The organism is Streptomyces daliensis (assembly GCF_054782395.1).
In genome coordinates this window covers 1-57,671 of sequence record NZ_BAAGSO010000088.1, presented here as the reverse complement: position 1 = coordinate 57,671, position 57,671 = coordinate 1, and the positions used below count along the sequence as shown (strand labels likewise).

The window sequence follows — 57,671 nt, the reverse complement described above, 5'->3', positions numbered from 1 at the left end:
GAGCGCCTCGACGAGCAGGAGATGGCGGAATTTCAGCCGACCGTCCAGCATCCGCGGTATTTCCATGCTGTGAACGGTAGACCGCCTTCCGCGTAGCGGCATAGCCGAACGGCTGTGAGAATCATCGTGGGCATACCTGCTGGCGGAGCCCGGTCCGCAGGCCCGGTGACGGGCTCGTTCGAGGGCACGTCACCGGGCTGGGCTTTCACCTTCGGATGGCCGGTTCGCGGGTCAGTGGCCGACGGGCACGCGCCCGACCCAGCGCAGCGCGTTGCCGCCGGCGATCGCCTCGCGCTCCGCGGCGCTGAGGAAGTCGGCTTTCCGGAGCACCTGGCCGACGGGCCGTTCGCCCAGCGGGTAGGGGTAGTCGCTGCCCAGCATCACATGGTCCGCACCGAGGGTGTCGACCAGCGTACGCAGAGCCACGGGGTCGAAGACGACGCTGTCCACGCTGAACCGGCCGAGGTAGGCCGAGGGCGGTAGCCGCGAGGTGGCGATGAGGTCCGGGCGGCGGTGCCAGGCGTTCTCCAGGCGCCCCAGCCAGAACGCGAACGAGCCGCCACCGTGCGCGAAACAGATCTTCAGCTCGTCCGAGACGCGGTCGAACACGCCGCCGAGGATCATGGCGAGCAGGGAGAGGTGGGTCTCGGCGGGCATCCCGGTCAGCCACTGCGCCATCCAGCGGCCGAGGCGCGGGGAGGAGGGCATGTCCCAGGGGTGCACGAAGACCGGCGCGCCGCGCGAGGCCGCGTGCTGGAGGAAGGTGACGACACCCTCCGCGTCGAGGTCCTGGTCGCCGACGTGGTTGCCGATCTCCACCCCGACATGCCCGGCGTCCAGGCAGCGGTCGAGTTCGCGGCAGGCCGCGTCGGGGTCCTGTAGCGGCACCTGGGCGAACGGAATGAACCGCTCCCTGTCGGGTGCGCAGATCTCCAGGGCGAGATCGTTGAAGATCCGGCAGACCTTGACCGCCTCGGCACCGCTCAGGTCGTACCCGAAGAACAGCGGTGTGGGAGACACCACCTGAGCGTGCACCCCGTCGGCCGCCATATCGGTGAGCCGGGCCGACACGTCCCAGCAGTTGGATTCGATGGGCCGGAACTCGGTCTCCCCCACCATGATCATCGCCTGGCGTTCGGACTCCACCCGCAGCCAGGGCCGTCCGGGGCCGAGGTCCGGCCAGGCGGCGGGGACGTAGTGGGTGTGGATGTCGATGACAGCGGACACCGGATCAGCCCTTTCCGGGGTGCAGCGTGCCGCAGTTGCCGCACGTGCGCTGTTCGACGGAGGCGTGGAAGGCGTCGAAGACCGGCGGCAGGTCGGCGACGATGTCCCGCACCTGAAGTTCCACCGAGTGCACCTTCGTGCCGCACTCCAGGCAGAACCAGCCGAACTGTTCCGTCGTCCCCTCGGCGCGTACGCGCTCCACCACGATGCCGATGGAGCCTTCCTCCGGACGTTGCGGGGAGTGCCAGGTGTTGCCGGGCAGCAGCCACATGTCGCCTTCGCGGATGTCCACGCGCTGCGGACCGTCATCGGTGATCACGTTGACATGCATGTTGCCCTTGACCTGGTAGAAGTACTCCTCGTACGGGTCGAAGTGGAAGTCGTACCGCTGGTTGGGGCCGCCGACGATCTGCACGATGAAGTCACCGCTGGTGTCCCACATCGCCTTGTTGTTGACCGGGGGCTTCAGCAGGTGCTCGTGCTCGGCGAGCCACTGCGGGAAGTTGAATACCGGAGGCAGTGACGATGTCATGAGTTCTCCTCGGCGGTACGGGCGGACCGGCGCACGGCGACGGCCTGGATCTCGATGAGCAGATGCGGGTGGGGAAGCTGGTGGACCGCGACGGTGGTGCGCGCGGGTCCTGAGGCGTCGAAGTGCTCGGCCCATACGCGGTTGTAGCCGCCGAAGTCGTTCATGCTGACCAGATAGGTGGTGACCTGGGCCAGGTCGTCGAGGGTGCAGTCCACGGCGTCGAGGACGTCGCGGATGTTCTCGATCACGGCCCGGGTCTGTGTCTCGATGTCGAGGTCCGTCACCCCCAGCGCGTCGGCGCTGGCCCCGGCGAAGGTGTTGTCGGGGCGGCGGCTGCTGGTCCCGGAGACGAACACCAGGTCGCCGACGACCTTGACGTGCGGGAACCGGCCGCGGGGAGTGGCCTTCCCCGCGACCACGCGAGACTCGTCGCTCATCGCTGCTCCTCCATGGGTGTGCCGGTGGTGGTGACGCGGACGGAGCCGAGCCCCGGGACGGCCGCACTGACCGTGGCTCCGCCCGGGAGGGCGACCGCGGCGGTCGCCGCGCCGGCCAGCAGCACGGAACCGGCGGGCAGGACGACCCCCTGGGCCGCGGCCATGCGTACGATCGCCGGCAGGGCGAGGACCGGGTCACCGAGGATGTCGCTGGTGCTCCCGGTCGCCGCGACCGCGCCGTCGATCTCCAGCGTCACCGGCCGGTCGTCGAACCGGACCTCGGTGGAGGTGAGGTCGGCCGGCTGCCAGGCCCCGGTCACGAACCCGGCCGCCGAGGTGTTGTCGGCGACGACGTCGGTGAGCGAGAACTGGAAGTCCGTGTAGCGGCTGTCGATGATCTCCAGCCCGGGGGCGACCGCGTCGACGGCGGCCCGCAGTTCAGCCTCGGGATCGGACGAGGCACGCGCGTCGAACCGTGCGCCGAGGCGGAAGGCCACCTCCGGCTCGACGCGCGGGTGGATGAAGTCCTCCATGGCGACGCTGCCGCCGTCGGCGTACTCACCGCGCGCGTACAGCCGGCCGAAGATGACGTCGGAGACGCCCATCTGCAACGCCTTGGCCTTGCTGGTGAACCCCAGCTTCACACCGACGAGCCGGTCACCGCGGGCCGCCCGCAGCTCGGAGCCGAGCGCCTGCACACGGTAGGCGTCGTCCAGGGTGAGGGAGGCGGACCGGCTCAGCTGCGCGATCGCCTGCCTGGAGGTGACGGCCTCATCGAGAGCGGTGGCGTACCGGGAGAGAGGGGAGGTCGTTTTGGTCACAGTGCCACGCACACATTCGTCGTCTCGGTGTAGAAGTGCAGCGAGTGCTTTCCGCCCTCGCGTCCGATGCCGGAGCGGCCCGTCCCGCCGAAGGGGGCACGCAGATCGCGCAGATACCAGGTGTTGACCCAGGAGAGGCCGACGTCCATCGCCTGCGCCACTCGGTGGGCGCGGTTCAGATCACTGGTCCACACGGCGGCGGCCAGCCCGTAGTCGGTGTCGTTGGCCAGGCCGATCGCCTCTTCCTCGGTGTCGAAGGGGATCAGCGCGGCGACCGGGCCGAAGACCTCCTCGCGCACGGTGCGACAGGAGTTGTCCAGCCCCGTCCACACCGTCGGTTCGATCCAGGCGCCGCGGGCCAGGTCCGCGCCGAGATCGGGTATGCCGCCCCCGGCGAGGACCTCGGCCCCCTCCTGCACGGCGAGGTCGAGATACGACATCACCTTGGCCCGGTGCTTCTGGGAGATCAGCGGTCCTGTCGTCGTGCCGGGGGCGTGCGGGCGGCCCAGGCGCAGTCCCCGGGCCCGCTCGGCGATCCCGGCCGCCAGCTCGTCGAAGAGACCGCGCTGGACGTAGACCCGCTCGGTGCACAGGCAGACCTGGCCGGTGTTCAGGAACAGCGACCTGGTCAGCCCGTCGAGGGTCCGCTCCAACGGGGAGTCGTCGAAGACGACGGCCGCGTTCTTGCCGCCCAGTTCGAAGGAGACGGGCACCACGCGCGGCGCGACCTCCTTCATGATGGTCGCCCCCGTCGAGGACTCACCGGTGAAGGTGACCCCGTCGATCCCCGGGTGCCGGGTGAGGAACTCACCCGCCGAGTCCGGGCCGAAGCCGTGGACGACGTTGTAGACGCCGCTCGGCGCGCCCGCCTCGGCGATGACCTCCGCCAGCAGGGCCGCCGTCGACGGGGTCTCCTCGGACGGCTTGACCACCACGGCGTTGCCGCAGGCCAGGGCCGGTGCCACCTTCCACGTGAGCAGCAGCAGCGGAAGGTTCCAGGGCACGATGACGGCCACGACACCGAGCGGCTTGCGCACCGCGTAGTTGAGGGCCTGCCGCCCCTCGGCGCTGTCGGTCAGATACGAATCGAGGCCCGCGGAGGCGATCGTGTCGGCAAAGGACCGGAAGTTCGCCGCAGCGCGGGCCACGTCCAGTTCGCGGGCCTGTGCCACCGGTTTGCCGGTGTCCCGGATCTCGGCGTCCACGAACTCTTCGAAGCGCTCCTCGATCCCGTCGGCGATCCGCCTCATCAAGGCGGCTCTCTGCTGGTCCGTCGTGCGGCCCCAGCGGCCCTCGAACGCCCGGCGCGCGGCCCGTACGGCGGCATCCACCGTCTCCTGCCCGGCCTCGTGCACCACGGCGACACGGGACCCGTCGACCGGACTGAATTTGTCGAACGTGTCCGCGCCCTCGATGAATTTCCCATCGACGAAATTGCGGAGCTGAACGATCTCGGTTGGCGAATCGTCAGTCATGAGGGAACCGTACGAACGCCTTCCATGCCCGTCCAATGCCGATCCGGGCTTCTGGTATAGCCAAGCGGACATGGCGGTATCCGGTGATGCGGAAGGGCGGGCGCGGGTGCCGCGCGGAGCCCGAGCCCGGCGGGGCGCGCTCCCGGTATGACCGTGTGGCGATAGGTGCGGACGAAGTAGGCATTACCCGAGGTGCCGCGGGCCTGGCGAAGATACGGATCACTGCACACCCGGAGCCACCAGGGCGCCGGCGATGACGAGGAGGCGCAGTGGCCGGAAACCAAGTGGTCCGACCAGCGGACACCAGTGAGTTCTTCACCTGTCGGCGCCCGGAGGACTACCACCCCGACTGGCCGGGCTTCTACCGGCACGCCGCACACCGCCGCCAGGAGCTGCGCTCGCGGGTGCCCCACCAGGTCGACATCAAGTACGGCCCCGACGCCCACCAGCTTGTGAACGTCTACCACCCCGGACCGACCGCCGTCTCCACCGGCGCCGGATCCGGCGACCGCCCGGTCATCGTGTACTTCCACGGCGGCCGCTGGCGCGAGGGCCACCCGGCCTACTACGACCACCTCGCCGGCCCCTGGGTGAACGCCGGCGCGGTCTTCATGTCCTTCGGCTACCGGCTCGAACCGCGCCACACCATCGCCGACGCGGTCGCGGACGCGGCCCTGGCGGTGGAGTGGGCGCGCACGAACGCCGCTCGCTACGGTGGCGCCCCGGAACGCATCACCGTGGCCGGGCACTCCGCGGGCGGCCATCTCGCCGCGATGGTCACGCTGACCGACAGCTCCCCCGGTCCGGTGGCCGGTGCCGTGTGCATGAGCGCGCCCGCCGATCTGCGCGGCATGGTCGAAGACCCGGCGCAGGCCGTACGGCTCAGCCCCGCGCTGCGGGTGAGCCGCGGCCCCGAGCGGGTGGTGGTCTCCTTCGGGGATCCGGAGCCCAACCGGAAAGCGGACGACGACTTCCTGCTGACCCGCCAGGGCCGGCTGCTCGCCGAAGCGCTGACCGCCGCGGGCAGGCCGCCGGTGACCGTGGCGCTGACCGGGACCGACCACATCGGCACCGCCACCGCCTTCGCCGAACCGGATTCGGCGCTTTTCGACGCCGCACACCAGGTCGTTTTCGGAGGCTCCCGATGAGAGACGGCGAGCGTACGGCAACGGGGAGCGGGCGGGGAGGCGTCCTGGCGAGCTTTCGCGGGATGCGCTTCGACGTGGTGGGACTCGCCTTCCTCGCGGTACTGCTCGACGGTTTCGACTCCGCGTCGCTCTCCTTCGTGCTGCCCTCTCTGGCCGAGCAGTGGGGCGTCACCTCGGCAGGCTTCACCCCGGCGGTGGTGCTGACCAACATCGGCGTGGTGCTCGGCTACCTCGCTTCGGGCACGCTCGCGGTGCGGCTGGGCCTGCGGCGGATGCTGATCTCCGGGACCGTGCTGTTCGCCGCGGGCTCGCTGGTCACCGCCCTGGTGCTGCCCGCGCAGTCACTGACCGCGCTGAGCACGGTCCGGCTGATCACGGGCCTCGGGCTCGGCGTGGTCCTGCCCGGCGCCGTCTCCCTCGCTGCCGCACACCACCCCGACCGGCAACGGCAGTCGGTCTCCGTCACGGTCACTCTCGGGCTCGCCTTCGGCGGGACGGTCGCCGGTGTCTTCGGCAGCAGCCTGCTGGCGTCGCTCGGGGCCACCGGGGTGTTCTGGCTCGGCGGCGCGCTGCCGCTGCTGTTGGCCGTGCTGATGGTCCGTCGGCTGCCGGCCGCACCGGCGCCCGCATCCGAGCCCGTGGCAGCGGACAGCACGGCGTCCGCTCCCGGAGCCGACGACACCGCGTCCGTCGCGCGCGAGGCGCGGGTCGGCGCGCTGTTCGCCCCCGGACTGCGCGCCGGCACCCTGCTGCTGTGGACTTTCTCCTTCCTGGTCTTCATCGCCAGCTACACCCTCCAGTCCTGGGTGCCCACACTGCTGACCGAGTACGGTTTCTCCGCCTCGCGGGCCCCGATCGGCCTGGCCTTCCTGAGCTTCGGCGGGGTGGTCGGCGGTATCGTGCTCCTCTTCCTCGCCGCCCGTAAGGGGATCACGTTCGCCCTGATGGTGATGCCGGCGATCGGCGCCGTGTCGATGGTCGCCGCGGCCACCGTCGGGACCGGCCACACCGCGCTGCTGCTCGCGCTCGCCGGTTCCGGTGCGGGTGTCACGGCAGGCCAGATCGGTCAGCTCACCCTCGCGGTGGCGATGTACCCGCCGGGCACCAGGACCGCAGGAGTGGGCTGGGCCGCGGCACTGGGCCGGGTCGGGTCGATCGTGGGTCCCGCGGCGGCCGGTGTCCTGCTCGCGCTCTCGCTCCCCGGCGACGACATCGTGCTGCTGACCGCGATTCCGGTGCTGGTGGCGGCCGTGAGCGCGGCGGTGCTGTGGCGCAAGACCCACGCGAAGGACCGGACAGACAGGCGCGATGACGCGGAGCGGAAACGGCGGGAAGTGACAGCGCGATGAGTGGTTGGTTCGATCTCGGTGACGTCGCGGTGGTGCCGATCGTGGAGACACCACGGCTGCTCATCGATCCCGTGGAGTTCTTCCCCGGCTACCCGCTCGGGCCCTCCGGCTGGACCGCCGAGGAACCCTGGTACGACCCCGGGCGAGGACGGCTGGTCTACACCATGCAGGCATTCCTCGTCGTCACCTCGCACGAGCGGATCCTGGTCGACGCCTGCGTCGGCGACGGGAAGCAGCGGGCCAGACCGGAGTTCGACCGGCAGGACAGCGGATGGTGGAAGCGGTTCGCGGCCACCGGACTGGCCGCCGACGAAGTGTCCACGGTCGTCCTCAGCCATCTGCACGTGGACCACGTCGGCTGGGCGACGCGGTGGTCGGACGGCCACTGGCGACCGGCCTTCCCGAAGGCCCGGCACGTGCTGACCGCTCCGGAGTACGACTACTGGCGCTCGGATGCGGGGGCCGCGGCGATGACCAGGACCGGCGACTACCTGGCCGACAGCGTCGAACCGGTCGCCGAGGCGGGACTGCTGGACCTGACACCCCCGGACGCCGAGCTGGGCCCGCATGTGCGACTGTGCCCGGCACCAGGTCACACCCCGGGCAACACGGCCGTCCTGGTCACCGGCTCCCGGGCACGGCTGCTGCTCACCGGCGACATCCTCCACCACCCGCTCCAGATGATGGACCCGGACACCAGCACCCGCTACTGCGTCGACCCCGAACTCTCGGCTCGCACCCGCAGGCGGACACTGGAGTGGCTGGCCGACACCGTGACCGCGATGATGCCCGCGCACTTCGCCGCCCCTTCCGCCGGCCGCGTCGGGCGCCTCGGCTCCGGGTTCACCTTCACCCCTGCCACTGATCTCCATCGCCCGGGCCGGTACGTGGTGGCGGGCGGGCCCGGCGCCGTTGACGATGCGCCTGGAGCTGTGACGAGGAAGCGCCGTGAGGACAACGGCTGCCCAGGCCAGGCCGGGTAATCTGTCGATCATGCGGGTAAAGGCTGCGGCATGATCGACGGTCTCGAACGGGCTGTGCGGATACTGGACCTCTTCTCCTCCGACGCTCCCGAGTGGACAGTCAGCGACGTGTGCCGCGCGCTCGCCCTCCCCAAGACGACGACCTGGGACCACATGCAGTCCATGACCGCTCTCGGCCTGCTGCGGCGCACGGGGCGTGGCCGGTACCGGCTGGGCTGGCGTGCCTTCCAGCTGGGGCTGCGTGCACGGATGACCTCGGAGATCTCCGAGCCGGCCTGGTCGGAGATGCGTGACCTGGTCGCCGCCCACCAGGAGACGGTTCAGCTGGCGTCACGCCACCACGGCGAGGTCGTCTACCTGGAGAAGCTCGCACCGCACGCCGGAGTACGGGTCAACGCGACCCGGGTCGGCGAACGGCTCCCGGCGCACTGTACGGCGGCAGGCAAGGCGCTGCTGGCCTCTCTTTCACCCCGTGAGCTGCGAACCCTCTACGGCGAGGGCGGACCGCGGCCTCTCACGGACCGTTCCCTCACCACGCTCCCGGCGCTGGAGGCGGAGCTGGTCACGGTGCGTGAGCGCGGGTACGCCCTGGACGTCGAGGAAGCGGTCGAGGGCATGTGCTGCGTCGCGGCACCGGTCGGCAACGGGCACGGCGACGTCGCGTGGGCGCTGAGCATGAGCTTCCTCGAGTACCGGCTGTCCACACATGCGGAGACGTACGCCCGTGCCGTGGTCGAGGCGGCTCAGCGGCTCTCCGACCACGCGCTGTGACCTGACCCCGTTGTTCGGCTGAGCCGAACGACGCATTGTCGGTGCAATGTACGGCGGGCTACGGTTCTGGAAACACCGCGCCTTCCGGTAAATCTCGGAGCCGGTTCGCACTGGCCGCGCCATTCACGCGATTCGTTGTCGCGTCGATGCGCCGCACGTCCTCCAGCGCGTTCATTTGGTTCACAGCAATGGAGTTTCCTCGATGACGAACGCAAGCAATAAGGCGAGTCGGCGGATCGGAATCGACATCGGAGGTACTTTCACCGACCTCTTTGTTGTCGAAGGAAATGGTGAGTCCCGTATCTACAAGTCCCCGACCACCCCGCACGACCCGTCCGTCGGCCTGCTGAATGGACTGGCCAAAGCGGCCGACAGCTTCGGGGAGTCGCTGGAGGATTTCCTCGGCTCGGTGTCCACAATCGTGCACGGAACGACGATCGCCACCAACGCCGTGCTGACGCACCAGGGGGCGAAGACCGGCTTCGTCACGACGCGTGGCTTCCGCGACCTGCTGAACATGCGCCGCGGTATACGGGAGCGGCAGAACGATTCCAAGTACGCGCCGCCGCCCCCGCTCGTCCCCCGGGAGCTCATCGCGACGGTCCGTGAACGTATCGATGTGTCGGGAAACGAGGTCGTGGCGCTCAACGAGGACGACGTGCGTGCGGCGGCGCGTTACTTCCGCGAGCAGGGCGTCGAGGCGGTCGCCGTCTCCTATCTGTGGTCTTTCTTGGACCCCGCCCACGAACAGCGCACCGCGAAAATTCTGCGCGAGGAACTGCCCGGCGTATTCGTCACGATATCCAGCGACGTGGTGCCCCAGATCCGCGCCTATGAGCGGCACAGCACCACGGTGTTGAACGCGTTCGTCGGCCCAAAACTGCAAAACTACCTGGCGAACATCGAGCGGCAGTTGGCCGGCCGGAGCTTTTCCGGGACTCTGCTCATCGTGCAGTCGAACGGCGGGGTGATGTCGCCCGAGGTTGCCAGCGACTCGGCGGTCAACGCGCTCATGTCCGGCCCGGCGGCAGCGCCCGGGGCGGCCCTGCGGTACGCCCGTCGGCACGGTGCCGAGGACGTCATCGCGGTCGACATGGGAGGCACGAGCTTCGACGTCGCGCTGGTGCGTGACGGTGAGTCGCTGCTCACCGGCGACAGCGAGATCGCCGGGTACCGGGTCGCCCTGCCCATGCTGGACATCCACACGGTGGGCGCGGGCGGCGGTTCGCTGGTGTGGGTGGACTCCGGCGGCATCCTCCGGGTCGGCCCGCAGAGCGCCACCGCCAACCCGGGTCCCGCCTGCTACGGCCGTGGCGGCGAGAACCCCACGACCACCGACGCCGACCTCCTCATGGGGTATCTGAACCCGGACATGTTCGGGGACGGCGCCTTCACTCTGGACGTCGAAGCGGCGCGGACGGCCGTCGAGGAGAAGGTCGCGAAGCCGCTGGGCCTCTCCGTCACGGAAGCGGTCGAAGGCATCTACCGCGTGGTGAACGCGACCATGGCCGAGGCCGTCAGCGCGGTGTCGGTCAAGCGCGGTGTCGACCCCCGCGAGTTCACCGTGGTGGTCGCGGGCGGCGCCGGCCCGATCCACGCCGTGCCGATCGCGCAGGAACTCGGCATCAACCGCATCATCGTGCCGCGCGAGTCATCGGTGTTCTGCGCCGTCGGCACCCTACTGACCGATCTCAAGCACCTGTACGCACGTACCTTCGTCTCGGACCTGGACACCCTGGACCTGGACCGGGTCGGCGAGCTGTACCGGGAGATGCGGGAAGAGGCCGTCGAGACGCTCCGCTCCGAGAACGTGGCGGACGACGCGATCGACCTGGTCTTCAGCGCGGACGTGCGCTACATCGGTCAGTTCACCGAGATCGAGGTGCCTCTGGCGTTCGACGGTGAGCTCACCCAGGAGTCGCTCAAGCAGCTGGCCAGCGACTTCGAGGCGAAGCACGAGGCACTCAACGGGTACGCCATGCCCGGTGAGCCCACCGAGCTCATCAATGTGCGCCTCACCTCGCTGGGGCGCACCGCCAAGCCTGCCCTCGCCGACGAGCCCTCGGCCGGCGAGGACCCGGGTACGGCCCGCAAGGGCGCCCGTGAGGCGATCTTCTCCGGCCGGACCGTCCGCACCGACGTCTACGACGGCCTCGCCCTGCGCCGTGACAATCGCGTCGTCGGCCCCGCGATCATCGAGCAGCCCACCACCACCGTCGTCCTCGTCGAGGGCTACGTCATGACGGTGGACGCGCAGGGCAACTACGTCATCGAACCGGCGAACCGGCCGGCCTGAAGGGAATCAAGCAGATGGCACAGACGCACCCCACGTCCAATCCCATTCTCGTGGCCGTGATCGGCAGCGCCCTGGACGGCATCACCAGCGAGATGGGCCAGACGATGCTGCGTACCTCGCGATCGCCGATCTTCGTGGAAGCCCGCGACTTCGCGACCTCTCTCTTCAGCGCGGACTGCCGGCTGCTCGCCCAGACCCACTACATCCCGGTCATCGGCGGGGCGACGCCGTTCGCCCTGCGCGCCATCGCGGAGTTCTTCGGCGACGACGTGCACGACGGTGACATCTTCATCCACAACGACCCGTTCAACGGCGGCTCGCACCTGCCCGACATCACCATCGCCCGGCCGGTCTTCTGGGACGGTGGACTCGTCTTCTGGGCCACGACCAAGGGGCACAACGTCGACGTCGGCGGTGGCGGCGTCGTCGGGTTCAACCCCGGCGCGCGGGACGTCCAGGAAGAGGGCATCCGGATCCCGCCGACCCGCGTCGTCGAGAAGGGTGAACCGCGCCGCGACGCTTGGGAGTTGATCCTCTCCAACGTAAGGATGCGCGCCCTGGTGGAGAGCGTGCTGAACTGCCAGATCGGTGCCACCGCCATCGGGGAGCGGCGCCTCAAGGGGCTGCTGGAGAAGTACGGTCCGCAGACCATCGGCGCCGCCACCGACGAGCTGCTGCGGGCGAGCGCACGGCAGGTCCGCGCCGAGATCGCCGGGATACCCGACGGTGAGTACAGCGCCGACGCACTGCTCGACAACGACGGCATCGACAAGGACCGGTCCTACCGGGTGGCGCTGACGATCAAGGTCGAGGGCGAGCACCTCACCTTCGACTTCGGCGAGAGCGACCAGCAGGCCAAGGGCTTCATCAACAGCACGATCGCCAACACGGTCGCCTCTGCCCACCTGGCCCTCTTCGGCTGCATCGACCCGGACATCCGCTACAACGACGGTGCCATCGAGCCGATCGACGTGGTCGCCCCGGCCGGCTCGCTCACCAACCCCGACGACCCGGCACCCGTCGCCGCCTGTACCGTCCCTACGTGCGAGGCCATCGCCTCGGCGGTGTGGGTGGCCCTCTCGAAGGCCGTCCCCGGCCGCGCGCACGCCAGTTGGGCCCGCTGGTGCACGCCCGCCACGATGGGCATGAACCCCCGCACCGGGCGTCACTTCGGCGATCTGCACTTCCTTGGCAAGGGCGGCAGCGGCGCCACCGAGGGCTTCGACGGCTGGGACCACCTCTCCCCGTCGAACACCCTGGGCGGACTGCGCGCGCCGGACCCCGAACTGCACGAGCTGGACACCCCATACCTGCTGGAAGAACTCGAATACCTCCCCGACAGCGCGGGCGGCGGCCAGTGGCGAGGTGGCCTCGGCGTGCGGTACCGGTGGCGGGTCCTGGCCGACGACATCGCCTGCGCCACCTACGGCAGCGGCTTCATGCCCGAGACCGCACCGGTGGGACTGCTCGGCGGCTGCCCCGGCATCGTCCAGCGTCTGACCCTGACTCGCGCCGGTGCCGAGCCCGTCGAGGTCGACTCCAACGCGTTCTACACCCTCAACAAGGGCGATGTCTTCGAGGTGATCGCGAGCGGTGGCGGCGGGTTCGGTGACCCGCGTCTGCGCCCCGCCGAGCTGGTGCGGCGCGACGTGCGAGAAGGCGTGGTGTCGATCGACGCCGCCCGCACCGTCTACGGCGTCGACATCGACCCGTACACCCTGGACGTCCGGCAGGACGAGACCCGGGACCTGCGCGCCGCCGGCTGACCACCGGCCTTCACAACCCCTGCGAGCGACAAAGGAAGTCCCCCATGGCCCACATCAGTCTCGCCGTGGCCGCGAGCCACGCTCCAGGTCTGATCGGCATGTTCGATCAGGCGCCCGAAGCATCGCAACAGATGGTCACCTCCGCCTACGGTTCCCTGACACGACAGATCCGTGAGGCCGATCTCGATGTGCTCCTCATGGTGGCCAACGACCACATGGCCAACAACCGCATCCGCGAGTACCCGGACTTCGTCGTCGGTATGGCGCCCGAGCACCGCGGCCCGGCCGAATTCTTCAAGGACTGGCTGGGGTGCGGCGAGTACGCGATCCCGGGGCGCCCGGACATCGCCGAGAAGATCCTCAACGGCCTGAACCGGCGCGGAGTCCCCGTCTCCGCGACCCGCGAGAACCTCAACTTCGACGACAACATTTCGGTGCCGGTGGTCAAAACCGGGATCGAGGCCTCCGGCGTTCCGATCGTGCCCATCCTCCAGAACGTCACGGTTCCGCCCTTCCCCGACCAGCACCGCTGTTACGAGATCGGCCGGCAGCTCGCCGATCTCGTCGAGAACGACCTGCCGTCCGGTCTGCGGGTCGGCCTCTTCGCCACCGGTGGCATGAGCCACGAGCCCGGCGGCGTACGGGACTTCTGGATCGACGAGGAATTCGACAACTGGTTCCTCGGCCTCCTCGGCAACGGCGACCACGAGAAGGTCCTCTCCGAAGTCACCCTGGAGCGGCTGGACCAGGCCGGCATCGGCGGTACCGGAGAGCTGCTGAGCTGGATCCTCGTCATGGGCGCGATCGGCGAGCGGCCCTGTGACGTCCTCGGCTACACCGCCTGGGACAAGTGGCGCTGTGGCATCGGTGCCGTGAGCTGGGACATGACGTCGGCACCGGCCGGACGCTGAGAAGGGAATCACCATGAGTCTGGAAAGCATCAACCGCGCTCTGGTCTCGCACGATCTGGTGCAGGACCTGAAGTGGAACGCCGTCCTTCGCGAGGAGTTCGTGAAGAACGAGGCGGCCGTGCTCGACCGCTATGAACTGACCCCGGCCGAACGTACCGCCATCGAGGAGCGGGACTTCCGCACGCTGTACGACCTCGGGTTCCACCCCTACCTCGGGGCACAGTTCGCCCGGATCCTGTTCGCCAACAACAAGTCCGGTGCCACCAGTGCCGTCCAGCATCTGCTGGCCTCGATCCGCCGGGAACCGGCTCCGGGCCACGGCGAAGCGAGCCGGGTGTGACGCGGCAGCCCAGCCGTCCGGCCCCGGCCGGGGGAGGTCGCACCCACGATCTCCCCGCCGGTCCTGACACCGTCCGGGTCGGGGTGATCGATCCCGCCGCGCCGCCGGTGCTCACGATCGACCCCGGCGATGAGGTCACCCTGTCGACCTGGGGGCATTGGGGAAACCGGGTCACCCCGGACATCGTCATGGAGGACTTTCCGGCCCTCCGAGCGGCCTTCCCGGACGCCCTGGGCCCCCACTCCCTCACCGGCCCCGTCCATGTGCGCGGGGCCCGTCCCGGCGACGCCCTGGTGGTGGACGTGCTGGCGCTCACGCCCGCGGCACACGGGTTCAACCTGGTGGTGGCCCAGCCCCGGGGGCGGGGTGTCCTCCGCGACCGGTTCCCCACGGGGACGATCCGCCACTTCGAGCTGGACCGCGGCTCCATGACCACCACGCTCGGTGGCCACGTGCGCGTACCACTCAAGCCGTTCCTGGGAATCATGGGAGTGGCGCCGGCCGAGGGCGGTCCACGGAGCACGGTGGAGCCCGGCCCCTTCGGCGGCAACATGGACCTCTCCGCACTCGTCGTCGGCGCCCGCCTGAGACTGCCCGTCTTCCGGGACGGCGCCGGCTTCTACTGCGGTGACGGCCACGCGGTCCAGGGTGACGGCGAAGTGAACCAGACCGCCATCGAAACCGGCATGGACCATGTCCGGTTGCGGTTCACGGTGGAACAGGGCGCGCGACTGTGCACTCCCCGGGCCGAAACGGAGACCCATTTCCTCTCCACCGGTTTCGGAGAGAACCTCGAGGAAGCCGCCCATGGCGCGGTGGACGACCTCGTGAACTGGCTGGTCGAGGAAGGTCTCGACCCGGACGATGCCTACAGCCTCTGCTCCATCGCCGCGGATGTCCGCGTGACCCAGATGGTGAACAACGTCGTCGGCGTACATGCCGTCATCGAGAAGCTCACCCGCCGGCCGTGACCTGTGCCCGGCCGGCCCGGGACAGCTCAGTGAAAGGAAAACCGATGGCCACCCCCGAGATTCCCGGGTACCGGACCCCCGCCTTCTTCGGCCTCGACGACAAGTGGCTGCCCACGGACGACGGCGAGCTCACCCACTACCACGAGTTGGGGGAAGGGACTCCGGTCCTCTTCCTGCACGGCTCGGGGACCGGTGTCACCGCCGCCGCCAACTGGTGGCTCAATCTGCCCGGCCTCGCGCAACAGGGACGCTGCGTGGCGATCGACTCCATCGGCTACGGCCAGACCGTCGTGGCGCCGGACACCGCATACGGGATCCGGGAGTGGGGCCGGCACGCGCTGCGCGTCCTCGACGCGTTGGGCATCGACAGGACCTGGATCGTCGGCAACTCGATCGGCGGCTGGGTCGCCCTGCAACTCGCCCTCGACGCTCCCGAGCGGATCCTGGGCATCGTCTCGATGGGCACCGGAGGCGCGAAGAGGACCGCGGCGCTGGCGGGCCACGCCAAGCCCGAACTGTCGCCGGCCGGGATCCGCCGCACGCTGGAACAGTTCGTCGTGGACACGGGCCTGGTCACCGACGAACTGGTCGGCCTGCGCTATCAGGCGGCCCTGAACGACAGCGCGTCGAGTCGGCTGAAGGAAGTCGTGGCAGCCCGCGACCGGGACCGGGACGCGCTGCCACTCGACTTCGGCGCACTCTCCGAGGTGGAGATCCCTCTGTTGCTGGTTCACGGGATGCAGGACGTGGTCATCCCGGTCTCGCGGACGTGGGAACTGCTGAACACTCTCCCGAACGCCGACGCGCACCTCTTCAGCCAGTGCGGACACTGGTCCCAGGTCGAACGCGCCGAGGAGTTCAACGAGGTGGTCGGTCAATACCTCCGCAGGCACGCAGGCCGCTGATCGCCGAGGGGCCCGGCCGGTCGTCGTCGTGCGCACCGACGACACGAACACGGTTCCTCGACGCGGGTGCTCAGGTACCGCCGCGCATCGTCCGGGACAGGCCGAGCGCGGCAGTGCGCACCGCGGGGGCGAGCCGTGCCGGGTGGAAGCTCGCCCTGGGCACCGCGACGGACAGCGCCGCAACGGCCCTGCCCCCCTCGCCGAACACAGGGGCCGCGATACAGCTCACCCCTTCGACGGCCTCCTGCTCCTCGTAGGCGAGGCCCGAGACCTGAGCCTGCTCGATCGCCGAACGCAACCGCATCGGGTCGGTCAGGGAGTGGCGGGTCAACTGGGGCAAGGGGCCCGCGAGCACCTCCTCAACCAGTTCGGCCGGGGAGAAGGCCAGCAGCGCTTTGCCCACTCCTGTGCAGGTCAGAGGCAGGCTGCCGCCGATGCGCGAGGGTAGTGCGAGGGAGTCATGGCCGTGGATGCGCTCGACATAGACCACCTCGTGCCCCTCGCGGACTCCCAGGTGCACGGTGGCACGGGTCGCCTCGAAAAGGTCCTGCAAGAAGGGTAGGGCGGCCTCGCGCAGATCATGCCGACGCGGCACCAGCGAGCCGAGCTCGAAGAGCTTTCCACCGAGGTGGTAACCGCGTTCACCGCGCTCGAGCAAGCCGAGGTCCACCAGAGAGCCCACCAGTCGGGAAGTGGTGCTCTTGGCAAAGCCGGCCCGCTCCGCCAGCTCCGTGAGGCGGAACGGCCCACCCGTTGGGGGGAAGCACTCCAGCAGGACTACTGCCTTTTCCAGCATCGTACCGTTCGACTTGTTCCGCGACATGGAACAAATTTTGCCGCACACACCGTGTGTCGTCTATCCAGGAACTGTTCGCCACCGCCCTCCCGGAAGGTTGCCCATGACGTCACACCACTCCCCCGACACGCTGCCCCCAGAGGCACGCAAGACGGCTGATGCCCTCTGGGACGCCGAGCAGACCGGCGTGCCGTGTCCGCCGGTACGCGACCAGCTCCCGGCCGGAGACGTTACTGCCGCCTATGCCGTACAGCGCGTCAACGTCGAGCGCCGGCTCGCGCGGGGCCGTCGTCTCGTCGGCCGCAAGATCGGCCTGACCTCACCGGCCGTTCAGCGGCAACTGGGCGTCGACCAGCCCGACTTCGGCGCCCTGCTGTCCGACATGGCGGTCTCCGACGGCGGCACGGTGCCGCACGGGCGGCTGCTCCAGCCCAAGGTCGAGGCAGAGGTGGCGCTCGTTCTCGCCACTGACCTGCCGCATCCCGAAACCACGCTCGCCGACGTGCTGCGCGCCGTGGACTTCGCGCTCCCCGCCCTGGAGATCGTCGACAGCCGGATCGCGGACTGGGACATCAGCCTGCTCGACACCGTCGCCGACAACGCCTCCTCCGGCCTGTTCGTCCTCGGCGGCACACCCGTACCGCTGACCGCGATCGACCTTCGCGAGGCAGGTATGCGGCTCACCCGTGACGGCGAGGAGGTGTCCCGCGGCACCGGCGCCGACTGCCTCGGCGGCCCCCTCAACGCGGCCGTCTGGCTCGCGACGACACTGGCCGCCATGGGCGACCCGCTGCGCGCCGGGGACGTCGTGCTGACCGGTGCCCTCGGCCCCATGGCCGCCGCCCTCCCCGGCAGCCGCTTCACAGCAACCATCTCCGGGCTCGGCTCCGTGCGTGTCGGTTTCGCACCGCCCGCCCCCGACCAGAAGGCAGCGCAGCAGTGACCAACACGACGCCCCCGTCCCGCACCAAGGTCGCCATCATCGGCTCGGGCAACATCGGCACCGACCTCATGATCAAGGTACTCAGGCTGTCCGAGAGCCTGGAGATCACCGCCATGGCCGGCATCGACCCGGACTCCGACGGTCTCGCCCGGGCCCGCAGGCTCAAGGTCGCCACCACGCACGAGGGCATCGACGGCCTGGTTGCCATGGACGGGTTCCAGGACGTGCGCATCGTCTTCGACGCCACCTCAGCGGGTGCGCACCGCCGTCACGACCAGATTCTGCGTGAACACGGCAAGACGGTCGTCGACCTCACCCCCGCCGCGCTCGGGCCGTACGTCGTACCGCCGGTCAACGCCGAGGAACACCTCGCGGCTCCCAACGTGAACATGGTGACGTGCGGCGGCCAGGCGACCATCCCCGTCGTCGCCGCCGTGAACGCCGTGACGCCCGTGCGCTACGGCGAGATCGTCGCATCCATCTCCTCCCGCTCGGCCGGTCCCGGCACACGGGCCAACATCGACGAGTTCACCGAGACCACCTCAGCGGCGATCGAGAAGGTGGGCGGTGCCACGCGCGGCAAGGCCATCATCGTCCTGAACCCGGCCGAGCCCCCACTGATCATGCGGGACACCGTCTACTGCCTGGTCGACGACTGCGACGAGGCGGCGGTGGCCGCTTCGGTGGAGGAGATGGCCGCCCGCGTGCGGACGTACGTCCCCGGCTACCGCCTCAAGCAGCGGGTCCAGTTCGACAAGGTCGCCGCCGACGACCCGCTGCGCACCCTCGCAGGGCCGGACACCGGCAAGGACGTGGTGAAGGTCTCCGTCTTCCTCGAAGTCGAGGGAGCGGCCCACTATCTGCCCGCCTACGCCGGCAACCTCGACATCATGACGTCCGCGGCACTGCGCACCGCCGAGCGCATCGCCGCACACCACTCCTCGAAGGCGGTCGCACGTTGACCACTGACCAGAACACCGCGCCCGCCCTGTACGTCCAGGACGTGACCCTGCGGGACGGCATGCACGCCGTCCGGCACCGCTACAGCGCCGACCAGGCCGGCGCTATCACCACCGCGCTGGACGCGGCCGGTGTGGGCGCCATCGAGATCGCCCACGGTGACGGCCTCGCCGGCTCCAGCGTCACCTACGGCGTCGGCGCACACACCGACTGGGAATGGATCGAAGCGGTCGCCGACGCGGCCACGCGAGCCGTCCCCACCACCCTCCTGCTGCCCGGCATCGGCACCCTGCACGACCTGAAGCAGGCACACACCCTCGGCATCCGCTCGGTGCGGGTGGCCACCCACTGCACCGAGGCCGACATCTCAGCGCAGCACATCGCGGCGGCGCGAGAGCTGGGCATGGACGTGGCCGGATTCCTGATGATGTCCCATATGGCCGAGCCCGCCGAGCTCGCCCGCCAGGCCAAGCTCATGGAGTCCTACGGCGCCCACTGCGTCTACATCACCGACTCAGGCGGACGCCTGACCATGGACGGGGTACGCGACCGCGTCCGCGCCTACCGCGACGTCCTCGACCCGGCCACTGAACTGGGCATCCACGCCCACCACAACCTCGCGCTCGGCGTCGCCAACACCGTCGTCGCCGTGGAGAACGGCGTCACCCGTGTGGACGCCTCGCTGGCCGGGCAGGGAGCGGGGGCCGGAAACTGCCCGCTGGAGGCGTTCATCGCGGTCGCCGACCTCATGGGGTGGGAACACGGCTGCGACCTCTTCCCCCTGATGGACGCCGCCGACGACGTCGTACGGCCGCTCCAGGACCGCGAGGTCCGCGTCGACCGGGAGACGCTCACCCTCGGTTACGCCGGTGTCTACTCCAGCTTCCTGCGCCATGCGGAGGCCGCCGCCGCCCGCTACGGCCTGGATACCCGCAGCATCCTCGTCGAGGCCGGCCGCCGTGGCATGGTCGGCGGCCAGGAAGACATGATCACCGACATCGCTCTCGATCTCGCGTCGCAGCCGTCGGCTTCCTGACACGGGCCGGATCAGGTGAAACGGGGCTCAGGTGAGGTCGAGCACTATCTTTCCGATCGCCTCTCCCGCCCGCAGTCGCTTCACTGCCTCCCCGACGGAGTCCATGGCGTACCGCTCGAACGGGAGCGAGAGGACCCCGGAGGACAGCTCGGTCAGCAGTCGGGCGGCCTCCCCGGCGACCTCCTCACCACGGCTGATCATGTTGACGGGGAGGAGTGAGACGTCGGCCAGGAAGAAGTCGGCCAGGTCCATGGTGAATTCCCGGCCCGCGGTATAGCCGAGGAGGGCGGCTCGGCCGCGCGGGCGGACCAGCTTGAGGGCGTCGCGCAGAATCGTGCCGCCGACGGTGTCGATCAGGACATCGACCGGGCCCCCGATCGCGTCCTCGGACAGCTCGGACGCGAGGACCGGGGTGGCGGGAGCGGGAACGTGCGGCAGCTTGGCCGGGCGGCCGACCGCGCCTGCCACCTCGGCCCCGGCCCGTGCGGCGAGCTGCACCGCCATCGCGCCGACCGCGCCGGACGCACCGGTCACCAGCACCCGCTCCCCCGGCCGCACCCGGGCGATCGGGTGCACCGCCGCCCAGGCGGTGCCGACCGGTGAGGAGTAGATGCCGGCCAGAGCGGGGTCGGTGCCCTCGGGCATGACCTCGACCGCGGAGTCCGGGACGAGCGCGTGCTGCGCCCAGGTCCCGTCCCGGCTGAGTCCCAGGCCCTCGCCGCGCAGCCGGACCAGCGCGCCCTCGGGGTGGGCGTCGGAGGCGAGAACGGTGCCGCTGCCCTGGGTGCCGGGGACGAAGGGCAGCTCCGGCAGGATGCCGAACTTTCCGTCGAGGATGTTGAGGTCGAGGTGCGCGACGGTGGCGGCCTGGACGCGCACCAGGGTGTGGCCGGGTGCGGGCGTCGGGAGCGTCCGGGCCACAGGCTTCGGCAGGGTGCCGAACTCCTCCAGGAGGAGGGCACGCGACAAACGCTCGTTCTTGCTCATTCGCACTCTCCGCTCTTCCTTGCCACGTATGCCCTGGCCAGCACACCCAATCTTCTATTTGTATGTTACATATATTTGAAACAGGACAGCCCAGGGCCGGGCCCCGGGCTCAGGCGGCGGCTCCTCACGTCTCCGGGACGCCGCGCCAGGTGTGCGGTCATCGGCCGTCCGGGTGGGGGTGGCGACGATGTCGTAGGCGCCCCGCTCCCAGCCGGGGAAGAAGTTGCGTGCGGCCGGGCTGGCGAACATGAACTGGTCCGTACTGTCCTGGTTGAGCCGACATCCATGAAGCGTTCCTTAAACTCGCCTGCTGCCTCGCCGACAGTGAGCGCAGCCAGGATTGCTCGCTGCACCTGTTCGACGGCCTTCCGGCAAGCTTTCGAGTCCGTCTCCCGCGACCGGAGCGTCGCTCCGGCGTTGGCGATGGCCAGCACGCGGTTGCTCCGGGTGCCATCCAGGGGGGCGACGCCGGCCGCCTTTGACCACTGGACACGCGGGAAGGAACTGTCGTCGATCCTGTCGAGCCCCGCGTGGTTCAGCTCGCGCCGAATCTCCTCGGTGTCGCAGAGCTGACGACGCGAGGGCCCTGGCCGCGACGAGCGTGAACAGCTTGCCGCGTGGTCGAGCCGGTCCTCCCTTCAGGTACCGGCTGCCAACTCCACGAGCTCGGTACGGGCGTCGGCTTCCGGCGAGCCCGGAGCGCAACCCGGACGGTGATCGCCAGCAGTACCGCCGCGCTGCACGCTGCGGTGGTGAAGGCGCTATGGACGCCGCGGATGATTACCTCGCTACCGTGGGTCGACATGCTCTGCATGACCGCGATGAGCCCGGCCGCGCCTGCGGCGCCGAAGAGCTGCGGGGTGGTGCTGAAGGTCGCGCTGGTGTCGGGCTGGTGCTTGGACGAGCAGAGTGGAGAGCGCCCGCCGCTGGAAGAGGGGGCCGCCGTCGTGACCACCGCCACGGGAGACCACCCGCTGGATGCGCTGCTCGCCGCGAAGAGTCTGACCGGTGTGCGGTTGCTGGTCGAAATCGCCCGTCACCACCCGCTCTCGCAACGAACTTTTACGCTTGGTCTTCGTCGACATTCGTCGCGACCTGGAGCCGTCCGCACAGCTCGGCGCTCCTCCACCGCGGGAAACCTCGCCTTGTCGTCGGCCTGCCTCGGCATCACCGAGGAGGCCCGTACGCCATCGGCGCCGTGGACCTCGCCATGACCGCCTCCGGCGGAGCCAGCCACCCGTCCTCCTCGCCACCCGTCCGTGTAATCAACTCCGTTTCTTCCATTGACATTTCACTTGGACGCCCTAATTTTGGGAGCGCTCCCATGATGGCCTTGCAACGGGAAGGAGCTCCCCCACATGCGCAGACAGAGATCATTAACCGGGCGTTCGCGGTTGTCCCTCCGTCGGCCTCTCCAGGCGCTCGTCATGCTGTTCGCCGTGGTTGTCGGCGCACTGACCTGGTCGGCCCCCGCACAGGCTCACGGCACCATCGTCAACCCCGCCACCCGCGCGTACCAGTGCTGGAAGACGTGGGGCAACAACCACACGAACCCGGCCATGCAGACCGAAGACCCCATGTGTTGGCAGGCATTCCAGGCCAACCCCGACACCATGTGGAACTGGATGAGCGCGCTCCGCGACGGCCTCGGAGGCCAGTTCCAGGCGCGGACCCCCGATGGGACGCTCTGCAGCAACAACCTCTCGAGGAACGACAGCCTGAACAAGCCCGGGCAGTGGAAGACGACCAACGTCAGCAACAACTTCACGGTCCAGCTGTACGACCAGGCGTCCCACGGCGCCGACTACTTCAAGGTCTACGTGAGCAAGCAGGGCTTCGACCCCAAGACCCAGAACCTGGGCTGGGGCAATCTCGACTTCATCACGCAGACCGGCCGCTACGCCCCGGCGCAGGACATCAGCTTCAACGTCAACACCTCCGGCTACACCGGACACCACGTCCTGTTCGTCATCTGGCAGGCCTCGCACCTCGACCAGGCCTACATGTGGTGCAGCGACGTGAACTTCGGCTGAGCAGAGAGCGCCGCACACGGCACCGGCCCCTGCCGGGCGCCGGTAACCCGCCGCCCGGCCCGCCGAACTCCGTCGGGACAGGGGACCCATCGGGCCACCCTGCCCCGACGGGGCTTCCTGCGCTCCTGGCAATGGGCCGGGTCGGTGACCTGCGGGGATCTTCCCTGTCAGGACTCTCAGCAAGTCCTATCGCTTTATCGCTCGGTGGACAGCGGGTCAACCGCGATCATTCTCAGCTCACAGCTGTACCTTTCGCCGAGATCGTCGGTCAGCCATGTCTGGTGGGTGTCGGGCAGGACCTCGGTGAGCGTCACCTGAGCTTCCGCGTCTTTCGCCGCCGCCCGCCGCACGGCCCTCGCGAAGAGATTGACGAGCGGGATGCTGCCGAAGTCCACGAAGAACGGTTTGATTTCACCGGGTGTCTTGGCGAACACCCGCTCCGGAAGGCCGTTCTCGACGCGCCAGGCGCGGGCGGCGAGAAACCTCTCCCGTTCCCCCCGCTCCTTCCGTTGGTCCGCCCAGGTGAGTTCCGCGGCGGGCAGTGTCCACGCCTCCCGTGCCACGACGAGGCGGTCGACGGTGACCCGTCCGCGGTGCCGACAGCGCGGGAACGGCTGGAAGGCGGTCGCGGTCACGTCGCTGAGGGGTTCGCTGAGCACGTCGAGCAGCGGAGCGCGGAAGGTTCCGGCGCCGTCGCGCACTTCCAGGGCGCCGGGTTCGTCGGTGGCGTGGACGAAGAGGTCTGCCAGGGCCAGGAACCTGCCGGGCGGTTCGATGCTGGGGTTGCACGTGCTCCAGTAGACGGTGTCCGGTGCGGGCATCGCCGTCGGCGGGCTCAGCCTGCTGCTGGTCGTGGCCAGCAGGTTCTTCTTCGGCGGCACCAGGTAGATCCGTCGGCCGCCGTGGTCCGCCGCGTCGTAGCCGCGCAGTGCTTCGGGGTCGGGATGGTGCTCGACCGTGGAGCGGTGCTCCAGGGTGTTGAAGGCTGCGTGTACTTCGCCCAGAACCGCCTCGTACTCGCCCCGTCGGACGGCTGCTTCCGAGGCTGCGGCGATCATCACGTCCGGAGCATGGTGAACGGCGGCCGAGTGGGCGGGGCGGGCGGCCGGGAACGCGGCCCGCACCCGGTCGGCGAGCATGCCGGAGGAGAGTTGCGCGGGCATACCGGTCTCGGGGCGCGCCGCCGCCCCGAGCACATGCCTCCACCGCTGCTGGAAGTCGACGGTGGCGGCGCGTGTCTCGTCGGAGTCCGTGCCGTGACACCCCAGCTTCTGCCCGGCGTGCTCCAACAGCTCCACGAGCGGCATCGCCGCCCCGGGGTGGGCGGCCGTCCAGTCTCGGTGGGCCGCGAAGAGGTAGGCGCCGTACTCCGCCGCGATGCGGTTGGCCAGCCATCTGGCGCTGTCCAGCACCAGACCGAGCGGGCCGGCCAACTCGGCACGCAAGGCCGTGCCCAGCTCCACGTGCACATCGCGGACCGTCTCTTCGAACACGAGGGTGCGGGCTGCGTAGGTCTGTCCGTGGAGCCGTCCGGCCTCCATGCCCGTGACCTGCTCGAATTCGGTGTTGAGCCGGTCGAGCGCGGCGGCCAGCCGCTCGGCGTCACCGGCTGGCGCCGCGACGTACGCCCGCGCGCCGAGGAGCCGGTCCAGATCCGCCAGCGCCTTGTTCCGCAGAGACCGATCGCCGATTCGGCGCAGCTTGTCACGCAAGGTGATCTCGGGGTGCAGCTCAAGGGGCCCTTCGAGACCGAGCGTGATGAGCCTTTCGCCGAGCAGCCGGTTCAGCGCCGTCATGGCCTCGGCCTCGGAGCCGTAGGGAAGGCCGGGCCCGGCGAGTTCACGAGCCACCTCGACGGCCGGGCGCTTGCCGTCGCACGCCTGCAACAGCGCGGCCTGGGCGGGCGACAGCTGCAGTGAGGAGCCGGACGCCCGCCGAAGCAGGCCCCCCTCTTCCACGGCCACGTTGGGGTCACGGCGCGGCAGGAGCCAGGGCGTCATACCGGGGTCCCGGCCCAGCGCTTGGGCGACCGCGTCGACGGCCCAGCTCTCGAAGTACACCGCCCGGTGACGGAGGAACCGGCGACCCGGCTCGACCCGGAGCCGGCCCTCCTCGCACACGCCGCCCGCGGGCCGGGTCCACTGTCCCCATGCGGTGGGCCCGAAGAAGCCGATGGTGTCGTTCTTCAACGCGTAGCGTTGCAGGTAGTTGACGATGGTCTCCTGGTGTTCGCGCCCCTTGCTGTTCCGGGGGGCTTCTGGGACGGCTTTGTCCAGGCACCTGGGGAGCAGCGCATGGTTCTGCCAGGCCACCGCTTCCCGGAAGCGGCCGTCCGCGGCCGTGCGCCGGACGACCTCGCCGAAACGTGCCACCGCGGTGTCGAAGGCGCGGTGGTACGCATCGGCTGTGACCGTCCCGGAGAGCAGGGCATCGGCGGTACGTGCCAGGTCCGGGTCGGCCAGTTCATCGACGAGGCGGGCGGGGAATCCGGCGCCGCGCACCAGCACGTCACGCCACACGTGCCATCCGGTGGCGCCGAGCGGCACCAGGTGCGCGGCGGGCGGCTCCCGGTCGGTGGGGCGGGAGTTCGGCAGGGCGGTAACGGGCGGGTCCGGCGGTGGCACTGTCATCAGCTCCTGGTGAGCGTGGTAATCGGCCGGTGGAGCGGACGCGGGCCCCTCAGCCGCACGTGGTCAGGTCCCCTCGGCGGTGTCTGCCGGCGTCATCGCGGCCGGCGAGGCACCGCCCGCGCAGAGGAATTCACTGCCGGCGGGGCACATGCCGTCCGCCGAGAACGGACAGGCCGCAGAGTCTTCGGTCCTCACCGCAGGTCCATCGCCACGTCGGCACGAGGACAAACAGGGACCAGGCGCAAACGCTCCCAAGGGAGGAAACCAGATCACTCCACCTCGGATGCGCCCCTGCCGTACCTTCACTCGCGTCACCAGCCCGAAGGCACCGTACGCAGGCGATCAAGTCGTACGCGGACCACCCGATGGAGCCGCCCGGGTGGCGCACACCCGGCACACCGCCGGGCAGCACCTGATGCCGGGCGAGCTGGGTGCGCAGGCCGTAAAAGGGTGAGGCGCCCCGGACGGAGCCGCAGGAGGCGATCTGACGGGGCCCGTCGCGCGAGCCTCAGCCCCGGGCCAGGGCGATCACGCCGTCCAGCCGCTCGCCCGCCTCGTAGATCATGTACGGCACTCCCCCGTCGGTGCCGAAGGACGGCGCGGCGGCACGGCCGTTCTCCGGCGCCGCGCTGCCCGAGTCGTAGAAGACGCCGAGGTGGTCGCGGCGGGAGAAGTCCGTGCCGACCTCGGTGAGGAGAATGTTCCCGCCGCTGCCCTTGTCGGTGTGGTAGACGACGTACGTCCGCCCGCCGCGCGTCAGCAGATGCGCGCTGGAGACGTCGGAAGTGCCGACCTCCGCGTGGTCGATGAGCGGCGCCGGGTCGAACTCCCAGGAGCGGCCGTCCGGCGACCAGCCCCAGCCGATGTCGCGGTGGTTGGTCGTGTCGTTGCGCATGAAGAGCATGACGTAACGGGCGCCGCGGGCGGGCAGGTCGTGCTGGAAGACCCGGGCGTAGGACGTCTCGGTGGTGCCCTTGGGCAGCATCGCGGTGGTCAGTACGGCGCGGTCGTACGTGAAGTGGACGCCGTCTTTGGAGCGGGCGAGGCGGGTCGTGGTGTTCTCGCCGTGGAAGTAGAGCCACAGCTCACGGCGTTCCGCGTGCCACATCACATGCGGGGACGAGACATGGCTGACCTTGTAGTGCGGCGCCCAGTCGTTGCGCACGACCGGGTTGCGCGGGTACTCGGTGAAGGGGCCCTCCAGCGAGTCGGCGTAGGCCAGGCAGATGCCGCCGGGGGCGTCGTGCGGGGCGTAGTAGAGGTAGTAGCGGCCCAGCGGCGAGGGCAGCTTGTCGTAGACGCCGCGCACGCAGGGGAAGATGATCTCGCCGGTGGGGTTGTACGCGAGGTCCTCCGGCTTAAGCAGGGTGCGGACGTAGCGGTAGTCGGGGAAGCCGCCGGGCACGGACGCGGACGCGGTGCCGGGAACGCCTGTGGCGAGGACGGCGCCACCCGCGACGGCCGTACCGGTGGCGGTGCGCAGGAAGTCGCGGCGGTCGAGAGTCATGAACCTGTCCCTTCAGGGGGTCGGATCAGAGGCGGGCGGCGGCGGTGACGATCAGTCCGCCGAGGGCGACGCACCACACGTACGGCAGCGTCCGCAACATCACCTGCTGCGGGCTGACGCCGGAGTACTGCGCCGCCCACACGGTCTGCGTGCTGGTCGGATCGGCGACGCCGAAGACCTGGTTGTACGAGGCGGTCAGCCCCAGCACGGCGGCGGCCGGGTAGACGCCGGCGGAGATGAGGACGCCCGCGATGCCCGCGCCCAGGCCGTAGACGTTCAGCGGTCCGCGGTACAGGCACAGCGGCGCCAGCAGTGTGAAGACGACGACGAACGCGGCCGGGTGCCCCGGGCTGACGGCCTTGACGAGAGGGGCGAGCGCGTCGATCGCGCCGGGCAACTTGACGGCGGCCAGCAGGATGCCGATCGCGACGAAGAGGGTGAGGGGCGGCGCCGCGACCTCGAACCCGGCGTACAGGGTGCGCAGCAGCCGCTTGTTCATCTCCCTCGGCCGGGTCGTGGTCACGAGCGCGTACACGACCCCGGCCAGCATCGAGGGGATGATCGCCAGCTCGAAACCGAGCGCGAGGACGAGCGGCACGGCGGGTGCGAGCAGCGCGTACCAGGGCGCGTCGCCCAACCGCCGGGCCCGGCCCCGGCCTCGGCCGCCTCCGCCGGGGCGCTCGTCGGGCCGCTCGTCCAGCGAGGTCAGCGACCAGGTGTGCGCGACGCCCTTGCGGCGGGACTCGACGAGGACGAAGAGGACGGCGAAGACGGCGGCGAACGGGAAGAGCCGCAGCATGAACGCCTTCACGGTGTCGACGGGCAGTTCCAGCGCCGTCGAGAAGAACTGCCACACCGGCAGCTCGAACGGCATCCCCGCCGCGATGCCCATCAGAATGGTGCCAGCCGCGGTCGTCTTCGGCACCCCGACGGCGATCATCGCGGGGATGCCGATGATGCCCGCCATCATCGCGGCGGGCGCCGATCCCGTGACCGTACCGATCAGCCCGGAGACGGCGAGCACGCCCAGCGCGACGACGGTCGGCCGGTCGCCGCCGAACTCCACGATCTTGCGGACCAGGGTGCCCGCGATGCCGGTCTCCTCCATCAGCTTTCCGAGCCACGAGCCGATCAGCACGGCGAGCATGGTCGAGGCCAACGCCACCGAGCCCTCCTGGAGGACGGTGTCGAGCAGACTGTTCTCGCCCGTCAGCGGCGCCCCGGCGACCAGCGCGATGGCCACGCCCAGCAGCACGAGCGCGAAGGCGGTGGGCAGCTTGCGGGCGAGCATCAGCCCGACGCCCGCCAGCATGAGCAGGGTGATCACGATTCCCATGGCGGTGCCTCAGTCCTCTTCGAGGGCCCGTGCGTCGAGGGCCCGGACCGCGCCCGCGAGCGCGGCGGTGAGCAGAAGGGGGGTGCGGCCGAGACCGCAGCGGGCCGCGGCGTAACCGTGCGCGGCGAGTTCGTCGGCGCCGACGACATGCCCGGTGACACGCCGCCGCCCGAGCCGGAGCGCGGTGTGCCCGACGCGTTCGCGCAGCGCGCGGCGCAGTGCCTTGTCGTGGTGCAGCGCGTGGTGGGCGTCCTCGTGTGCGAGCACCGCCTCCCGCAACGTCCCCCGCGGAAACCACTCCCGCCACCCGAGCGCCTCGACAACCTCCTCGCCGAGCGTGAGCGTGTCGGCGTACAACTCGACGACGGGCACGGGCCGCGACACGTACCGGGCGAACAGCAGCCGTTCGATCCCGCCCTGGCGCTCGATGACGCGCGGCACGCGGGGGCCCGGCGGCGCAGCCGCGACTGCCGCGCCCGACGGCCCGTATGCGCAAGGGGCTCCCGCCGTCACGACCTCCGGCTCCCTCAGCGCGAGTTCGGCGCCGAACGACATGGCCGCCGTCGCCCACGTCCGCAGCAGCGCCCGGTCGCGGGACTCGTGGGTGGGCGTGTTGGCCAGGAGGCGGGTGCCCAGGTCGGCGTCGTCCAGGGCGGCCAGGCCCGCGCACGTGGCGCGAAAGGCCGCCAGGTGGGCAGCGGGAAGAGACAGGAGCGTGGGCCGGGTCATGCGCGGGTCTCCAGGACGGCTACCACTGGTTCGTCCTCGGGGCGGGAGCGGAGTTCGCTGCGGGCGAGGGCGAGGAGGGGACCGGTGTCGAGGACGCCGGAGAGGTCGGCGATGCGGGAGCCGAGGAGGAGGCGGAGGGCCGGGGCCCGGACGCCGCCGTCGCCGTATGTCGTGGACTCGCTGATCAGCCGGGTCAGCAGTTCGGGGGCCTGCCCGACGGTGGTGGCCGCGACGTGTGCGTCGGCGGCGTGCAGGCGTACGACGCCGTCGGCGTCCAGCACACGGACCGGGCGGCGGGGCTTGCGGAAGCGGCGGCGGGACTCGGTGCCGTAGACGGTGTGCGCGGGGGTGGCGGCGAGGACGTCGACGGCGGCCGGGTCGGTCCTGAGGCTGGCTGCCGCGGCGGAGAGACGTTCGGCGTCGTCGGCGCGGTGGGCCCGGTCCTGGGTGCGCAGCTCCGTCGCGCCGGTGGCGATGGCGCGCACGGTGTTGGTCTGCGGGTCGACGGTGACCTCGACCTCGACCGCCGCGGGGGCCGCGCCCTGCGCGACGACGGCGGCCTCGGCCTCGCCGCGTACGGCGAGGATCTGTTCCTGCGTGGCGCCGGGGACGATGCGCTCGACCTGTTCCCGTACGAGCGCCAGCGCGACGCCGACGGGGCTGATGACCTCGCTGTGCGCGGCGATACGGCCGGTGAGTCCTGTGGTCGCGGCCAGGTGCGGGGTAACGGTCGCGGCGCCGCCACCGCCGCCGACGAGGACGGTGGCTTCGCGGTCGAGCCGGTAGTCGCGGATCATCGCGTCGACGACCTCGCGCACCTGCCGTACGCCCGCGTCCAGCACGCGGGCCGCGGCCCCCTCGACGTCCGTGCCGAGCGCCTGCGCCAGGGGCGTCAGCGCCGTACGGGCCGCCGCCGGGTCGCAGGCGGCGAAGTCGCCCCAGGGCACCCGGCCCAGTGCGTTGGCCGCGCACGTCATGGTGAGCGCGAAGCGCCCGCCGTCGGCGTCGAGGACGGCGTAGTCCGCCGGGTCGCCGTCCAGGGGGCCGACGGTGGCGAGCCGTGCGCCCGCCAACTCCTCCGGCTTGGCGTAACAGGCGTACGGCAGCCCCGCGATGTGTGCGCTGCGCGGGCCGACGGCCCGCACCGTACGGCGCGGTCCGTCGCCGTCCAGCCGCACCATCGAGCCGCCGCCGACGCCGACCGTACGCACGTCGAGCGCGGACAGGTACGAGGGCTTGCCGAGGATGGTGGCGTGCCGGACGGCGACCTTGCCGCGCCGGATCACGCTGATGTCGGTCGAGGTGCCGCCGGTCTCCAGGAAGACGCCCTCGCTGACCCGTTCGCGCATCAGCGCCCCGGCCACCCCGGCGGCGGGCCCGGACAGCACGGTCAGCAAGGGCCGCCGCCGCATCTCGGCCAGGGACATGACGCCGCCGTCGCAGCGCATCACCATCAGCGGCGCGGTCACCCCGGCGGCGGCGATGCTGGAGTCCACAAGGTCGGCGGTGGCCAGCATCTTCGGCAGGATCGCGGCGTTGACGACGGCGGTGCGGGTGCGTTTGCGCAGCCCGTAGAGCGAGGTGATCTCGTGCGCGGCGGTCATCGGCAGCCCGTACGGGCGTGCCGCCGCCAGCACCGCCTCCTCGCCGTCCGGCAGGTCGACGCTGAACGGCTCGCTCGCGACGAGCACTTCGGCCCCGTCGGCGGTGACCCGCTCGACGGCGGCGCGCACGGCGGCCGGTTCGTCGGGGTCGGGGATGTGCGCGTAGTGCAGCGGGAACCGTTTGCCGGGGGTGAGTTCGAGGCGGGCGAGCCCCGCGAGCCGCTTGGTCGGCAGGGCGCCGGGCCCGGTGCCGATGCCGAGGAGGCCGACGGGCGCGACGTCGCCCTCCAGCAGGGCGTTGGTGGCCTGGGTGGTGCCGTGGGCGAGGAACGCGACGTCGTCAGGGGCACACCCGACCTGCTTGAGCAGCCGGTCCAGCGCCTCCACGATGCCGTGCGCGACACCGTCGGCGTGGTGGTGGCTGGTGGGGACCTTCACCTGGGCGACGAGTTCCAGTGTGGCGGAGTCGATCGCCACGGCGTCGGTGAAGGTCCCGCCCACGTCGATGCCGACGCGGACGCGGTGCGAGGCTTGTGCGGGTTGCGCGGCCATACGGGAACACCTCCTTGTGTCGTACGGCGGTCGTACGGGCTAGTAGCCGCGCACGTCGGGCCAGTGGCGCTGCACGCCCGCCCGGTCGAGCACCCGGGCGAACTCCTCGAACCTCTTGTCCTCCGCCTGCACCTGGTGCGGCCGCACGCCCTCGTCCAGGCAGTGCGCGGCGAGCGCGCCCGCGGCCTCGCCGACGTTCCATTCGACGGGGTGGAGGCGGTAGCAGCCGTTGGTGAGGTGGGTGGTGCCGAGGTTCTTGCCGCCGGGCAGCAGGTTGCGGACCCGGCGCGGGACGAGCGCGCCGAGCGGGATCTCGAACGGCACCGAGCCGATGTCGACGTAGTTGTCGCCGCCCGTGGACGGGTGCAGGTCGATGCGGTAGCCGCCGACGCCGACCGAGTCGCGGTGCCGGGTGCCGCCGTACGGGCCGACGAGGTCGATGGCGACGTCGTGCTCGGTGACGGTGGTGACGGCCTTGATGCGCCGCGCCTCACGGACGTACGCGGACTTGGCGAGCCCGTCGGCGGTACCGGTGACCTCGGGGCGCAGCCGCAGCCCGGGGAAGCCGGTGCCGCCGTTGCCGCCGTCAGGGCGCGGGGCCTCGGTCTGGAGCCAGTACAGGACGGACAGCGACAGGTCACGGGCTCCGGCCAGCGCCTCCCGGCCCGTCTCAGGACCGGCGCCGGTGAACGGCTTGAGCCAGTAGTCGTTGAGCGGCCAGTTGACGAGGCTGACGTCGGAGTCGAAGGCGCCGGGACGGAAGAGCCCGCGGGCGAGGATGCGGCGGAACCCCCACAACTCCTTGTCCCCGGCGTCCGCGCTCTGGTCGGCGTTGACGTCGAGCGGGTCGACGTCCGGGTTGGGGACGAAGGTGCGCTCGACGGGGGCGAGGGTGCGCGGGTCGGGGGCGAGGAAGCCGAGGAGGGGGCCGGGCCAGAAGTCGGGGCGGTAGGAGCGCCAGAAATCGTAGCCGTCCGGACGGTCGATCGTGTGGTCCTCGCCCTCGTGGTGGGAGAGGGCGAAACAGACGGTGATGCCCTGCTGGTTGAGCGGATCGGCGGTCTCGGGGGCGTGCGGCTCGTCGTGCTCGGCGCGTGCCTCGGCGCCCAACGCGTGCTCTACTCCCGCGAGTTCGAGCAGTTCGCCGGTCTCTGTCGCGTCGATGACGTACGGCGCGGCAACCGTGTGCCGGGCGCCGTCGCGCACGTCCTCGACGGTGACGGCCCGCACGGTGTCGCCGTCGGTCTCGGCGGCGACGAGCCGGTGTTCGGTGAGCACGGTGAGGCGGCCCGCGGCGCGGTGCGGTGCGAGCATCGCCTCCAGCACGGCGAGCGCGACGCGCGGCTCGTGGCACAGCTTGCTGACCCGCCCGGCGCCGGGGTTGAGGTGCGGCAGCTCGCGGGCCTCGGCGCGCAGGGGGTACCAGCGGCGGTAGTGCTCACGTATCCCGTCACGCAACGCCCGGTAGGTGGCGGTGACGCCGAACTGCTCGACCCAGGGGTGCTCGTCCGGCGGCACGGCCTGCGCGGTGAGCTGGCCGCCGATCCAGTCGGTCTCCTCGGTGAGGACGGCGGTTCGCCCGGCGCGGCAGACGGCGAGCGCCGCGGCCACGCCACCGAGGCCGCCGCCCACGATCAGGACGTCGCACGCGGCGGGGAGGACGGTGAGGTGGGGGCGGGGGTGAGGGTGGGGCATGGGGGTGCGTGCTCCTTGCTCGTGTGGTCGTACGTGCGGAGGCGGGGTCAGGCGCCGGGCGGCGGGCCCGCCGTGTGCCCGGCCCGGAAGGCGCAGGCGACGAACGGGGTTGCGGCCGGGACGGTCGGGACGGTCGAGGCGGTCGGAGCGCCGTCCTCGGCGAGGAGGCCGGTGAGCGCGCGTACCGCCGCCGCTCCCAACTCGGCGCGGGGGATGTCGAAACCGGTGGGCTCCGGCCGTCCGGCGAGGTCGGCGGGCGGCGAGCCGAGGAGGGCGAGGGAGACGTCGGCGGGCGCGGACAGCCCGGCGCCCTCGACGGCGGTGAGCAGCGCGCGCCAGGCGGCGCCGGTATCGGTCTCCTCCGCGACGAACGCGGTGACACCCTCGGCGTACCGCGCCCGCACCCACTCCGAGGTGATCCCGGCGGCCGGATCGGCGGCGCGCGTCACGGGATCGGCGCCACCCTCGGGCCCGGCGAGACCGGCCGCGTCGAGCGCGGCGCGGAAACCGCGCTCGCGGTCGGTGGAGGCGGGCGCGTCGTCGTCCTCGCGGACGAGGACGACGCGGCGGTGGCCGAGCGCGGCGAGGTGGCGTACGACCTCGGCGCTGGCCTCGACGTAGTCGGCGCCGACCCAGGCCAGGCCCGAGAGTTCGTCGCGGCGGCCGATGTGGACGGCCGGGTAGCCGTCGTCGACGAGCCGTCGCAGCGCGGCTGCGGGGACGTGACGGCCGAGGAAGAGACAGCCGTCGGCGAGCCGCACCCGCTCCAGCGCGCCGGAGGCGTCGGCCTGGGCGCCGCCGGGGCTGGAGCCGGTGAACAGCACCAGGTCGAAGCCCTGGACCGCCGCCTCCTGCTCGACGCCGACGAGGAAGGGGTAGTACGAGTGCTCGACGGCCGTCGGGAAGGTCGCGGTGAAGCTGAAGACGCCCAGCAGGTTGTTGCGGGCCGCGGCCAGCCTCCTGGCGGCGGGGTCGGGCACGTACCCCAACTCCCGTGCCGCCGCGAGCACTCGGGCGCGGGTTTCCTCGTGCAGCGCGATGCCCTGCTTGTTGCCGCCGAGGACCAGCGACACCGTCGTCTGGGAGACCCCGGCGAGCCGCGCCACCTCGGCCTGCCGAGGCCGCCCCCGCCGGGCCTGCACGGCACCTCGCTCCGGGCGGTTTTCGACCATGGTCGCCTCCTTAACTAATACGCATTAGCCCCGGGGTGTCGGAGAAGAGGCGGGGTTGCTAATGCGGATTAGCCAGCACTGTGCCGCCGCGCGACAGAGCTGGTCAAGGGGCTTCACGGACTAATACGGACTAATACGTCGGCCCTTCCGGAGGGGCGGGCGTCGAGCATGTCGGTGTTGCGTCCGCCCCGCGAACGGTGGGACGTGTGGGGCAGCAGACCTCAATGACGCGTTCACCGGCGTCTTCGAGAAAGGCGGCCAGGCCGGCGCCGTAACTGACGGTGCCTTCCAGAGCCCAGCCCGCCCCCTGACAGCACGGCCCCCAACTCACAGCCCCCTCATGAGCGTTGGGGCCTTTCACCACGTTCACGCCCTCGCCAGGCTGTCGCCCCTTCTGTCGGCGCAGGCCGCGCGTTTACCTGGAAATCCGATCGCGCCGACGCGCCGCATCCCATGGTCGGCGTCTCGCTGCCCTGGCGTGCGGGCCTCTCGGTTCGGGAGCGCGGGATACGGGTGGTGAGTCGGTGCACCTAGCCCTCTTGCTGGACAAGAGTCACCCCTTTGTAGCGCGGGCCGGTGGGTGACGGATCTCGATTGATCGGAGCTGATCGCCGACTTGGCTTCGGTCGTCCAGCCGGGCGCCCAGGGAAGCCGACCTCGGAGACGTCGCTCTGCCTGCACGGGTGGCTCTGCATCCGGTCTGGCACTCGCGCTACGTGCAGTCGCAATCGCATCCGTTGCGGATATTCCAGCCCCTACATGGAGTAGCTGAATCGATGAACACCATTGCCGTGATCGGGATTGCATGCCGGTTGCCAGGAGCGCCTGATCCGCGGGCCTTCTGGAGGGTGCTGTCCGCCGGGGAAAGCCATGTCACCGAGGCACCTGCCGGGCGGTGGGACTCGGCCGATCCAAGTGTCCGGCTGGGCGGGTTCATCGACGACATCGATCGCTTCGACGCCGCCTTCTTCGGCATCTCCCCCAATGAGGCTGCCGTAATCGACCCCCAGCAACGGCTGATGCTGGAGATCGCGTGGGAGGCCCTGGAGGATGCCCGAATCGTTCCCGGCACCCTTGCCGGGTCCAAGACGGGTGTCTTTGTCGGCGCGATGTGGGACGACTACGCAACCTTGGTGTACAGGCACGGCACCGCCGCGCTCACGCCGCACACGATCACGGGGCTGCACCGCAGCATTGCCGCCAACCGGATCTCCTACGCCCTGAATCTCAGCGGCCCCTCCCTCAGCGTCGACTCGGCGCAGTCGTCGGGGCTGGTAGCCGTTCACATGGCGGTGCAGAGTCTGGTGCGGGGGGAGTCCTCGCTGGCCGTCGCAGGCGGGGTGAACCTGAACATCCTCGCGGAGAGTACCGCGACCGCGCAGCGGTTCGGCGGACTGTCTCCCGACGGGCGCTGTCACACCTTCGACGCGCGGGCCAACGGCTACGTGCGCGGCGAGGGAGCCGCAGCTGTGGTGCTCAAACCCCTCGATGCGGCGTTGGCGGACGGTGACCCGGTCTACTGCGTGATCCGGGGTAGCGCCGTCAACAGCGACGGTGCCACCCCGGGGCTGACCGTGCCGGCCGCCGATGCCCAGGCTCAACTGCTGCGTGATGCCTATGCGGCGGCCGGAATCGCTCCTTCGAGCGTCCACTATGTGGAACTGCACGGGACGGGTACGCGCGTAGGTGACCCGGTCGAGGCCGCAGCCCTGGGCGAGGTTCTCGGAGCGGGCCGCGCTGGAGGCACGCCGTTGCGGGTGGGCTCGGTGAAGACCAACATCGGTCACCTGGAGGGTGCGGCAGGCACAGTGAGCCTGCTCAAGACCGCCCTCGCGATCAAGCATCGCCAGTTGCCGCCGAGTCTCAACTTCACGACCCCTCATCCAGCGATTCCCCTTGATGAACTTGGCCTGCGGGTACAGCGCGAGCTGACCGACTGGCCCGCGGAGCACCTTGTCGCGGGCGTGAGCTCCTTCGGCATGGGCGGCACCAACTGCCACATGGTCCTCACCGGACCTGACGCCATGGACCAGGTCACCCTCGCGAGTGCGCGCAATGCCCCTGCTCGAAGCGCCGGAGGCCGAATCCGCCGCGGTTCGCCCAGCGGGCCGTCGCAGGAGAGCGGTACCCGGCCGGATGGGAACGCGGTGGCGTACGCGCTGAGCGCCCGCAGCCCTCAGGCGCTACGGGGCCAGGCCGCGCGCCTGGCCCGTGTGGTGAAGTCCGACGACCCGGCCGATCTGGCGCTGTCGCTGATCACCACGCGGACCCACTTCGAGCACCGGGCCGTCGTGCTCGGTGCCGGTATCGAGGCGCTGACCGCCTTGGCAGAGGGCGAGCCGAGCGGCGACGTGGTCACCGGGACCGCGGCGGAGGGCCGCACGGCCGTCATGTTCACCGGACAGGGCAGTCAGCGTTTGGGCGCGGGGCGCGAGCTTTACCGCACCGAGCCCGTGTTCAGGGCCGCGCTCGACGAGATCGCCTCGCATATCGACCTTCCGTTGCTGGACGTGATGTTCGGTGAAGGTGACGCTGAGGCGCGGCGGCTCGACCGCACAGCCTTCACCCAGCCCGCTCTGTTCGCACTGGAGGTGGCCCTCTACCGGTTGATGCGGTCCCATGGTGTCCAGGTGGACCTGCTCATCGGTCACTCGATCGGAGAGATCGCCGCCGCCCACGTAGCCGGCGTGCTGTCCTTGGCCGACGCCTGCACCCTGGTCGTGGCGCGGGGCCGCCTGATGGAGAACGCGTATGCGGGTGGCGCGATGATGGCCATCGAGGCCACCGAGGAAGAGGTTGGCCCGACGCTCACGGACGGCGTCGACCTGGCCGCCGTCAACGCGCCGAACGCGATCGTCGTCTCGGGAGATCACGACTCAGTGATGTCGATGGGTGCGCGCTGGAAGAAACACGGCCGCCGCATCCGGCAGTTGCGCGTCTCACATGCTTTCCACTCCTCTCACCTGGACCCGGTCCTGGATGAGTTCCGCGCAGTGGCCGAGGCGCTGACCTACCGTCCACCGAGCCGCCCGATCGTGTCCAACGTGAGCGGCGAGCTGGGTGGGGACGAACTCCGCACAGCCGACTACTGGGTGCGGCACATGCGCGGCACGGTCAGGTTCGCCGCGGGAGTGCAGACTCTGCGCGCGGCGGGAGCCGTGCGCTTCCTCGAGCTGGGGCCCGGCCCGGCCCTGGGGCCCATGGTCACCGCCGCCCTGACGGATGGTCCGGCCGAGGTGATGTCGGCACTGCGGGCCCAGCGCGAGGAGGACCAGTCGGTACGGTCGGCACTCGCCCAGTTGTGGGTGACCGGCTGTGCGGCCGACTGGCGCTCGGTCTTCGCCCCGCCATCGGCGCAGACCGTGGACCTCCCTACGTATGCCTTCGACCGCGAACGTCACTGGTTCGACGCCGCGGCCGCCTTCGTACCGGCCGAGCTGCCGGCCGCCCAGCCCGCTGCGGCGGTGCCTGTCCGCTCCGATCGATCCGTGCTCGACTCCGGTCGGTCCATGCTCGACCTCGTACGCACCACGGCCGCGATCGTCCTGGGGCACACGGATGCCGACGCGATCGGCCCGGAAACGCCCTTTCGTGACCTGGGCTTCGACAGCATCAGTGCCGTGCAACTGCGCGGCAGGCTGCAAGCGTCGACGGGGATGCGGCTGAGCCCGGCACTGATCTTCGACTACCCCACCCCGGCGGTCCTCGCCCGGTACCTGGCCATAGGCAGCGAGGCCGCCCCCGAGGAGGACGTGACACCCACCGCGCCCGCGGAGCCGGTGGCCATTGTGGCGATGAGCTGCCGTTACCCCGGCGAGGCGGACACCCCGGAGAAGTTGTGGAGCATCGTCTCGAAGGGCGTCGATGCGATCAGCGACTTCCCCGTCAACCGCGGTTGGGACATCGACGCCCTGTTCGACGCCGATCAGGACCGGGCCGGGCACACCTACACGACCAAGGGCGGCTTTCTGCACGACGCGAACGCGTTCGATGCGGCGTTCTTCGGGATCAGCCCCCGGGAGGCCACTGCCATGGACCCCCAGCAGCGGCTGCTGCTGGAGACCTCCTGGGAGGCGTTGGAGCGAGCCGGGATCGATCCGTGGTCGTTGCGCGGCGAACGGATCGGCGTCTTCGCGGGCGCCATGGCACAGGACTACGGGCCGCAACTGCACGAGGCGGCCGACGGCTTCGACGGGTACCTGCTCACCGGATCGACCACCAGCGTGGCCTCCGGCCGGATCGCCTACACGCTGGGGCTGGAGGGACCGGCCCTCACCGTCGACACCGCGTGCTCGTCGTCCCTGGTGGCGATGCACCTTGCCGTGCAGGCCCTGCGGCAGGGCGAATGCACGATGGCGCTTGCCAGCGGCGTTGCCGTGATGTCCAGCCCGGGCATGTTCGTCGAGTTCAGCCGCCAGCGCGGGCTTTCGCGCGACGGCCGCTGCAAGGCGTTCGGAGCGGACGCGGACGGCACCGGCTGGGCCGAGGGCTCGGGCCTGGTCCTGCTCGAACGGCTCTCGGACGCCGTCGCCCACGGGCATCCGGTGCTGGCCGTGGTCCGCGGATCAGCCGTCAACCAGGACGGCGCCTCCAACGGCCTGACCGCGCCCAACGGCCCCTCCCAGGAGCGGGTGATCCGGCAGGCCCTGGCGCAGGCCGGGTTGCGTCCCGCCGATGTGGACGTCGTGGAGGCCCACGGGACCGGCACCGCCTTGGGCGACCCGATCGAGGCCCAGGCGCTGCTCAACACCTACGGTCAGGCACACTCCGCGGACGATCCCCTGTGGATCGGATCGCTCAAGTCCAACATCGGCCACACCCAGGCGGCGGCCGGGGTCGGCGGGGTCATCAAGATGGTGTCCGCCCTGCGGCACGAGATCCTCCCGCCAACGCTGCACGCCGCCGAACCCTCCCCTCGCATCGACTGGTCCTCGGGGCGGATGGCCCTGTTGACCGAGGCCCGCCCCTGGCCGATGCTCGACCGGCCGCGCCGCGCCGCGGTCTCCTCCTTCGGGATATCCGGCACCAACGCCCACATGATCATCGAGTCCTACCCGGGTGCCTCCCCCGCTGCGCAACCCGCGGCGCCCGCCCCCTCCACTGCCGTGGCGGTGCCTCTGGCGGCACGCTCGCCGGACGCGTTGCGCGCCCTGGCGAGCCGGGTGGCAGAGGCACCGTTCACCTCGGTCGCCTCGACAGCGCAGACGCTGACGCGCCGCACCGCGTTCGAACACCGGGCCGTAGTGGTCGCCGCCGACCAGGAAGAACTGCTCACCGGCCTGGCCGCGCCGTCCTGCACGGAGACCCGTCCGCAGGGCAAGACCGTATTCGTCTACCCGGGCCAGGGTGCTCAGTGGGCCGCCATGGCCGCCTCCCTCCTGGACACCTCCCCCGTATTCGCCAATGCCGTCGAGGAGTGCGCGACCGCCCTGGCGCCGTACATCGACTGGGACCTGCACGCCACCTTGCGCCACGGCACAGGCCTGGAGCGAGTCGACGTGGTCCAACCGGCGCTGTTCGCCATGATGGTCTCGCTCACGGCCCTTTGGCGGCACCACGGCGTGGTGCCCGACGGGGTGATCGGCCACTCCCAGGGCGAAATAGCCGCCGCCTACGTCGCCGGAGCCCTGTCTCTCGACGATGCCGCCAAGGTAGTGGCGCTGCGCAGCAAAGCCATCACGGCTCTGGCCGGACGCGGAGGGATGACGTCCGTTCCGGCCTCGGCCGACGAGACGGCGCGGCTCATCGAGCCATGGGCCGGCCGGATCTCGATCGCCACGGTCAACGGCCCCGAGGCGACGGTCGTCTCCGGTGAGGTGGCAGCGCTCGACGAGTTCCACGCCACCTGTGAACGAGCCCGGCGCATCCCGGTGGACTACGCCTCACACTCGCACTACGTCGAGGAGATCCACGCGACCCTGCTGCACGAGTTGGACGGTCTGAGCCCGCTCACCCCGGAGATCGAGTTCCACTCGACAGTCGGTGGGCAGGTCACCTTCGACGCGGACTACTGGTACCGCAACCTTCGCCAGACCGTCCACTTCGCACCCACCATCGCCGGGCTGTCGGAGTACACGACGTTCGTCGAGGTCAGCCCGCACCCGATTCTCACCGGAGCCGTTCAGGACACCGTGGAGGACGGCGTCGTCATCGGGACACTGCGACGCGACCACGGCGGCCTGGAGCAGTTCCTGACGGCACTCGGCGAGGTCTGGGCGCACGGCGGGTACGTCGAGTGGCATACACCCGACGCCGAACCGGCCGACCTGTCCACCTACCCGTTCCAACGCGAGTCCTACTGGCTGACCCCGAAGACCACCCCCGGGAGCCTTGGCCCGGCCGGGCTGTCCGAGGCCGGACACCCCCTGCTCGGGGCGGCTCTGGAGCGGGCGGACGGAGACGGGCTCCTCCTGACGGGACGGCTCGACCTGCGCACCCAGCCCTGGCTGGCGGACCACTGCGTCCTGGACACGGTGCTGCTGCCCGGCACCGCGTTCGTCGAGATCGCCCTCCACGCCGGTGCCCGGCTGGGCGCCGGCTCGCTCGACGAGTTGACGCTCGAAGCCCCGCTGGCGCTGAGGGAGCGCGCGGCCGTGGACGTGCAGGCGGCCGTGAGCGCCCCCGACCCGCAGGGCAGTCGCACCCTGAGCATCTATTCCCGGCCGTCCGCCGTGCCGGACGCGACCTGGACCCGGCACGCCTTCGGCAGCCTGTCCCCCGCAACGGCTCCGGACCCCGGCCCGCACGAACCGTGGCCGCCTGCCGACGCCCTGCCCGTCGACGTCACCAGTGTGTACCCCCACCTGCTGGCCGCCGGATACTGCTATGGACCCGCCTTTCAGGGCCTGCACGCGGCCTGGCGCCGTGGCGATGACATCTTCGCGGAAGTGCGTCTGCCCGAAGGCGAAGCGGACTCCTTCGGCATCCACCCGGCCCTGCTCGACGCGGTCCTGCACCCCATCGTGGCCCTGACAGGGCCCACTCCTGCCGAGGGCCCCCGACTGCCGTTCGCCTGGACCGGCGTGCGCCTGCACGCCGTCGGCGCGACATCCTTGCGCGCCCGTATCACCACCACTTCGGCCGGTGTCGCCCTCACCATGACCGACCCGGCCGGCGGGCTCGTCGCCACGGTGGAGTCCTTGGCCCTGCGCCCAGCTCCCAGCGACCTCACCGCGGCCGCGGCCACCGATCCGCTCTATACCGTCGCCTGGACCCCCACCACGCTCCCCGATGCCCCGGCCCTGCCCGATCTCACCATCCTGACCTGCACGGGCGCCGCGGACGACGCCGCTGCGGAAGAACCGAGCCCCACAGCCAACGGCGTGCCCCTGGACAACGGGGGACTCACGAGTCCGTCCGTCGGGCGATCCGGTGATGACACCCGGCCGTCGGTGACCGGCGCGGATTCCACGCGACCAGCGTCATCTCCGCACGCCGTGCTGGCACAGGTTCAATCGTGGCTGGCGTCCGAGGGCCCACAGGGGCGGCACCTCGCCATCGTCACGCACGGGGCGGTGGCCGTCTCGCCGGGAGAACCGGTCTCGCCGGAGGCCGCCGCGATCTGGGGCCTCATACGCACGGCTCAAGCCGAGAACCCGGGCCTGATCACGCTGGTCGATCTTCCCCCGGACCAGATACCGGGGCCGGTATCGGCAGTTCACGACGACGCCGGCCCCAAGGCCACACCTGTACGGGCCCCGTCCAGCGCCCCTCTTCCCGAGCCCTTCGCCACCGTGGGCGACACCGTTGACGGAAGGAGCACGGCCGACGCGTCCTCGCCCGGCCTGTCGGTCGCCGCGCTCGTCGCGGCGGCCGTGGCACTGAACGAGCCGCAGCTGGCGGTCCGCGGTCAGACCGTTCACACAGCCCGGCTGCGGACGCTTCCCGCCACGGGCGAACAGCTCGCTCTCGACCCCGACAAGACAGTCCTGATCACCGGTGGCACCGGTGGCCTGGGCCGCCTGATCGCCCGGCACCTGGCGACGGCCTACGGAGTGAGGCACCTGCTCCTGCTCAGCCGCCGGGGTGCCGACGCCCCCGCGGCTGACAGCCTGGCCGAGGAGACCGGGGCGCACGTGACCGTCGTGGCCTGCGATGTCGGCGACCGCGACCAGATGGCCGGCGTCCTCGCGTTCATACCGGATGACAGGCCTTTGCAGGCCGTCATCCACACGGCCGGGGTACTGGACGACACCGTGTTCGGTTCGCTGACACCGTCCCGGCTCGATGGCGTGTACTGGCCCAAGGCCGACGGGGCGCGGATCTTGCACGAGCTCACCGCTGGGATCGACCTCGCGGCGTTCGTGCTCTTCTCGTCGGTCACAGCGACCCTGGGCAGTGCCGGACAAGGCAACTACACCTGCGCCAACGGTTACCTCGATGGCCTTGCCGCCCTGCGCCGGTCCCAGGGCCAGGCAGCGACGAGCCTGTCCTGGGGCCTGTGGGCGCACGAGAGCGGGATGACCGCACATCTCGACGACGCCGACCGGAGTCGCATGTCGCGCGGCGGCATCGCGGCGATGCCGACCGAACTGGGGCTGCGCCTGTTCGACGCCGCCCTGCGAACCGGTCAACCCCACGTGGTTCCCGCCCTGCTCGACCTGCCTGCGCTACGCGCGCCGGCCGCAGCAGAGAGCCTCCCCGCGCTGCTGCGCGGTCTCGTGCGGCTACCGGCCCGGCGAGCCGCGAGCACAGCACAGGCCGATCGCTCCTGGGAGTCGAGGCTGGCCCCGCTGCCCCAGGAGCAGCGGACGGAACTGGTGTTGGATCTCGTCCGCGCCACCGCGGCATCCGTACTCGGGCACTCCTCGGCGTCCACGGTCGACGCCGGCCGGGCATTCAAGGCGCTCGGTTTTGACTCCTTGACGTCGGTGCAGTTCCGCAACCGGCTCGCCGCCGAAACCGGGCGCCGCTTTCCGGTGACGATCGTGTTCGACCACCCGACGCCGCGGGCCATGGCCGAGTATCTGGTGGCTCAGCTCACCGAGAGCACAGCGGAGCCGACAGCGGCCGGCACACCGCCCAAGGAGGAGTCCGTACCACAGGATGATCCGATCGCGATCGTGGGCATGGCGTGCAGGCTGCCCGGCGGCGCGAACACGCCCAGCGGCCTGTGGGATCTCGTGGCAAGCGGCCAAGAAGCCCTGGCACCGTTCCCCGTGGACCGGGGATGGGATCTCGACGCGCTCCACGACAGCGCTCCGGACCGGACCGGCACCGTACGCACCAAGTACGGCAGCTTTCTGACGGACGTGGGCGGGTTCGATGCGGCGTTCTTCGGGATATCACCGCGCGAGGCTCTGACGATGGAGCCTCAGCAGCGGCTCTCGCTCGAGGTCGTATGGGAGGCGTTCGAGCACGCGGGCATCGATGCCGAATCCCTTCGCGACACCGCGACCGGGGTGTTCATCGGCGCCATGCGCAATGACTACGGGCCCGCACTGGGCGACCTGCCGGCCGATCTCGAGGGCAGCTCGATGACCGGAACCGCCGGAAGCGTGCTGTCGGGCCGTGTCTCCTACCAGTTCGGCCTGTCAGGGCCCGCACTGACGGTGGACACCGCCTGCTCCTCATCGTTGGTGGCGACGCACCTGGCTGTGGGCTCCCTGCGCACAGGTGAATGCTCCATGGCCTTGGCGGGCGGGGTGACGGTGATGTCCACGCCTCGGACGCTCGTTGAGTTCTCCAGGCAGCAGGGCCTGTCGGCGGACGGCCGGTGCAAGGCCTTCGCCTCGGCGGCGGACGGAACCGGCTTCGGTGAAGGTGCGGGGCTGCTCGTGCTGGAGCGGCTGTCGGACGCCCGTCGACGGGGGCACCGCGTGTGGGCGGTCATCCGCGGAACAGCCGTGAACCAGGACGGGTCCAGCAACGGATTGACCGCCCCCAACGGCCCGGCCCAGCAGAAGGTCATCGGGGCCGCTCTGGCCGATGCCCGGCTGACCGCCGCGGACGTGGATGTGGTCGAGGCGCACGGCACCGGCACCACCCTCGGGGACCCCATTGAGGCCGCGGCACTCCTGGACACGTACGGGCGTGAGCGGCCGGCACGCGCGGAAGGCGGAGTGCTCCCGCTCTCCCTGGGATCGCTGAAATCGAACATCGGCCACACGCAGGCCGCCGCCGGGGTCGCCGGGGTCATCAAGATGGTCATGGCGATGCGCCACGGAACTGCTCCGAAGACCCTCCACGTCGACGCCCCTTCCCCACACGTGGACTGGGCACCCGATACCGCGGAGTTGCTGACCGAGTCCGTGCCGTGGCCGGCAACGGGACGGCCACGACGGTGCGGCGTGTCGTCCTTCGGCATCAGTGGCACCAACGCCCATGTGATCCTTGAGGCCCCCGACGAGGTCACGTCCCCGGCCCCGGGCGGCCCGCCCGAGGACAGCCGGGAGCGATCGAGCCTGCCCGGCGATGTGCTGGCCCTTCCCTTGTCGGCCCGAAGCGGCAACGCACTCGCGGGCTTCGCCAGGCGGCTTCATGAACACCTCGGCAACCCTGCGGCGAATGACCGGCCGGCGGACCTGGCGTTCACGCTCGCGACGGCCCGCCACCTGTTCGACCACCGGGCCGTCGTGCTCGGATCCGATGTCGCCCAGGTGCGCCATGGGCTCGAAGCGCTTGCCGAGGGCAGGCCGACCGCGACGGTCGTCCAAGGAGTCAGCGGTGACAGCACGAAGTACGCGTGTCTGTTCACCGGACAGGGCGGCCAGCAGGCAGGCATGGGCCACGAACTGCACCGTGTCTTCCCCGGCTTCGCTCAGGTCATCGACACGGTGTGCTCTACCGTCGACCCGGTACTGAAGCGCCCGCTGCGCGAGGTCATGTTCGCACCTCACGGGACCGACGACGCCCGGCTGCTCGATGAAACCCACTACACCCAGATCGCGCTCTTCGCTTTCGAGGTGGCTCTTTTCCGGCTCCTCGAGTCCTGGGGAGTGAAGCCCGACTACCTGATGGGGCACTCGCTCGGCGAACTCGTGGCCGCACACGTCGCAGGGGTCCTGACCCTGGAGGACGCAGCCACCCTGGTGGCGGCGCGAGGCCGGCTGATGCAAACCCTGTGCCCGGGCGGTGCCATGGTCGCGGTTGCCGCGCCCGAGGAGGAGATCGCGCCGCTGGTCCAGGACCGCGGTGGCAGCGTTGCCCTGGCCGCCGTCAACGGACCCGCATCGGTGGTCCTGTCCGGCGACGTGGAACCTGTGCTGCATCTTGCCGAGACACTGAAGTCCCGGGGCTACGCGACCCACCGCCTGAAGGCGAACCGGGCCTTCCATTCCCACCACATGACCGCCGTCACCGAAGAATTCCGTGCGATCGCAGCGACCCTCAGCTTCGCCGCGCCCCGCATCCCCATCATCTCCAACGTCACGGGCCGTGTTCTTACGGAAGACGAGGCATCGTCGCCGGACTACTGGGCCGCTCACATCGGGAAGCCGGTCCAGTTCTACGACGGCATCCGCTACCTGCGCACCGAGGGTGTCGACCAGTACCTGGAAGTCGGCCCCGACGCCGTACTGTCGGCCATGGCCCAGGAAGCCCTCGCCGGGCAACCCACAGCACCCCTGACCATCGCCACCCAACGACGAGGACAACCAGAGACCGGCACCCTCGCGACGGCGGTGGCCGAGGTCCACGTCACCGGCATGACGAAGGTGGACTGGAACGCGCTGCTCCCCCCTCAGTGCGCCATTCAGCCCGATGTACCCACCTATCCCTTCGAGCATCAGCGGTACTGGCTCGAGGCCACAACCGGTTCACCGCCGCCCGCAGCGACTCCCCAGGAGGCGACGGGCTCCTGGCATGCGGGTGCTACGGCCGCACCCCCGACCGACTCGCCGCGCGACCGCACAACCCTGTCCACGGTCCAGGACCCCGCGTCGCCGGACGACTCCCCTACGGTGCGGGAATCACTCGCCGGTCTTTCCTTGAACGGGCAACGGGACTACCTGACCAACCTGGTGCAGGGTGAGTCAGCGGCCGTGCTCCGCTACTCGACCCCCGACGACGTCCCCACCGAACAGCCCCTCAAAGACCTCGGTATGGACTCGCTGGGCGCCACCACCCTTACCAGGCGCCTGCGTTCCGTGACCGCACTGGACCTGTCGAACACGCTGACCTTCAACTTCCCCACCGCAGCCGGAATAGCCGAGTATCTGCGCACGGAGATGGCGGTTCCCACATCCGACTCGCTGTCGTGGGACACCGAACTCGACAAACTCCAGTCCGCGCTGGCTGAATTCTCGGGAAGCCAGACCGAACGCAGCGCCATCGAAGCCAGGCTCAAAGCCCTTCTGGCGGAGGTCTCGGGGGTCGCGCAGGCCCCACAGGTTGCACATTCCGGGGACGACCTTGCGGATGCCACCGCCGACGAATTGTTTGCCGTCATCGACAACGGCGCCCAACAGCGCGACCACCGCGCCGACAATCACGACTAGAAGCGAAGAGGGGCCGAAGACCATGACGGACAACGAGCAGCAACTCCTTGACTACCTCAAGCGCGCAACCTCTGAGCTGCACAGCAGCCGACAGCAGCTCAAGGCGATGGAAGACGCCAGAAATGAGCCCATAGCCATTGTAGGAATGGGATGCCACTACCCCGGCGGAGTAACCGGACCGGACAGTCTGTGGAGCCTTGTCGCAAGCGCCGGCGACGCCATCGGCCCCTTCCCGACCGACCGCGGCTGGAATCTCGACAGCCTCTTCTCCGAAGACAAGGATGCGCTCGGAACCACCTACGCACACCACGGTGGTTTCCTGTACGACGCCGCAATGTTCGACGCCGAATTCTTCGGGATATCCCCTCGCGAGGCCGCCACACTCGATCCGCAGCAACGCGTCATGCTCGAAACCGCCTGGGAGGCACTCGAACACGCCGGCATCGATCCGACCGAGCTGCGCGGGTCCCGCACCGCCGTCTACGCCGGAGTCGCCAGTCTCGACTACTCGGACGGCTGGCAGCGATCCGATGGGACCGAAGGCTACCGGCCGACCAGTGTGTCCCACGCCGTCGTATCCGGCCGCATCGCCTACGCCCTTGGCCTGCAAGGCGCCGCCGTCACCGTCGACACCGCCTGTTCGTCCTCGCTGGTCGCCGTACACCTGGCCTGTCAGGCCCTGCGACGCGACGAGTGCGCGCTCGCCCTGGCCGGCGGCGTCAGCATCATGGCAACCCCCATGGCCTTCACCGAGTTCGCACGGCAGAAGGGCCTGTCGCCCGACGGGCGATGCAAGTCATTCGCCGCGGCCGCCGACGGCACCGGCTGGGGCGAGGGAGCCGGGGTACTTGCCTTGGAAAGGCTCTCGGAGGCCAAACGTCATGGCCATCGGATATGGGCAACCATCCGCGCCGGCGCCGTCAACCAGGACGGGGCGAGCAATGGGCTCTCAGCCCCCAACGGAATCGCCCAGCGACAGGTCATCCGTGACGCCCTGACCGCTGCCCGTCTGTCAGCCGCGGACGTGGACGCCGTCGAGGCGCACGGCACCGGCACCGTGCTCGGCGACCCGATCGAGGCCGAAACTCTGATGGCCACGTATGGACGCAGCCGCCCCACCAACGGCGACGGAACGCCGGTGCCCCTGTACCTGGGCTCTTTGAAGTCCAACATAGGCCACACCCTTGCCGCCGCAGGCGTCGGCGGCGTCATCAAGATGGCGATGGCCATGCACCACGGCGTGCTTCCCCAGACCCTTCACGTGGATGAGCCCACACCCCAGGTGGATTGGTCCTCCGACACCGTCAGTCTCCTCACCCAGTCGCAGCGGTGGCCGAGCACAGGACGGCCGCGCCGGGCCGGAATCTCCTCATTCGGCATCAGCGGAACCAACGCCCACCTCATTCTGGAGCAGAGTCCCGACACCTCCGGTCCCGTGCCGACGCTCGCCGACCCGATCCCTCAGAGCAGTCCCGAAACAGAAATCGTCCCCTGGGTCCTGTCGGGAAAATCAAAAACCGCCTTGAAAGCACAGGCAGCACGTCTTCGCCGGCACATCCAGCAACACACAGAGCTCTCTTATCAGGACATCGCCCGCAGCCTCGCCACCACACGCACGCGCTTCACGCACTCGGCAGTCGTCCTCGCCGGCGACACAGCCGCCACCGCGGCCCGCATTGACGCGCTTGCCGAAGGCCGACCGGAAACAGGTGTCGTCACCGGCACCACCGGACCACGAGGCAAAACCGTATTCGTCTTCGGAGGCCAAGGCTCCCAGTGGCCCCGCATGGGGCAGCGCCTTTACCAAAGCTCAACGATATTCCGGGAATCATTGGACGCGGCTGACCAAGCCCTGCGCCCATTCACCCACTGGTCGGTTCTGGACGTGCTGCGCCAAGCACCGGGGGCACCCGGCCTGGAGGCGGACAGCGTCATCCAACCCGCGCTCTTCGCCGTCATGACCTCGCTGGCGGCGACCCTCCAGCGCCACGGCACCGTCCCGGACGCGGTCATCGGCCACTCCCAAGGGGAAATCAGCGCAGCCTGCGTCGCCGGGGCTCTGTCCCTGGAGGACGCCGCGAAAGTCGTCGCGCTGCGCAGTCAGGCGCTGTCAGCACTGTCCGGCCACGGCGCGATGGCCTCGGTCTGGGCTGCGCCCGAACAACTGAACGGGCTCCTCGAGCCATGGACCGGGCACATCGGCGTCGCAGCTGCCAACAGCCCGACCCACTGGACCGTCAGCGGAGAGACCGAAGCCGTCAGCGAGTTCCTCGACCGGTGCCAAACCGAAGGGGTCCGCGCCCGCAGGGTTGGCGTCGACTACGCGTCCCACGGCCCCCAGGTCGAGACCGTACGAAACCAGCTGTTGGAGCAATTCGCCGACATTCGGCCTGGTGTCACCCGCATACCCATGTACAGCACCGTAGATGGCTGGTCACACCGCTCCCCGATCGACGGGCGCCAGTTGGGCGCCGATTACTGGTATCAGAACCTCAGAAACCGTGTCGGCCTGCTGGACACCACGACATCCCTTCTCGAACAGGGCCACACACAATTTCTGGAGCTCTCGCCACATCCAGTCCTCACCCCGGCCATCGCCGAGTCCCTGGAAGCCTTCACCGCCGAGGCCGCCGCACGAGACGAACCGCGCGTCATCGGCGTGATGCGCCGCGACCGGCCGGAGACCGAGGAACTCCTCACCGCCCTGGGCCAGTTGTACGTGGCCGGATACAACGTCAGCCTCATCCCGGAGCACCACAGTGGGAACACGAAGGCGGTACTCCCCACCTACGCCTTCCAGCACGAGCACTACTGGGTCGGTTCCGACGTGCCGAGTCGGGCGCGCGAGGAGGACCGCTCGGGCGGGGCACCGGCCGACCAGCCGCTGCTCGGCCCGGTCACGGGACTTGCCGGAACCGACGAGTGGATCGCCCTCAGCAGCGTGTCGCTGCAATCCCATCCCTGGCTGGCCGACCACGCGGTGCTGACCACCGTGGTGATGCCGGGGGTGGCGATGCTGGACATGGCACTGCAGGCTGGACTGCGGGTCGGCTGCCCTGAGGTGGAAGAGCTGACGTTCCTCAGCCCGCTGTATCTCCCCGACCAGGACCCGGTCCGACTGCAGGTCAGGATCGGCAGCGACGAGGGCGGGGGCCGGCGCCGCATCACCATCAACTCACAGGCGCCGAGGTCCGTCGGCCAAGAAGACGACGACACCTGGACCTGCCACGCATCCGGGTACCTGAAGAACCCCAGCGGTGACGTCGAGGAGCGACCCTGGGCGGATATGACGACCTGGCCGCCCGCTGGCGCGGAGTCGGTGGACACCACGGATCTCTACCCCACCCTGGCCAGGCGCGGTTACCATTTCGGAGAGGACTTCCAGAATGTGCACGCAATCTGGCAGCGGGATGGAGAAGTCTTCGTCGAGGTAAAAATACCGCCGCGATATCGCTCGGAAGCGAGCGTTTTCGGAATCCACCCCCTACTCCTGGACGCCGCGGCTCATTGGCAACTCAAGAGCCTCAATCCAGCCGAAGAAATGTCGGAGCGTCAGGTTCCTCTCCTGTTCTCCGCCGAAGGTGCCCACCTCGTCCACCCGGGATCCGACACCCTCAGGGCCCACCTCACCCAGCGCTCCGGTCAGTCTGTCGGTATGGACCTGTTCGATGAATCCGGCCGTCACGTGGCCCGCATCGCGGGTCTGTCCACGCGTCCGATCTCGCAAGCCCAGCTGATGCAGGAAATCCAGCCGGCGGAGTCTGAGTCGCTCCTCCAGCTCCAATGGACACCGACCGCATCGTTCCAGGAATCCACACCCGAGGATCTGTGCATCCTCGACGCTGCCAGCATCCTCACCGCAGGCAACGATCCGCGCCTGACGATCTGCCACGACACCGAAAGCGTCGAAAGGTGCCTGCTCGATGGAAGCAGTACGGTTCCCGTGCTCTCCCCGTACGGCCGGTCTCAAGCGGAACCGGACACCGCGGAGTCAGCGATCCTGCTGACGGAAAACACGCTACGGGTGCTGGCCCAATGGGCCGCTGACGAACGGTTCGCCACCACCACGTTGGCCATCGCCACATCTCATGCGGTGGCGGTCGCCGACGGCGACGACGTCCGCCCTGAGCAGAGTGCGCTCCGGGGACTCGTCCGAACCGCGGCAATCGAGCACCCGGACCGCTTCGTTCTGTTCGATCTCGACAGCTCATCCAACGCGTGGGCAAAAGCCGCCGCGGCGGCACCCTCCTACGCTGACGTCGCCGTGCGGCGCGGCGTGGTGAGCAGTCCAAGGCTCGTGCGGCGCAGGCCGCCCTCCGCGGTCGCCCCCGCACCGCTGGACCCCAACGGAACCGTCCTTGTCACCGGTGCCACCGGCGGCATCGGCAAACTCATCGCCCGCCGTCTCGTGACCGAACACGGGGTCGCCCGCTTGGTACTCGCCTCACGGACGGGAGCGGCAGCCGTCGGCGCTGACAACCTGAGCGCCGAACTCGCGGAGCTCGGCGCTCAGGTCACCGTCGTCCAGTGCGACGTTGCCGACCGGGACGACCTGTCACAGCTGCTCGGCCGCATACCGCCCCAGCATCCGCTCACCGCCGTGGTGCATATGGCCGGCGTACTCGACGACGCCGTCCTCACCCGGCTTACGGCAGACCAGATACGCAAAGTCATGCGCCCGAAAGTCGAAGCCGCCGCGCACCTCCACGACCTCACCCAAGAAATCGGACTGGCCAGGTTCATCGTTTTCTCCTCCGTTTCCGGTGTCTTCGGAAGCCCCGGACAGGGAAATTACGCCGCCGCCAACGCCTTCCTCGACGGCCTGGCCCAGCATCGCCGAGCCAAAAGGCTGCCCGCCACCTCCATTGCCTGGGGAATATGGAATACCGCGACCGGCATGACCGCTCACCTCACGAGCGCCGATCTGCAACGAATCAGCCGCACCGGTATGAGGCCGATGACCGAGCAGGAAGGGCTCAATCTCTTCGACCAGGCGATTCGGACATCCTCACCCGCACTGATCGCCACCCCGATTGACAGCGAGGCGCTGTCCGCGGCCGTCGAGTCACATGCGGCACCCGCCCTGCTGGTAAGCCTTGTGGGCACCCGTAATCGCTCGAAAACCCACAGGTCATTCCGCTCGCAAGATACTGGCCCCCGCAATTATCTGGCAGATTTGGACGCCGCAGCATTGCCGCAGGCGGTCAATGAACTGGTTCTCGCTACCACGGCCACCGTATTCGGCCACAAGCATCCGCGGGCCGACGACTTCCAACGCAACTTCGCCGACATGGGCGTGGACTCACTCATGGCAGTCGAGTTGCGCAATCGTCTGAACGCCGCGACCGATGCCCGTCTCCCCACTACCGCAGTATTCGTCTACCCCACGCCTCGGGCCTTGGCCGAATACCTCACGTCTCTTCTCCAGGCAACGGCCCAAACTGAACCTGAAGGCAAGAGCAACCCTCCGAGCAAAAATTCAGGGACTGCTTCCACACCGTCCGGCACTTCTGCGAACCCGGCAGCCCAGAACAGCGCAGTACCGCCAGACGCAGCTGACATCGTCGAGGTGTTCACGGCAGCGATTCGCCGAGGAGAAGGACGTCTGGCTTCTCAAATAGCGACTGAAGCAGCACGGACACGACCGTCATTCTCGGATCTGGCAGGCCACAAGGATTTACGTCATCCCGTCAAGCTGTGTGACGGAGACGGTGAGACCCTCGTGGCCTGCATTGATTCCATCGCGCCGGTAGGGAACGGATTTTCCTACACACAGGTGGCAGGACACCTTAGCCGGCATCTCAGGACTTATGCCCTGGGTCTTCCAGGTTATCGCGAGGAAGAATCGCTCCCCAACAACTCGGAAGCAGCAGCTCAAGCGCTCGCCACTACCGTAGCCGAGCTTGCCCAGAACGCTCCCTTCGTTCTCGTTGGCCACTCGTCAGGAGCCTATTTCGCCGAGGCCACTTCAGCGATCCTGGAGAAGGGAGGAAGTTATCCGCACTCTGTCGTGATGATCGATCCGCCCAGCACCGATGCGATAGTTCGGGAAGACGCGGCACTGACGTCTCTGCTCCGCCAATTTGCGGATCAGGCCAACCAGGCGGACGGATTCGACTACGCCACGGTGACAGCCCTGGGTAGGTATATCGAATTTCCCTACGGTCACAGCTGGGGTAAAACGAGTATCCAAAAGACACTCCTTCGCGCCACTCGTCAGCCTTCTTGGTGGCCAACTAGTCCCGCTCTGCCCGACGCCGACTTCGAACACGTCATCAATATCGCGACAGACCACTTCTCCATCATGTCGCAGCACAGCGGAAGTATTGCCGAAGCAATTTTGGCGGCTGCTTCCCACCGGCGCGGGTATGTGGGGGTCAGGCGTTGATGAGGCGGCTGTCGATCTGGCGGTGACCGCTGACGATCAATGCCCCCTTGGAATTGATCATCTAGCCCGAGGCCCGGCGCCGCCTCGTCGCTCAGTCGTGGGTGACCTGGAGCTTGTAGATGCTCGTCTGCCCGTAGTTGGAGCTGCTGCACGGGGAGGAGTTCCCGCAGTTGGCCTGGGTGTACGCACCGGCCTTGAAGTAGTTCCCTGACGCGGTGTGCGAGATGGTCGTCTGGAGGACGCCGTTGTAGTACACCTTGATCTGGCCACCGCTGACGACGAACTTGCCCTCGTAGGTGGTGTGCAGATCGTAGTTGCTGGTCACCAGCTTGTGGTGGGTGTCGTCGCCCTTGGTGATGTAGAGGCTGGTGCCCTCCAGGCGGAAGACCGTCACGTCGTCGTCGCCGTCGTGGATCTGGGCGCCGACGAGGTGCGGCTTGTCGTTCGGCAGCTTGTTGAACGCCTCCCGGAAGGTCATGGTGTGGGTGCCGGAGGTGGCCGGCCAGGAGGCGTTCTCGGTGCCGCCGTCGGTCATCTCGCGCAGTTCGGAGCGGGGATAGCTGGAGCCGGACGTCGTGACTCCGTTGACCGCCGACCGGAACTGGACGCCGGTGCACGCGGAGTTCACCGTGAACCAGGGAGCCGACGCGTAGGTGGCCAGGGAGGGCTGCTTGATCTCGGTCGGCGAGCCGCTCGACCCGGTCGGCAGAGTCACCTTCCAGTCGGTCAGGTCGAGCTGCTGCGCGGGGTAGTCGCACGGGTCGGCCGCAGTGGCGGTACCCCCTGTGACGAGCGGGAGGGTCAGGGCGGCCAGGGCGGAGAGTGCCGCCACGCCCGTGGTGGCGAGAGTGCGCTTGCGGGTGCGTCTCATGTCTGCTGCTTCCTTACTGTCGGTTGGTGCCGAGTGCCTTCTTCTGCGGTCAGCAGGTGCGCGACGGCTCGCACTCGGTCCCGTACGTGCCGTCGCGTCGCCGCCGGTGTTGCCGTGCGAGCGGTTGGCCCGGAACGTGGACGTGCGGTCCGTTGCGTGGTGTGCTCGCGCACCGGACCGGCCTTCTTGAGGCGGACCAGGGCGAGGCCGAGGAGCCGGTCGGCACGGTCGCCGTCGGCGGGACGGTCGTGGAAGCCCGCGAGGACGCTGTGGTGGAAGCCGGAGTCGTCCAGCTCCATGGTCATCGCGTACGTGAAGTCGAGGCGGCCACGTACCCATGTCACCGTCGTACCGCCCGGGTGGCTCGTCCACGCGATCCGCGCGGTCAAAGGCGGGACTTGCTCACCGGAACGGGGGCGGAAGGACAACAGGCACCTCGACAGGCTGCATCGGTCGGCGGTACTACCCGAGCATGCCCGTTGACCATGCCGCCGCACCGGGAAACTCCAAGATCTCCGACGGAGTCACGTTCACAGCAGGTACGAGCAGCGCAGTGCCCCGCCTTCCTCGCGGTAGCGGCCCCGGCCTCGCGCCCCGCGGGGGTTGGGGAGCATCTGGACGGCCACCTTGTGAGGGGTGAGGGCGTGGGGCGGTGCGCCGGGTGGCGTGGGCGTGGACGCACGCCGAGGGCCGACACACATCAGTGATGGTCATTCCCGTGAGCTGTCCAGGTCCCCGCACCGGGTTCCCATGGCCTGAATCGCATAGCGGCGTCTCGAAGCGCACAACCGTACGCTGGGTGGTGAACGGTCGTCGTCGAGCAGGGGCCGGTAGCGTGCGGCGGCTTGGGCGAAGGGGCAGTGATGACGGGGAGTCCCGGAGGGCGGCGCGGCGCGTTATGGACGCTCGCTCTGGTCTGCGGTGGCACGGCGGTCGGGCTGGTGCTCCTGTGCGTGCTGGGCGGGCTGAACGTGGGCGAGCAAGTCGCGGGCCTGATCGGCGCGGTGACCGGTGTGGTCGGCTGCGCGCTGGCCCTGTGGCCACTGCTCGGCCGGCGCGACGGCAGGAGCGGGGGCGGTGGCGGTGGCGACGACCTCAACCCGCGAGTCGGTGCGGGCCACGGCGGGCTTGCGGTCGGTGGCAGCGTGGTCGGCACGGCGATCGGCCCCCGCAGCAGGGTCACCGGCCCGCCCTCGGCACAGCCACCACCGCGTCGCGGAAGCGGCCCCGCCGACGGTGCCGGTCCCGACCCTGATGTGACCGCCGGGGACCAGGGGATGGCGGTGCGCGGCGATGTCGTCGACAGCGCGCTCGGTGAGGACAGCGAGCGGTGAGCAGATGGCCTCGGCGGCGCGGGAGAGCCGCAGGAGCACCGGTGTCGGCGCGACCGGAGGTCGCGGCGGAAGGCGGGAGTGAAGACGGGGGTGAAGGCGGACGCGTCTCGGCCGAGAGCGAGGGCGTGAGTGTCGCGGCCGGAGGCGACGTCGTGGCGTCCGCGATCGGCGACGGTGCCAGCGTCATCAACAAATACGAGGCGCACCATCACTACCATCTGCCCGAGGCGGTCTCCTGGCCGATGCGGATCGGCACACCGCCTGTTCCGGCCTCGGCCTCGCAGCCGCGCGAAGCGGTCCGGAGCCGTATCGACGCGGCCCGGCGGCTGGGCCGCACGGTGGTGCTGGCCCAGGTGCTGTCAGGCGGTGGCGGCGTGGGAAAGTCGCAACTGGCCGCGGCCTACGCCCGCGAGGCCATCGCCACGGGCACGGACCTGGTGGTGTGGGTGCCCGCAGCCGAGGTCCGGGACGTGGTGCTCGCGTACGCGCGGGCCGCTTCCCGCGTACGGGCCCCCGGCGCCACGGGTGAGGATCCTGAGCAGGACGGGCGCTGCTTCCTCGACTGGCTGGCCGGCACGGACCGCAGCTGGCTCGTCGTGCTCGACGACGTCGGCGACCTGGTGGGCATGTCCGGCTGGTGGCCGTCGGGCGACGCGGAGAACGGCTGGGTGCTGGCCACCACGCGCCGCCGCGATGCCGCCGTGACCGGCGGCGGCAGACGGCTCGTGGAGGTCGGGGTCTTCACCCCCGCGGAGTCGGGCGCCTATCTCCGTACGCGACTGGCCGAGGCGGGCTGCCCGCAGCTGTGCGACGAGGAGTCAGGTGCGCTGGCGGAAGCGCTGGGGCAGCTGCCGCTGGCGCTCAGCCACGCCGCCGCCTACATGATCGACATGGGCGAGAGCTGCTCCGGTTATCTCCGGCTGGTCCGTGACCGCCGCACCAGTCTGGACCGGCTGTTCCCCGTCCACGCCGACGGCGACGGCTACGGGCGTGCGGTCGACGTGACCCTCCTGCTGAACCTGGATGCCGCGGACGCCCATGACCCGGCGGGCCTCGCCAGCCCCGGTATGCAGCTGGCCGGGCTGCTCGACCCTGCGGGGCACCCCGAGTCGTTCTGGACAACCGCGCCCGTCGTCGAGTATTTCGCACGGCATCGCACGCCCGGGGCGCCCACGGCCTCCGCCGCGCCCACGGCGTCCCCGGTAGGGTCCGGGCCCGTCACCGCGGCGCAGGTGCGCGCCGCTCTCGGCCTGCTCCACCGGTACGGGTTGCTGAGCTGGCAGAAGGACGGCGCTCCCGACAGCGTCCGGGTGCACGCCCTCACCGCGCGGGCCGCGCGCGAGCACACTCCGTCGCAGGCGGAGGCGGAGGCGGCGCGTACGACCGCCGATGCTCTGCTCGGCGTATGGCCGCAGCTCGACGCCCCCGAGTCCGGCCTCGCCGCGGTCCTGCGCGCCAATGCGGGGGCGCTGCGCAGCTGCGCGGAGGACCATCTGTGGCACCCCGGGCCGCACGAGGTGCTGTTCACCGCCGGGCGCAGTCTCGACGGTGTGGGCCTGTACGCCGCAGCGGTCGACTACTGGCGGGCGCTGTGCGAGGCGTGCACAGAGGCTCTCGGCGCTGAGCACCCGGAGACGGTCAGGGCGCGCGCCGGTCTCGCCGCCTCGTACCGGAGCGCGGGGCGTACGGACGAGGCGATCCCGCTCCAGGAGAACGTGCTCGCCGACCGCGAACGGCGCCTGGGCCCCGACCACTCGGACACTCTGGACGCGCGGGCCGACCTCGCCCACTCCTACTGGCAGGCGGGGCGTACTGACGAGGCCATTCCGCTGGAGGAGGGTGTGCTCGCCGACCGGCAGCGGCTGCTGGGCGCGGAGGCGCCGGAGACGATCGGGGCGCGCGCGGCCCTCGCCGCCTCGTACCGCAACGCGGGGCGCACGGCGGAGGCCGTGCCGCTGGAGGAAACCGTCCTGGCCGACCGCGAACGGCTGCTGGGTCCCGACCACCCCGACACGTTCACCGCACGGGCCAACCTCGTCTTCTCGTACCGGAGGGCCGGGCGCATGGACGAGGCGGTGGCGCTCAGCGAACGGCTCCTGGCGGACCGCGAGCGCGTCCTCGGCCCCGACCACCCGGACACACTCCGGGCCCGGGTCCATCTCACCTCGTCGTACTGGCACGCGGGGCGCACCGCGGAGGCCATCCTCCAGGGCGAGAGCAACCGCGTCGAGAGCGAGCGCGTCCTGGGCCCCGACCACCCCGACACCCATACGGTGCGCGCCAATCTCGCCGTCTACTACCAGGAGGCCGGGCGCAGTGAGGACGCCGTCGCGCTGCACCGGCAGGTGCTCACCGAGCGGGAACGTTCGCTCGGCCACGGGCACCCGGACACCCTGACCGCGCAGGCCAACCTCGCCGATTCCCTCCGCAAGGGCGGCCGTCCGGAGGACGCCGCCCGGCTTGAGGAGAGCGTACTCGCGGCCCGGATACGCACGCTCGGGGCGGATCACCCCGACACGAGCCGCGTACGTGCCCATCTGGCGGCCTCCTACCGGCTCGCGGGCCGTACCGATGAGGCCGTGGCCGTCGAAGAGGGCCGACTCCCGGACTGACCCGCCCGCTCCGTCCGCCCGGGCCGGTGACGCTCAGCTTGTGCTTTAAGGTGCGAGGTCGAAATGGGCCTCGCACTAGGCCGCTCACCTGGGCGTTCACCGGACGCTGGGGCGGCC

The 57,671-nt window shown here is 70.1% G+C and carries 36 protein-coding genes (1 of these 36 running past the window's edge); 19 read left to right on the top strand and 17 right to left on the bottom strand.

Annotated features, from left to right (window positions below; genetic code table 11):
• The 6 genes from ACYVOO_RS19680 to ACYVOO_RS19655 form a co-directional block, all read right to left on the bottom strand.
• Positions 1-66: the start of a LysR substrate-binding domain-containing protein gene (locus ACYVOO_RS19680; RefSeq protein ID WP_461016953.1), read on the bottom strand. Its footprint begins 876 nt before the window's first position; only the first 66 of its 942 coding nucleotides appear in the window; it begins with the start codon at positions 64-66; its stop codon lies off the left edge, out of view.
• 165 nt (positions 67-231) lie between these two features.
• Positions 232-1,227 carry an amidohydrolase family protein gene (locus ACYVOO_RS19675; protein WP_461016952.1) on the bottom strand — a complete coding sequence of 332 codons (996 nt, stop codon included), beginning with the start codon at positions 1,225-1,227 and terminating at the stop codon, positions 232-234.
• A 4-nt stretch (positions 1,228-1,231) separates the two neighbouring features.
• Positions 1,232-1,759, bottom strand: coding sequence for a 3-hydroxyanthranilate 3,4-dioxygenase (locus ACYVOO_RS19670; RefSeq protein WP_461016951.1), 528 nt, complete (start codon positions 1,757-1,759; stop codon positions 1,232-1,234).
• A complete protein-coding gene (locus ACYVOO_RS19665) occupies positions 1,756-2,196 on the bottom strand; it encodes a RidA family protein (RefSeq protein WP_461016950.1) in 441 nt (146 codons plus the stop codon). Before ACYVOO_RS19665 ends, ACYVOO_RS19670 begins: the two co-directional genes overlap by 4 nt.
• Positions 2,193-3,017 (bottom strand): 2-keto-4-pentenoate hydratase, encoded by an 825-nt coding sequence (locus ACYVOO_RS19660; protein WP_461016949.1) that lies wholly within the window; start codon positions 3,015-3,017, stop codon positions 2,193-2,195. Before ACYVOO_RS19660 ends, ACYVOO_RS19665 begins: the two co-directional genes overlap by 4 nt.
• Positions 3,014-4,492 carry a 2-hydroxymuconic semialdehyde dehydrogenase gene (locus ACYVOO_RS19655; RefSeq protein WP_461016948.1) on the bottom strand — a complete coding sequence of 493 codons (1,479 nt, stop codon included), beginning with the start codon at positions 4,490-4,492 and terminating at the stop codon, positions 3,014-3,016. The genes ACYVOO_RS19660 and ACYVOO_RS19655 overlap by 4 nt, the downstream gene beginning before the upstream one ends.
• A 269-nt stretch (positions 4,493-4,761) precedes the next feature.
• Between ACYVOO_RS19655 and ACYVOO_RS19650 the strand changes: the two genes are divergently transcribed.
• The 10 genes from ACYVOO_RS19650 to ACYVOO_RS19605 all read left to right on the top strand — a co-directional run bounded on the left by ACYVOO_RS19650 (position 4,762) and on the right by ACYVOO_RS19605 (position 15,932).
• Positions 4,762-5,640 carry an alpha/beta hydrolase gene (locus ACYVOO_RS19650; RefSeq protein WP_461016947.1) on the top strand — a complete coding sequence of 293 codons (879 nt, stop codon included), beginning with the start codon at positions 4,762-4,764 and terminating at the stop codon, positions 5,638-5,640.
• A 62-nt stretch (positions 5,641-5,702) separates the two neighbouring features.
• Entirely contained in the window at positions 5,703-6,989 is a 1,287-nt protein-coding gene (locus ACYVOO_RS19645) for an MFS transporter (protein ID WP_461016946.1), read from the top strand.
• Positions 6,986-7,972 (top strand): MBL fold metallo-hydrolase, encoded by a 987-nt coding sequence (locus ACYVOO_RS19640; protein ID WP_461016945.1) that lies wholly within the window; start codon positions 6,986-6,988, stop codon positions 7,970-7,972. Before ACYVOO_RS19645 ends, ACYVOO_RS19640 begins: the two co-directional genes overlap by 4 nt.
• 30 nt (positions 7,973-8,002) lie before the next feature.
• Entirely contained in the window at positions 8,003-8,743 is a 741-nt protein-coding gene (locus ACYVOO_RS19635; RefSeq protein WP_461016944.1) for an IclR family transcriptional regulator, read from the top strand.
• A gap of 202 nt (positions 8,744-8,945) precedes the next feature.
• Complete coding sequence (locus tag ACYVOO_RS19630; RefSeq protein WP_461016943.1) at positions 8,946-11,039, top strand: hydantoinase/oxoprolinase family protein; 2,094 nt, start codon at positions 8,946-8,948, stop codon at positions 11,037-11,039.
• Between the two features lie 14 nt (positions 11,040-11,053).
• Entirely contained in the window at positions 11,054-12,805 is a 1,752-nt protein-coding gene (locus tag ACYVOO_RS19625) for a hydantoinase B/oxoprolinase family protein (protein ID WP_461016942.1), read from the top strand.
• Between the two features lie 44 nt (positions 12,806-12,849).
• Positions 12,850-13,716, top strand: a complete 867-nt coding sequence (locus tag ACYVOO_RS19620; protein WP_461016941.1) for a DODA-type extradiol aromatic ring-opening family dioxygenase — start codon at positions 12,850-12,852, stop codon at positions 13,714-13,716.
• A 13-nt stretch (positions 13,717-13,729) separates the two neighbouring features.
• Positions 13,730-14,056, top strand: coding sequence for an extradiol ring-cleavage dioxygenase (locus tag ACYVOO_RS19615; RefSeq protein ID WP_461016940.1), 327 nt, complete (start codon positions 13,730-13,732; stop codon positions 14,054-14,056).
• A gap of 83 nt (positions 14,057-14,139) precedes the next feature.
• Positions 14,140-15,027 (top strand): acetamidase/formamidase family protein, encoded by an 888-nt coding sequence (locus ACYVOO_RS19610; RefSeq protein WP_461016939.1) that lies wholly within the window; start codon positions 14,140-14,142, stop codon positions 15,025-15,027.
• Positions 15,028-15,071: 44 nt separating this feature from the next.
• The gene (locus tag ACYVOO_RS19605) at positions 15,072-15,932 is read left to right on the top strand and encodes an alpha/beta fold hydrolase (RefSeq protein WP_461016938.1); all 861 of its coding nucleotides are present in this window, start codon (positions 15,072-15,074) and stop codon (positions 15,930-15,932) included.
• A gap of 70 nt (positions 15,933-16,002) precedes the next feature.
• Here ACYVOO_RS19605 and ACYVOO_RS19600 read toward each other — a convergent pair whose 3' ends face one another.
• Positions 16,003-16,728 (bottom strand): IclR family transcriptional regulator, encoded by a 726-nt coding sequence (locus ACYVOO_RS19600; protein ID WP_461017283.1) that lies wholly within the window; start codon positions 16,726-16,728, stop codon positions 16,003-16,005.
• A 103-nt stretch (positions 16,729-16,831) separates the two neighbouring features.
• On the opposite strand from ACYVOO_RS19600, the gene mhpD reads away from it, so the two are divergent.
• The 3 genes from mhpD to dmpG are packed head-to-tail and all read left to right on the top strand — an operon-like array spanning position 16,832 to position 19,667.
• A complete protein-coding gene (gene mhpD, locus ACYVOO_RS19595) occupies positions 16,832-17,671 on the top strand; it encodes a 2-keto-4-pentenoate hydratase (RefSeq protein ID WP_461016937.1) in 840 nt (279 codons plus the stop codon).
• Positions 17,668-18,633, top strand: a complete 966-nt coding sequence (locus ACYVOO_RS19590) for an acetaldehyde dehydrogenase (acetylating) (RefSeq protein ID WP_461016936.1) — start codon at positions 17,668-17,670, stop codon at positions 18,631-18,633. The genes mhpD and ACYVOO_RS19590 overlap by 4 nt, the downstream gene beginning before the upstream one ends.
• On the top strand, positions 18,630-19,667 hold the full coding sequence (gene dmpG / locus ACYVOO_RS19585; RefSeq protein ID WP_461016935.1) for a 4-hydroxy-2-oxovalerate aldolase: 1,038 nt from the start codon (positions 18,630-18,632) through the stop codon (positions 19,665-19,667). The genes ACYVOO_RS19590 and dmpG overlap by 4 nt, the downstream gene beginning before the upstream one ends.
• Before the next feature lie 27 nt (positions 19,668-19,694).
• Here the strand turns inward: dmpG and ACYVOO_RS19580 are convergent, their stop codons facing one another.
• Complete coding sequence (locus ACYVOO_RS19580; protein WP_461016934.1) at positions 19,695-20,654, bottom strand: quinone oxidoreductase family protein; 960 nt, start codon at positions 20,652-20,654, stop codon at positions 19,695-19,697.
• A 713-nt stretch (positions 20,655-21,367) separates the two neighbouring features.
• Here ACYVOO_RS19580 and ACYVOO_RS19575 point away from each other — a divergent pair.
• Positions 21,368-21,868 carry a hypothetical protein gene (locus tag ACYVOO_RS19575; protein ID WP_461016933.1) on the top strand — a complete coding sequence of 167 codons (501 nt, stop codon included), beginning with the start codon at positions 21,368-21,370 and terminating at the stop codon, positions 21,866-21,868.
• Positions 21,869-22,012: 144 nt separating this feature from the next.
• Positions 22,013-22,687, top strand: coding sequence for a lytic polysaccharide monooxygenase auxiliary activity family 9 protein (locus ACYVOO_RS19570; protein WP_461016932.1), 675 nt, complete (start codon positions 22,013-22,015; stop codon positions 22,685-22,687).
• 194 nt (positions 22,688-22,881) lie between these two features.
• Here ACYVOO_RS19570 and ACYVOO_RS19565 read toward each other — a convergent pair whose 3' ends face one another.
• The 7 genes from ACYVOO_RS19565 to ACYVOO_RS19535 form a co-directional block, all read right to left on the bottom strand.
• Positions 22,882-25,317, bottom strand: coding sequence for a lantibiotic dehydratase (locus tag ACYVOO_RS19565; RefSeq protein ID WP_461016931.1), 2,436 nt, complete (start codon positions 25,315-25,317; stop codon positions 22,882-22,884).
• A 508-nt stretch (positions 25,318-25,825) separates the two neighbouring features.
• Positions 25,826-26,824 (bottom strand): twin-arginine translocation signal domain-containing protein, encoded by a 999-nt coding sequence (locus tag ACYVOO_RS19560; protein ID WP_461016930.1) that lies wholly within the window; start codon positions 26,822-26,824, stop codon positions 25,826-25,828.
• 25 nt (positions 26,825-26,849) lie between these two features.
• Positions 26,850-28,160, bottom strand: coding sequence for a transporter (locus ACYVOO_RS19555; RefSeq protein WP_461016929.1), 1,311 nt, complete (start codon positions 28,158-28,160; stop codon positions 26,850-26,852).
• Positions 28,161-28,169: 9 nt separating this feature from the next.
• Positions 28,170-28,889, bottom strand: a complete 720-nt coding sequence (locus tag ACYVOO_RS19550) for a hypothetical protein (protein ID WP_461016928.1) — start codon at positions 28,887-28,889, stop codon at positions 28,170-28,172.
• Entirely contained in the window at positions 28,886-31,045 is a 2,160-nt protein-coding gene (locus ACYVOO_RS19545; protein WP_461016927.1) for a hydantoinase/oxoprolinase family protein, read from the bottom strand. Before ACYVOO_RS19545 ends, ACYVOO_RS19550 begins: the two co-directional genes overlap by 4 nt.
• A 39-nt stretch (positions 31,046-31,084) precedes the next feature.
• Positions 31,085-32,740 (bottom strand): FAD-dependent oxidoreductase, encoded by a 1,656-nt coding sequence (locus ACYVOO_RS19540; RefSeq protein WP_461016926.1) that lies wholly within the window; start codon positions 32,738-32,740, stop codon positions 31,085-31,087.
• Positions 32,741-32,787: 47 nt separating this feature from the next.
• A complete protein-coding gene (locus ACYVOO_RS19535; RefSeq protein WP_461017282.1) occupies positions 32,788-33,846 on the bottom strand; it encodes a LacI family DNA-binding transcriptional regulator in 1,059 nt (352 codons plus the stop codon).
• 842 nt (positions 33,847-34,688) lie between these two features.
• On the opposite strand from ACYVOO_RS19535, the gene ACYVOO_RS19530 reads away from it, so the two are divergent.
• Together ACYVOO_RS19530 and ACYVOO_RS19525 are read left to right on the top strand one after the other, a co-directional pair.
• The gene (locus ACYVOO_RS19530) at positions 34,689-46,349 is read left to right on the top strand and encodes a type I polyketide synthase (protein WP_461016925.1); all 11,661 of its coding nucleotides are present in this window, start codon (positions 34,689-34,691) and stop codon (positions 46,347-46,349) included.
• Positions 46,350-46,371: 22 nt separating this feature from the next.
• Positions 46,372-52,737 (top strand): SDR family NAD(P)-dependent oxidoreductase, encoded by a 6,366-nt coding sequence (locus ACYVOO_RS19525; protein WP_461016924.1) that lies wholly within the window; start codon positions 46,372-46,374, stop codon positions 52,735-52,737.
• 91 nt (positions 52,738-52,828) lie between these two features.
• Here the strand turns inward: ACYVOO_RS19525 and ACYVOO_RS19520 are convergent, their stop codons facing one another.
• Complete coding sequence (locus ACYVOO_RS19520; RefSeq protein WP_461016923.1) at positions 52,829-53,608, bottom strand: polysaccharide lyase family 7 protein; 780 nt, start codon at positions 53,606-53,608, stop codon at positions 52,829-52,831.
• Positions 53,605-53,952: a hypothetical protein gene (locus ACYVOO_RS19515; protein ID WP_461016922.1), complete on the bottom strand. Its 348-nt coding sequence runs from the start codon at positions 53,950-53,952 to the stop codon at positions 53,605-53,607. Before ACYVOO_RS19515 ends, ACYVOO_RS19520 begins: the two co-directional genes overlap by 4 nt.
• 519 nt (positions 53,953-54,471) lie before the next feature.
• On the opposite strand from ACYVOO_RS19515, the gene ACYVOO_RS19510 reads away from it, so the two are divergent.
• Complete coding sequence (locus tag ACYVOO_RS19510) at positions 54,472-54,942, top strand: hypothetical protein (protein ID WP_461016921.1); 471 nt, start codon at positions 54,472-54,474, stop codon at positions 54,940-54,942.
• A 41-nt stretch (positions 54,943-54,983) separates the two neighbouring features.
• Positions 54,984-57,554 carry a tetratricopeptide repeat protein gene (locus tag ACYVOO_RS19505; RefSeq protein ID WP_461016920.1) on the top strand — a complete coding sequence of 857 codons (2,571 nt, stop codon included), beginning with the start codon at positions 54,984-54,986 and terminating at the stop codon, positions 57,552-57,554.
• Positions 57,555-57,671: the final 117 nt, after the last annotated feature.

Coding starts and splice junctions, on each gene's coding strand:
- ACYVOO_RS19670 (WP_461016951.1), bottom strand. CDS start 1,759: ATGACATCGTCACTGCCTCCGGTATTCAACTTCCCGCAGTGGCTCGCC.
- ACYVOO_RS19665 (WP_461016950.1), bottom strand. CDS start 2,196: ATGAGCGACGAGTCTCGCGTGGTCGCGGGGAAGGCCACTCCCCGCGGC.
- ACYVOO_RS19655 (WP_461016948.1), bottom strand. CDS start 4,492: ATGACTGACGATTCGCCAACCGAGATCGTTCAGCTCCGCAATTTCGTC.
- ACYVOO_RS19645 (WP_461016946.1), top strand. CDS start 5,703: ATGCGCTTCGACGTGGTGGGACTCGCCTTCCTCGCGGTACTGCTCGAC.
- ACYVOO_RS19640 (WP_461016945.1), top strand. CDS start 6,986: ATGAGTGGTTGGTTCGATCTCGGTGACGTCGCGGTGGTGCCGATCGTG.
- ACYVOO_RS19635 (WP_461016944.1), top strand. CDS start 8,003: ATGATCGACGGTCTCGAACGGGCTGTGCGGATACTGGACCTCTTCTCC.
- ACYVOO_RS19630 (WP_461016943.1), top strand. CDS start 8,946: ATGACGAACGCAAGCAATAAGGCGAGTCGGCGGATCGGAATCGACATC.
- ACYVOO_RS19625 (WP_461016942.1), top strand. CDS start 11,054: ATGGCACAGACGCACCCCACGTCCAATCCCATTCTCGTGGCCGTGATC.
- ACYVOO_RS19620 (WP_461016941.1), top strand. CDS start 12,850: ATGGCCCACATCAGTCTCGCCGTGGCCGCGAGCCACGCTCCAGGTCTG.
- ACYVOO_RS19615 (WP_461016940.1), top strand. CDS start 13,730: ATGAGTCTGGAAAGCATCAACCGCGCTCTGGTCTCGCACGATCTGGTG.
- ACYVOO_RS19605 (WP_461016938.1), top strand. CDS start 15,072: ATGGCCACCCCCGAGATTCCCGGGTACCGGACCCCCGCCTTCTTCGGC.
- ACYVOO_RS19600 (WP_461017283.1), bottom strand. CDS start 16,728: ATGCTGGAAAAGGCAGTAGTCCTGCTGGAGTGCTTCCCCCCAACGGGT.
- mhpD (WP_461016937.1), top strand. CDS start 16,832: ATGACGTCACACCACTCCCCCGACACGCTGCCCCCAGAGGCACGCAAG.
- ACYVOO_RS19580 (WP_461016934.1), bottom strand. CDS start 20,654: ATGAGCAAGAACGAGCGTTTGTCGCGTGCCCTCCTCCTGGAGGAGTTC.
- ACYVOO_RS19570 (WP_461016932.1), top strand. CDS start 22,013: ATGCGCAGACAGAGATCATTAACCGGGCGTTCGCGGTTGTCCCTCCGT.
- ACYVOO_RS19565 (WP_461016931.1), bottom strand. CDS start 25,317: ATGACAGTGCCACCGCCGGACCCGCCCGTTACCGCCCTGCCGAACTCC.
- ACYVOO_RS19560 (WP_461016930.1), bottom strand. CDS start 26,824: ATGACTCTCGACCGCCGCGACTTCCTGCGCACCGCCACCGGTACGGCC.
- ACYVOO_RS19555 (WP_461016929.1), bottom strand. CDS start 28,160: ATGGGAATCGTGATCACCCTGCTCATGCTGGCGGGCGTCGGGCTGATG.
- ACYVOO_RS19550 (WP_461016928.1), bottom strand. CDS start 28,889: ATGACCCGGCCCACGCTCCTGTCTCTTCCCGCTGCCCACCTGGCGGCC.
- ACYVOO_RS19545 (WP_461016927.1), bottom strand. CDS start 31,045: ATGGCCGCGCAACCCGCACAAGCCTCGCACCGCGTCCGCGTCGGCATC.
- ACYVOO_RS19540 (WP_461016926.1), bottom strand. CDS start 32,740: ATGCCCCACCCTCACCCCCGCCCCCACCTCACCGTCCTCCCCGCCGCG.
- ACYVOO_RS19530 (WP_461016925.1), top strand. CDS start 34,689: ATGAACACCATTGCCGTGATCGGGATTGCATGCCGGTTGCCAGGAGCG.
- ACYVOO_RS19525 (WP_461016924.1), top strand. CDS start 46,372: ATGACGGACAACGAGCAGCAACTCCTTGACTACCTCAAGCGCGCAACC.
- ACYVOO_RS19520 (WP_461016923.1), bottom strand. CDS start 53,608: ATGAGACGCACCCGCAAGCGCACTCTCGCCACCACGGGCGTGGCGGCA.
- ACYVOO_RS19510 (WP_461016921.1), top strand. CDS start 54,472: ATGACGGGGAGTCCCGGAGGGCGGCGCGGCGCGTTATGGACGCTCGCT.